Origin of the sequence: Alistipes putredinis DSM 17216 (assembly GCF_000154465.1) — a bacterium.
GTDB lineage: Bacteria > Bacteroidota > Bacteroidia > Bacteroidales > Rikenellaceae > Alistipes > Alistipes putredinis.
Genome location: NZ_DS499580.1, coordinates 115,137 through 170,853 on the forward strand (window position 1 = coordinate 115,137; position 55,717 = coordinate 170,853).

At 48.6% G+C, this 55,717-nt stretch carries 60 protein-coding genes and 2 tRNA genes (2 of these 62 only partly in view); 17 read left to right on the forward strand and 45 right to left on the reverse strand.

The features are described 5' to 3' along the window. On the reverse strand, positions 1-461 hold the 5' end (the start) of the coding sequence (locus tag ALIPUT_RS09270) for a hypothetical protein (protein WP_004329647.1). It extends 637 nt beyond the left edge of the window; only the first 461 of its 1,098 coding nucleotides appear in the window; the start codon lies at positions 459-461; its stop codon lies beyond the left edge, outside the window. 220 nt (positions 462-681) lie between these two features. Between ALIPUT_RS09270 and ALIPUT_RS09275 the strand changes: the two genes are divergently transcribed. The 6 genes from ALIPUT_RS09275 to ALIPUT_RS09300 all read left to right on the forward strand — a co-directional run bounded on the left by ALIPUT_RS09275 (position 682) and on the right by ALIPUT_RS09300 (position 4,789). After that, positions 682-768: transfer RNA gene (locus tag ALIPUT_RS09275), tRNA-Ser, on the forward strand. A gap of 273 nt (positions 769-1,041) precedes the next feature. Further along, positions 1,042-2,271: a site-specific integrase gene (locus tag ALIPUT_RS09280; RefSeq protein ID WP_004329648.1), complete on the forward strand. Its 1,230-nt coding sequence runs from the start codon at positions 1,042-1,044 to the stop codon at positions 2,269-2,271. A 54-nt stretch (positions 2,272-2,325) separates the two neighbouring features. After that, the gene (locus ALIPUT_RS09285; RefSeq protein ID WP_004329649.1) at positions 2,326-2,820 is read left to right on the forward strand and encodes a site-specific integrase; all 495 of its coding nucleotides are present in this window, start codon (positions 2,326-2,328) and stop codon (positions 2,818-2,820) included. 642 nt (positions 2,821-3,462) lie between these two features. Beyond that, positions 3,463-3,996 (forward strand): antirestriction protein ArdA, encoded by a 534-nt coding sequence (locus ALIPUT_RS09290; protein ID WP_004329650.1) that lies wholly within the window; start codon positions 3,463-3,465, stop codon positions 3,994-3,996. Positions 3,997-4,073: 77 nt separating this feature from the next. Next, positions 4,074-4,295 carry a DUF3873 domain-containing protein gene (locus ALIPUT_RS09295; protein ID WP_004329651.1) on the forward strand — a complete coding sequence of 74 codons (222 nt, stop codon included), beginning with the start codon at positions 4,074-4,076 and terminating at the stop codon, positions 4,293-4,295. A gap of 11 nt (positions 4,296-4,306) precedes the next feature. Continuing rightward, positions 4,307-4,789: a DUF7258 domain-containing protein gene (locus ALIPUT_RS09300; RefSeq protein ID WP_004329652.1), complete on the forward strand. Its 483-nt coding sequence runs from the start codon at positions 4,307-4,309 to the stop codon at positions 4,787-4,789. 203 nt (positions 4,790-4,992) lie between these two features. Here the strand turns inward: ALIPUT_RS09300 and ALIPUT_RS09305 are convergent, their stop codons facing one another. From ALIPUT_RS09305 to ALIPUT_RS09375, 15 genes are all read right to left on the reverse strand, one after another. Then, complete coding sequence (locus tag ALIPUT_RS09305; RefSeq protein ID WP_004308767.1) at positions 4,993-5,313, reverse strand: hypothetical protein; 321 nt, start codon at positions 5,311-5,313, stop codon at positions 4,993-4,995. A 12-nt stretch (positions 5,314-5,325) separates the two neighbouring features. Then, entirely contained in the window at positions 5,326-5,784 is a 459-nt protein-coding gene (locus ALIPUT_RS09310) for a DUF3872 domain-containing protein (RefSeq protein WP_004329653.1), read from the reverse strand. Between the two features lie 13 nt (positions 5,785-5,797). Then, positions 5,798-6,379 carry a conjugal transfer protein TraO gene (locus tag ALIPUT_RS09315; protein ID WP_004329654.1) on the reverse strand — a complete coding sequence of 194 codons (582 nt, stop codon included), beginning with the start codon at positions 6,377-6,379 and terminating at the stop codon, positions 5,798-5,800. A 2-nt stretch (positions 6,380-6,381) separates the two neighbouring features. Beyond that, positions 6,382-7,317 (reverse strand): conjugative transposon protein TraN, encoded by a 936-nt coding sequence (gene traN, locus ALIPUT_RS09320; RefSeq protein ID WP_004329655.1) that lies wholly within the window; start codon positions 7,315-7,317, stop codon positions 6,382-6,384. Between the two features lie 40 nt (positions 7,318-7,357). Continuing rightward, positions 7,358-8,671: a conjugative transposon protein TraM gene (gene traM, locus ALIPUT_RS09325; RefSeq protein ID WP_004329656.1), complete on the reverse strand. Its 1,314-nt coding sequence runs from the start codon at positions 8,669-8,671 to the stop codon at positions 7,358-7,360. Further along, positions 8,649-8,945: a TraL conjugative transposon family protein gene (locus tag ALIPUT_RS09330; protein ID WP_004329657.1), complete on the reverse strand. Its 297-nt coding sequence runs from the start codon at positions 8,943-8,945 to the stop codon at positions 8,649-8,651. Before ALIPUT_RS09330 ends, traM begins: the two co-directional genes overlap by 23 nt. A 4-nt stretch (positions 8,946-8,949) precedes the next feature. After that, positions 8,950-9,573, reverse strand: coding sequence for a conjugative transposon protein TraK (gene traK, locus ALIPUT_RS09335; RefSeq protein ID WP_004309966.1), 624 nt, complete (start codon positions 9,571-9,573; stop codon positions 8,950-8,952). A 20-nt stretch (positions 9,574-9,593) separates the two neighbouring features. Then, the gene (gene traJ, locus ALIPUT_RS09340; RefSeq protein ID WP_147554451.1) at positions 9,594-10,589 is read right to left on the reverse strand and encodes a conjugative transposon protein TraJ; all 996 of its coding nucleotides are present in this window, start codon (positions 10,587-10,589) and stop codon (positions 9,594-9,596) included. Between the two features lie 19 nt (positions 10,590-10,608). Beyond that, positions 10,609-11,235 (reverse strand): DUF4141 domain-containing protein, encoded by a 627-nt coding sequence (locus ALIPUT_RS09345; RefSeq protein WP_004325453.1) that lies wholly within the window; start codon positions 11,233-11,235, stop codon positions 10,609-10,611. A gap of 12 nt (positions 11,236-11,247) precedes the next feature. Then, positions 11,248-13,761 (reverse strand): TraG family conjugative transposon ATPase, encoded by a 2,514-nt coding sequence (locus ALIPUT_RS09350; RefSeq protein WP_004329659.1) that lies wholly within the window; start codon positions 13,759-13,761, stop codon positions 11,248-11,250. Further along, positions 13,758-14,093, reverse strand: a complete 336-nt coding sequence (locus ALIPUT_RS09355; RefSeq protein WP_004329660.1) for a DUF4133 domain-containing protein — start codon at positions 14,091-14,093, stop codon at positions 13,758-13,760. The genes ALIPUT_RS09350 and ALIPUT_RS09355 overlap by 4 nt, the downstream gene beginning before the upstream one ends. 10 nt (positions 14,094-14,103) lie before the next feature. Further along, on the reverse strand, positions 14,104-14,400 hold the full coding sequence (locus ALIPUT_RS09360; RefSeq protein WP_004309970.1) for a DUF4134 domain-containing protein: 297 nt from the start codon (positions 14,398-14,400) through the stop codon (positions 14,104-14,106). Between the two features lie 164 nt (positions 14,401-14,564). After that, the gene (locus tag ALIPUT_RS09365) at positions 14,565-15,227 is read right to left on the reverse strand and encodes a hypothetical protein (protein WP_004329661.1); all 663 of its coding nucleotides are present in this window, start codon (positions 15,225-15,227) and stop codon (positions 14,565-14,567) included. 2 nt (positions 15,228-15,229) lie between these two features. After that, positions 15,230-15,631, reverse strand: a complete 402-nt coding sequence (locus tag ALIPUT_RS09370) for a DUF3408 domain-containing protein (protein ID WP_004329662.1) — start codon at positions 15,629-15,631, stop codon at positions 15,230-15,232. Position 15,632: 1 nt separating this feature from the next. Beyond that, on the reverse strand, positions 15,633-16,415 hold the full coding sequence (locus ALIPUT_RS09375) for a ParA family protein (protein WP_004329663.1): 783 nt from the start codon (positions 16,413-16,415) through the stop codon (positions 15,633-15,635). Positions 16,416-16,980: 565 nt separating this feature from the next. Between ALIPUT_RS09375 and mobA the strand changes: the two genes are divergently transcribed. From mobA to mobC, 3 genes are read left to right on the forward strand one after another with little or no spacing between them, the layout of a single operon-like run. Then, complete coding sequence (gene mobA, locus ALIPUT_RS09380) at positions 16,981-17,403, forward strand: conjugal transfer protein MobA (RefSeq protein ID WP_004329664.1); 423 nt, start codon at positions 16,981-16,983, stop codon at positions 17,401-17,403. Continuing rightward, positions 17,388-18,635, forward strand: coding sequence for a conjugal transfer protein MobB (gene mobB, locus ALIPUT_RS09385; protein WP_004329665.1), 1,248 nt, complete (start codon positions 17,388-17,390; stop codon positions 18,633-18,635). The genes mobA and mobB overlap by 16 nt, the downstream gene beginning before the upstream one ends. Positions 18,636-18,653: 18 nt before the next feature. After that, positions 18,654-20,663: a conjugal transfer protein MobC gene (gene mobC / locus ALIPUT_RS09390; protein ID WP_004329666.1), complete on the forward strand. Its 2,010-nt coding sequence runs from the start codon at positions 18,654-18,656 to the stop codon at positions 20,661-20,663. Positions 20,664-20,708: 45 nt separating this feature from the next. On the opposite strand, the gene ALIPUT_RS09395 is transcribed toward mobC, so the two are convergent. The 5 genes from ALIPUT_RS09395 to ALIPUT_RS09425 all read right to left on the reverse strand — a co-directional run bounded on the left by ALIPUT_RS09395 (position 20,709) and on the right by ALIPUT_RS09425 (position 24,827). Then, positions 20,709-21,725: a nucleotidyl transferase AbiEii/AbiGii toxin family protein gene (locus ALIPUT_RS09395; RefSeq protein ID WP_004329667.1), complete on the reverse strand. Its 1,017-nt coding sequence runs from the start codon at positions 21,723-21,725 to the stop codon at positions 20,709-20,711. A gap of 9 nt (positions 21,726-21,734) precedes the next feature. Next, complete coding sequence (locus ALIPUT_RS09400; RefSeq protein ID WP_004313269.1) at positions 21,735-22,436, reverse strand: DUF6088 family protein; 702 nt, start codon at positions 22,434-22,436, stop codon at positions 21,735-21,737. Positions 22,437-23,402: 966 nt separating this feature from the next. Next, positions 23,403-23,813, reverse strand: coding sequence for a hypothetical protein (locus ALIPUT_RS09415; protein ID WP_004313267.1), 411 nt, complete (start codon positions 23,811-23,813; stop codon positions 23,403-23,405). A gap of 153 nt (positions 23,814-23,966) precedes the next feature. Next, a complete protein-coding gene (locus ALIPUT_RS09420; protein ID WP_004313266.1) occupies positions 23,967-24,593 on the reverse strand; it encodes a Crp/Fnr family transcriptional regulator in 627 nt (208 codons plus the stop codon). 33 nt (positions 24,594-24,626) lie between these two features. Then, on the reverse strand, positions 24,627-24,827 hold the full coding sequence (locus ALIPUT_RS09425; RefSeq protein WP_004329670.1) for a hypothetical protein: 201 nt from the start codon (positions 24,825-24,827) through the stop codon (positions 24,627-24,629). A 638-nt stretch (positions 24,828-25,465) separates the two neighbouring features. On the opposite strand from ALIPUT_RS09425, the gene ALIPUT_RS09430 reads away from it, so the two are divergent. Both ALIPUT_RS09430 and ALIPUT_RS09435 read left to right on the forward strand, forming a co-directional pair. Continuing rightward, the gene (locus ALIPUT_RS09430) at positions 25,466-26,770 is read left to right on the forward strand and encodes a DUF3945 domain-containing protein (protein WP_004329671.1); all 1,305 of its coding nucleotides are present in this window, start codon (positions 25,466-25,468) and stop codon (positions 26,768-26,770) included. Between the two features lie 26 nt (positions 26,771-26,796). Continuing rightward, a complete protein-coding gene (locus ALIPUT_RS09435) occupies positions 26,797-28,884 on the forward strand; it encodes a type IA DNA topoisomerase (protein ID WP_004329672.1) in 2,088 nt (695 codons plus the stop codon). A 96-nt stretch (positions 28,885-28,980) separates the two neighbouring features. Here ALIPUT_RS09435 and ALIPUT_RS09440 read toward each other — a convergent pair whose 3' ends face one another. From ALIPUT_RS09440 to ALIPUT_RS09525, 17 genes are all read right to left on the reverse strand, one after another. Further along, positions 28,981-29,499, reverse strand: a complete 519-nt coding sequence (locus ALIPUT_RS09440) for a dihydrofolate reductase family protein (RefSeq protein ID WP_040293864.1) — start codon at positions 29,497-29,499, stop codon at positions 28,981-28,983. A 417-nt stretch (positions 29,500-29,916) separates the two neighbouring features. Further along, positions 29,917-31,962, reverse strand: a complete 2,046-nt coding sequence (locus ALIPUT_RS09445; protein ID WP_004329674.1) for a bifunctional DNA primase/helicase — start codon at positions 31,960-31,962, stop codon at positions 29,917-29,919. Beyond that, positions 31,925-32,284, reverse strand: a complete 360-nt coding sequence (locus tag ALIPUT_RS09450) for a helix-turn-helix domain-containing protein (protein ID WP_004329675.1) — start codon at positions 32,282-32,284, stop codon at positions 31,925-31,927. Before ALIPUT_RS09450 ends, ALIPUT_RS09445 begins: the two co-directional genes overlap by 38 nt. Positions 32,285-32,388: 104 nt before the next feature. Next, the gene (locus ALIPUT_RS09455) at positions 32,389-33,291 is read right to left on the reverse strand and encodes an RteC domain-containing protein (protein ID WP_004329676.1); all 903 of its coding nucleotides are present in this window, start codon (positions 33,289-33,291) and stop codon (positions 32,389-32,391) included. Positions 33,292-33,322: 31 nt separating this feature from the next. Further along, a complete protein-coding gene (locus ALIPUT_RS09460) occupies positions 33,323-34,165 on the reverse strand; it encodes a helix-turn-helix domain-containing protein (protein WP_004329677.1) in 843 nt (280 codons plus the stop codon). Positions 34,166-34,193: 28 nt separating this feature from the next. Beyond that, positions 34,194-34,652 carry a hypothetical protein gene (locus ALIPUT_RS09465; protein WP_004309989.1) on the reverse strand — a complete coding sequence of 153 codons (459 nt, stop codon included), beginning with the start codon at positions 34,650-34,652 and terminating at the stop codon, positions 34,194-34,196. Between the two features lie 81 nt (positions 34,653-34,733). Beyond that, positions 34,734-35,702, reverse strand: coding sequence for a hypothetical protein (locus ALIPUT_RS09470; protein WP_004329678.1), 969 nt, complete (start codon positions 35,700-35,702; stop codon positions 34,734-34,736). Between the two features lie 82 nt (positions 35,703-35,784). After that, complete coding sequence (locus tag ALIPUT_RS09475) at positions 35,785-36,879, reverse strand: Imm5 family immunity protein (RefSeq protein WP_004329679.1); 1,095 nt, start codon at positions 36,877-36,879, stop codon at positions 35,785-35,787. A 75-nt stretch (positions 36,880-36,954) separates the two neighbouring features. After that, positions 36,955-37,386 (reverse strand): NTF2 fold immunity protein, encoded by a 432-nt coding sequence (locus tag ALIPUT_RS09480; protein WP_004329680.1) that lies wholly within the window; start codon positions 37,384-37,386, stop codon positions 36,955-36,957. A 50-nt stretch (positions 37,387-37,436) separates the two neighbouring features. Further along, positions 37,437-37,859, reverse strand: a complete 423-nt coding sequence (locus ALIPUT_RS09485) for a hypothetical protein (protein ID WP_004329681.1) — start codon at positions 37,857-37,859, stop codon at positions 37,437-37,439. A 74-nt stretch (positions 37,860-37,933) separates the two neighbouring features. Then, on the reverse strand, positions 37,934-38,332 hold the full coding sequence (locus ALIPUT_RS09490) for a hypothetical protein (protein WP_004329682.1): 399 nt from the start codon (positions 38,330-38,332) through the stop codon (positions 37,934-37,936). Positions 38,333-38,405: 73 nt separating this feature from the next. Next, complete coding sequence (locus ALIPUT_RS09495; RefSeq protein WP_004329683.1) at positions 38,406-39,044, reverse strand: ankyrin repeat domain-containing protein; 639 nt, start codon at positions 39,042-39,044, stop codon at positions 38,406-38,408. 62 nt (positions 39,045-39,106) lie between these two features. Then, the gene (locus ALIPUT_RS09500; RefSeq protein WP_004328536.1) at positions 39,107-39,469 is read right to left on the reverse strand and encodes a hypothetical protein; all 363 of its coding nucleotides are present in this window, start codon (positions 39,467-39,469) and stop codon (positions 39,107-39,109) included. A 79-nt stretch (positions 39,470-39,548) separates the two neighbouring features. Further along, on the reverse strand, positions 39,549-40,313 hold the full coding sequence (locus ALIPUT_RS09505; RefSeq protein WP_004329684.1) for a hypothetical protein: 765 nt from the start codon (positions 40,311-40,313) through the stop codon (positions 39,549-39,551). Positions 40,314-40,377: 64 nt separating this feature from the next. After that, a complete protein-coding gene (locus tag ALIPUT_RS09510; protein WP_004329685.1) occupies positions 40,378-41,484 on the reverse strand; it encodes a tyrosine-type recombinase/integrase in 1,107 nt (368 codons plus the stop codon). 97 nt (positions 41,485-41,581) lie between these two features. Further along, positions 41,582-42,196, reverse strand: coding sequence for a TetR/AcrR family transcriptional regulator (locus tag ALIPUT_RS09515; RefSeq protein ID WP_004329686.1), 615 nt, complete (start codon positions 42,194-42,196; stop codon positions 41,582-41,584). 771 nt (positions 42,197-42,967) lie between these two features. Next, positions 42,968-43,039 (reverse strand) — tRNA-Thr (locus ALIPUT_RS09525). A gap of 387 nt (positions 43,040-43,426) precedes the next feature. On the opposite strand from ALIPUT_RS09525, the gene ALIPUT_RS13235 reads away from it, so the two are divergent. The 4 genes from ALIPUT_RS13235 (at position 43,427) to ALIPUT_RS09540 (ending at position 47,495) form a co-directional block, all read left to right on the forward strand. Then, positions 43,427-43,552, forward strand: a complete 126-nt coding sequence (locus ALIPUT_RS13235) for a hypothetical protein (RefSeq protein ID WP_004329688.1) — start codon at positions 43,427-43,429, stop codon at positions 43,550-43,552. Positions 43,553-43,714: 162 nt separating this feature from the next. Beyond that, positions 43,715-45,814, forward strand: coding sequence for a fimbrillin family protein (locus ALIPUT_RS09530; RefSeq protein WP_004329690.1), 2,100 nt, complete (start codon positions 43,715-43,717; stop codon positions 45,812-45,814). Positions 45,815-46,119: 305 nt separating this feature from the next. Further along, the gene (locus ALIPUT_RS09535) at positions 46,120-47,067 is read left to right on the forward strand and encodes an L-threonine 3-dehydrogenase (RefSeq protein ID WP_004329691.1); all 948 of its coding nucleotides are present in this window, start codon (positions 46,120-46,122) and stop codon (positions 47,065-47,067) included. Then, on the forward strand, positions 47,067-47,495 hold the full coding sequence (locus tag ALIPUT_RS09540) for a cupin domain-containing protein (RefSeq protein ID WP_004329692.1): 429 nt from the start codon (positions 47,067-47,069) through the stop codon (positions 47,493-47,495). Before ALIPUT_RS09535 ends, ALIPUT_RS09540 begins: the two co-directional genes overlap by 1 nt. A gap of 105 nt (positions 47,496-47,600) precedes the next feature. Here ALIPUT_RS09540 and ALIPUT_RS12155 read toward each other — a convergent pair whose 3' ends face one another. Next, the gene (locus ALIPUT_RS12155; RefSeq protein WP_004329693.1) at positions 47,601-48,245 is read right to left on the reverse strand and encodes a porin family protein; all 645 of its coding nucleotides are present in this window, start codon (positions 48,243-48,245) and stop codon (positions 47,601-47,603) included. Positions 48,246-48,599: 354 nt separating this feature from the next. Between ALIPUT_RS12155 and eno the strand changes: the two genes are divergently transcribed. Next, on the forward strand, positions 48,600-49,901 hold the full coding sequence (eno, locus tag ALIPUT_RS09550) for a phosphopyruvate hydratase (RefSeq protein WP_022460427.1): 1,302 nt from the start codon (positions 48,600-48,602) through the stop codon (positions 49,899-49,901). A gap of 123 nt (positions 49,902-50,024) precedes the next feature. Here eno and ALIPUT_RS09555 read toward each other — a convergent pair whose 3' ends face one another. The 6 genes from ALIPUT_RS09555 to pyrH all read right to left on the reverse strand — a co-directional run bounded on the left by ALIPUT_RS09555 (position 50,025) and on the right by pyrH (position 54,102). Further along, positions 50,025-50,624: a hypothetical protein gene (locus tag ALIPUT_RS09555; RefSeq protein WP_004329696.1), complete on the reverse strand. Its 600-nt coding sequence runs from the start codon at positions 50,622-50,624 to the stop codon at positions 50,025-50,027. Positions 50,625-50,861: 237 nt separating this feature from the next. Continuing rightward, positions 50,862-51,485, reverse strand: a complete 624-nt coding sequence (locus tag ALIPUT_RS09560) for a DUF3575 domain-containing protein (protein WP_004329697.1) — start codon at positions 51,483-51,485, stop codon at positions 50,862-50,864. A gap of 123 nt (positions 51,486-51,608) precedes the next feature. Next, entirely contained in the window at positions 51,609-52,055 is a 447-nt protein-coding gene (locus ALIPUT_RS09565) for a GNAT family N-acetyltransferase (RefSeq protein WP_040293783.1), read from the reverse strand. Positions 52,056-52,176: 121 nt separating this feature from the next. Then, positions 52,177-52,734, reverse strand: coding sequence for a ribosome recycling factor (gene frr, locus ALIPUT_RS09570; protein WP_004329699.1), 558 nt, complete (start codon positions 52,732-52,734; stop codon positions 52,177-52,179). 13 nt (positions 52,735-52,747) lie between these two features. Further along, positions 52,748-53,377 (reverse strand): TlpA family protein disulfide reductase, encoded by a 630-nt coding sequence (locus tag ALIPUT_RS09575; protein WP_004329700.1) that lies wholly within the window; start codon positions 53,375-53,377, stop codon positions 52,748-52,750. Positions 53,378-53,394: 17 nt separating this feature from the next. After that, entirely contained in the window at positions 53,395-54,102 is a 708-nt protein-coding gene (pyrH, locus tag ALIPUT_RS09580) for a UMP kinase (protein WP_004329701.1), read from the reverse strand. An 80-nt stretch (positions 54,103-54,182) separates the two neighbouring features. Here pyrH and dxs point away from each other — a divergent pair, with 80 nt between their 5' ends. Further along, positions 54,183-55,717: the 5' portion of a 1-deoxy-D-xylulose-5-phosphate synthase gene (gene dxs, locus ALIPUT_RS09585; RefSeq protein WP_004329702.1), read on the forward strand. 355 nt of this gene lie beyond the right edge of the window; the window shows 1,535 of its 1,890 coding nt (coding positions 1-1,535); the start codon lies at positions 54,183-54,185; the stop codon falls past the right edge of the window.

Consider the following 55,717-nt stretch of genomic DNA (forward strand, 5'->3'; position numbering starts at 1 on the left):
GTGCCGAACATCGAAGTAATGTATTTGGGTTCGACCCACACTTCGTCGCCCATGACGATGATGTTGTAAACGGCCGGGTCGTAGGCCGAAACGAATTGGTAGGTGCCGTTGTAACGAAGGTTGAAATAGCTCGTCGGCATCTGATAGGTCGGGGAGCTGAATCCCCGCAAACGACGGGCATAGGCGCTTTCGTACGTGTCGGCCAACACGCCCTGGTAGGAGTCGTCCGATGCGTAGTATGCGGCTTCCGCCTGCCGGGCCTCTATTTCGGCGCGACGGGCTTCCGCTTCGGCCTTGCGAGCTTCGGCTATCGCCTGTTTTTCCTGGGCGATGCGGGTGACATCGTGTTCCGCGTACATGTCGTCGATGTTGTAGGCGCCGGATTGGTAGAGTGCCGGCGAACAGCTTGCCGCGAAGAGCGACACGAGCAGAGCACCTATTTTGAAATTTCGGTTTTTCATCGTGTTTCGGAGTTACTGTGTGGTTATATTTTCAACGAAAACCGTACCGGTTTTATTGCCGATGAGTCATTATCTCACAAAAGTAGCAATAAAATCGGGAAATACATTGAGCGGGTGAAAATAGAAATTCGAATCTTTTTTTGTTCCGAAAATGCTTTTTTTGCGAAAAATAGCTATATTTGCACTCCGAATTACCGGCCGAAGGGTTGGTGATGGACCGGGAGAGATGCCGGAGTGGTCGATCGGGCCGCACTCGAAATGCGGTGTACGGGCAACTGTACCGGGGGTTCGAATCCCTCCCTCTCCGCTGAACGTGCTGGACAGAAATGGTCAGCAAACGGACAAAAAGCTACAAATCAATGATTTGTGGCTTTTTTTATTGCCCGAAAGTCCTGCTTCCAAGACTTCAAAAGTACGGTAAAAGACAAAGTTTCGTTACTAAATCGTTACCTATTCCCTGCCGGACAAAAACGGTAACGATTTGTCCATAAATGACCTGATAATGACTTGATTAGTCCATAGTCTGCATAACTCAAAAACGAGAGGTAAAAAGTAATTTTGCAACTAAAAAAAGTGAGTTATGAAATCGACATTCAAGGTTCTTTTTTATTTGAAGAAAGGTTCTGAAAAGAAAAACGGCGAGGTAATGATTATGGCACGTATCACTATTGACGGCAAACAGTGCCAGTTCAGTACGAAACAGAGCATCCAGCCCGGTAACTGGAGTATTGCCGCAGGCAAAGCCAAAGGCAGGGATGCCGGAAGAATAAACGCCCTGCTGGACGACATACGTTCTTCCCTGAACACCATTTACCACGAAATGCAGCGGCGTGACAACTACGTGACCGCCGAGAAAGTGAAGAACGAGTTCTTGGGACACAGCGAGAGCCACGAAACAATCCTTTCATTGTTCCAAAAGCACAATGACGATGTGAAGCAGCTTGTGGGCATATCCAAGACGATAGCGACCTACCGCAAGTATGAAGTGACCCGCCGCCACCTTGCCGAGTTCATCCGCAGCAAGTACAACGTATCGGACATATCCATTAAGGAAATTACTCCAATGTTCATTACCGATTTTGAGTTGTATTTGCGTACCGCCTGCAAGTGCGGTTACAACACCACCGCCAAGTTCATGCAGTTCTTCAAGCGCATCATCATCATTGCCCGCAACAACGGCATACTGGTGGGCGACCCGTTCGCCAGCTACAAAATTCGGCTGGAAAAAGTGGATAGGGGCTACTTGACGGAGGACGAGATAAAAATCATCCTTAAAAAGAAAATGGTTTCCGAACGGCTGGAACACGTCAGGGACTTGTTCGTCTTTTCCTGTTTCTGCGGTTTGGCTTACAGCGATGTTGCCAACTTGCGGCAGGAGAATATCCAAAAGTCCTTTGACGGCAACCTTTGGATAATCACCAAGCGGGTAAAGACCAACACGGACGTGAATGTTCCCCTGCTGGATATTCCCAAGATGATTTTGAAGAAGTACAAGGGCAAGTTGCCGGACGGCAAGATACTTCCCGTAATCAGCAATCAGAAGCTAAACGCCTACTTGAAAGAGATTGCCGATATTTGCGGTATTAAAAAGAACCTGACATTCCACCTTGCCCGGCACACGTTCGCCACGACCACCACGCTGTCAAAGGGCGTACCCATTGAAACGGTGTCCAAGATGCTGGGACACACAAATATAGAAACTACGCAAATTTACGCCCGCATCACCAACAGCAAGATAGGCAGCGATATGCAGGGGCTTGACAAGAAGTTTGTCGGCATCGAGAAAATTTACAAGGAAGTAGCCATGTAACATGGCTGCTATTTCCCGAACAACAAGTATCACCTTTCAATAAATAAATGCGTTATGGCTAAGCAATCTAAAATAGAATACAGTAAAGAATACCTCACAAGCGAGGAACTGGCAGCGATTTCAAAAGTGAAACTGCCCCTGTCCCGGCAGCGTAAAGCCCGTGACATTTTCCTGTTCTCGTGCTACACGGGAATGGCATACAGTGACATAATCAGGCTTAGGAAAGAAAATATCTTGGCACATTCCCGTGAAAAACGTTTTCTGCGCTTTCATGTGTCTAAAAGTACCTTGCTATACTCGTTTCCACTGCTTGATGCGCCTTACGACATTTTGAAGAAATACCGGGGGCTTCAAGAAAACGGGGAGCTTCTGCCCGTTTTACCACTCCCGGCGATAAATTACGATTTACAAAACGTTTGTGCCGCCGCTGGCATAAAAAAATCCGTTACCTTATCTTGCGCCCGCAAGACATTTGCCTTTGTTGTCGCTCCTGAAAACGGCATTACCGCCAGTATGCTAACGGGGATTTACAATGAACACAATCGGTAACAAAGCAGGTAACGATTTCGGTAACTAAATACCACATAACAATCTATATCCAAGCATTTTACATTCTTCCACCTTGCGGGCAGTCCACCGACTACCCGCATTTTTTATATCCTTTTCCAACTGGCACATTCCCCGAAACGCCAGCCGTGCGTGGCATGGCTGACTGTATTTCGTGAAAAGAGCCGTTGGAAACCCGCACAAGCGTATTGCAAGCAAGCTCACAACACCCTTGCCTTTCCCGCCCGCATGGAGTGTTCCCTAAAAGATGAAAGAGAACAGGCACTTTTCCCCGGTTTCCCTATCTGTAAATCTTCCTCTTACGCAGTCCCCCAGCCGGGACAGTCGTTTTAATCATTTCAATAGGCAAAGGTAGTTACGTGTTCTTCACGATTTTGCAAGGTCGAGCCGTTCCGGTTTGGCGAAAAAATCTTCCCTGCCTTGCGAGGTATTTTTTGCCCAAAACCTTGCAAACTCTAAACACTACCCTTTTGAGCCTATGTGAAACGAAAACGACCGACCCGACCGGAAGACGCATAAAAAAAAAGTCGGATTTACGGGAAACAGGAAAAAAGTTCAGTGAAACTTCAACTCCCTCACCTCTCAAATCCGCATAAAATTAAAAACTTAAAAAATTACAGCAATATGGAAGCAAAGGTATTATCGGAAGCAAAAGTTTATGTAGGCACTTATGCCAAGTACAACAACGGTTCATTGTCCGGCGCATGGCTCGATCTTTCGGACTATTCGGACAAGGAAGAATTTTATGAAGCCTGCCGGGAACTTCACAAGGACGAGGAAGATGCGGAATACATGTTTCAGGACTGGGAGAACGTGCCGGAGGGCTTAATCGACGAAAGCTGGATTTCTGAAAACTTCTTCGCCCTGCGTGATGCGGTGGAGGATTTGAGCGACACCGAGCAGGAAGCCTTTTTCGTGTGGTGCAACTATAAAAGCCATGATTTGGGCGAGGAAGATGCGGACGACCTTGTACGGGATTTCCGGGATGAATATCAAGGGGAATATGACGATGAAGAAGATTTCGCCTATGAAATTGTAGAGGAATGTTACGACCTGCCGGAGTTCGCAAAGACCTATTTCGATTACAAACAGTTTGCCCGTGACCTGTTCATGTGCGATTACTGGTTTGATGACGGCTTTGTGTTCCGTGCGGCATAACAACCAATCCGGGCGGGGTGTCAAAGCCCTGCCCGCTTAAAACAACCAAGTTTATAACCATAAAAAAATAAGACATCATGCAGTCACTTAACAAAAACGGGGTAAGCATCACCCAAACACCGGGAGAAGAAAAGTTCGTGAAATGCTGTTTGGGGGCTTTCAGGGGACAAATTTATTATCAATATGACTACCGCCACACGGACGGCGAACTTTTCAGCACGGTAGCCAAAACGCTGGACGAGTGCCGCCGCAGGCGTGACGAATGGGTAGCGAAGAAGAACGGAGTAATAAACAAGTAAATTTCAGGGACATGAAAACAACAGAAGTAAACAAGGAGCTTATCGGCAGGCGTTGCGAGTGCATTTTTACGGGCTTAATGGTAACGGGCGTTATCGAGGACATCCAAGACGACCAGCATTCCATAGCGGTCAAAGTCCGTTTCGACCACCCGCACCAGTGGGGCGATGATTTGTATAATGATGTGTGGGCGTGGGGGCGCAAAACTGACGAGTTCGGCACGCTGCATCATTTGCAACTGTTGGAGGACAAACCAGACTTTCAGATAATGACGGTAGTTTTCGGCGAGCCAATCAGCCGGATAGACCGCAGTGTTTTTGAAGATGTGGAAACGTGGGGCGTCTGTTCCCTGCAAGGCTGGGTAAACAGCTATGAAAGTGTCCGGTTTGTAGCCATAGACGACCATACGGCAATCATCACGGGCGAATATAACATGGAGCAGGTAAAGGTGTGGTTAGAGAAATACACGTCCATAAAGAGCCTTAAAACCAGTTGATAGAGGACGGCGGCTGCTTGCCGCCGTTACTTTCTTCCGTGAGCCTGCCAGCGGGTGAAGAAAGTAACAAAGAAGCCTTTCGTTTTCCCTATCATGGAAACAGCCCGCCGATGCTTCCCGGCGGGCTGTCTGCCCGATATTTACGCTTTGCGTATCATTCCATACCCGGTTTCCCAAGAGGATGATAAAAACGGATGTCGCAACTATAAATCCTCATAGTGAATAAATTTTACACCAAGTATGCACACGGTTTCTTCTTCCTCGATGTCATATTTCCATGTCCGTTTATTGACAAGCATTTCCGTTTCGCAATCGAACCATACCATTACGGGCGCATCATCTTCTTCGTCCGCCCATTTGAAAACCTGATTGGACGGCGTTTTCCATAATTCAGCACTGTCACGTTCGGAAATACAGTCCTTGTCCACAATGATGATGTCACCTACTGCCGGAACTGTATCTGTTTCCAACGTGGTTTCTATGTACCACGAGATACCTTCTATATCCAATTCTATTTTTACCATGTCGTTTTATTATTAGGGGGTTATTGTTTCCGTTCCTTCTTCGCTGTTGTCATTATTAAATGATAGTGTAAGTTGCTGCATCTGCCCGAAGCTGTCGATGATATAAATGTCAATCGTCTGCTGGTCGGTCGATGCCGAGGTGTAGTAGAGCCTGAACGTTTCTTTCTCCAGCGGGTAAAGGTCATTGGGCAGGAACACCGTGCCGTTATCCATTTCCAGCTTCCCTTTGCCGTCCGGCTGGAAATACCTTATCTGATAGGTAGTCGGCTGGTAATAGCCGCCACGCACCAGTCGGCAGCGTATTTCGGCGGTTTCCCCGACTTTCAGCCTTTTGGGTACTGGCAGCGTTTCGATGCTGAACGGGTACGCCTGCTGAATATCCAAATTGTCATTACAGGCGGTGACAAGTACAAGGGCGGCCACGATGTAGCAGCCCATGATGATTTTATACATTACATTCTTCATATACATTATTATATAGCGGTCAGTTGATAATGAATTTCAGTCCCAAAGATACCTGCGAGTGGAACTTGCCTATGTCCGAGCTGAACAACGCCCGTTCCCTTGCGTTCAGCAGCAGAGCCACCCGGTCGGTCAGGTAGGCTTCCAGTTCCAGCGTGAGCGCACCGCCGTAAATAAAGCAGTCCTTATCCAATAAGGTAGAGCCGTCCGGCAGTAGCTTTTCGCTTTTGTTGCTCACCTCATACCCGGCGAGTGCTGACAGTCCCAGCGAGAGGAAAAAAGTCTTTCGCCTGTCCGAAAGGAATTTCAGGTAATAGCCGCCCTCTGCGGTGAACTGTTCGACTGGTATCTGCATATCCTTGTAGTCATACTTCTTGTGCAGGTATTCCCCACCAATCACCCAGCGGTTGGCGTTCTTGGTGTAAACGCTGTATGCCGCCCCGATATGGTAGGCGAAATCCGTGTTGTCATTCCAGTGTACACCGTCCGTCATGCCCGCCGTGACCTGCAAGCCTTTCATACCCGGCAGGTATCTTTGTGCGTGTGCCTGGTTGAAATGCAGGCACAGCGCAAAGAGTATTCCGATAAATAGAAACCGTTTCATCCCTATTTGATTTTGAGTTCGTTAATCACTTCTGCGTTTATGATGTCGGCGTTCTCCACCCGGATAACCTGATGCCGCCCGCCGTTTTTCTCGTAGAGTTCCACAAGTAGCAGCTTATCGTCCGGTATGGTGAACTTCGGCAGGGCGTACACCGTGCGGACGGTACTTTTCCCGGTAATCTCTATCACCTCGTTGTAGCTGCGTACCGCATCCAGCACAGTTTCCTGAATAGCCGTGCGTTTGGGTACTTTCTTATCGACTATCTTAAACTTGATGAAGTCGGTATCGAAAGGCACGTTGGAACTGTTCTTCGTCTGCGTGTGTACATAGAGCATCCCGTTATAGGTATAAATCCCCTTGATTAAGAACTGGATGCCGAAACGCTTGCTACCCAAGTGGCGCACTTTCCGGTCGTTGTTCTTGTAGATGCTCTGCATTATCAGTTTCACCAGTAGCGGGCTTTCATTACCCAGTTCCCGGAAATAGATGTTCATGCGGGTATGCGAAAAGTCGGACGTATCTTCATTTTCCAAGAAGTCTTTCATTTCGATATTGAGCATTTCCGGCTCACGGGCGTACTTGGCGTTGAACGAAAAGAAGCTGCCGTCCTCGCAAATGACGGAGAAGTTCGTTTCGCCCGGAAAGCCCTCTGTCGTGGCTTTCACCCGGATTACGTTCTCCGCACCGTCAGCCTTGCCCGCTATGATGTGGTTGCTTCCCAAATCGACATAGCGGACGGCGGCGGGGAAGATGATGTGTACCGTCTTGGCAAAGGTCACTTCCACGCCGTAGGGCGTTACCATTTGTCGGTAAGGCAGTTTCCGGGTAATGCCCCGGTACAAGTCGTTACCTGCCGCATACTTCACGGTGTCGGTTTCCTGTGCGTTTGCCGCACACACGCCCAGCAAGAGGGCGAGCAATACAAAAATCTGTTTCATTATCAATTAAAATTTTAGTGGATGAATATTTGTTGAGTAATTATTGCTGTTTGGCGTAAAGCATCACCTTGTACCCGGCTTTCAGCTTTACTTTTACTGTCCTGAACTTTTTCGCAAGATAGCCGGACGTTCCTTGCAGTAAGCCCCTTGTTACGTCCATAGCCACCTGTTGCCCGGCACTTTGGGCAAAGGAAATGCTTGTACCCAGCCCGCTGCCGATGTTCGCCATAGCTTCGTTGAACGCTTCCTGCTCCATTGAGGACGGGACGGAAAGCCCCTTTTGCCCGTCCGTGTCGAACACGGCAAGCTCCACCGGGATGATGTTGCCAGCGTACTCAATCGAGGACACCACTATGTCGAGCCGTTCGCCCTGCACCTTTGCCGTACCCGCTACAAGGGTATTCTTTGGTACAACGATGTTCCCGGCTTGCATGGGTTCAAGCAGCCGGAGTTTCACCGCCTGCCCGTCCGTCAGCGTTTGGTCTTGGTGGATGCAGGCGGCTACCGTATTCTTTCCCATAACGTAACCCGTGCCTACCGCCGTGTTGAAGCCGTAGTTGCGGGGCTGGCTGTACGCCCGGATGAAGTCGGCATCGCTCATGGGCTGCTGCAATCCCGATACGGTTGTTTCCCTAATAGCCTGTACTGTCACCGCATCCGGTTTGCGTTCAATGCCGCCAGTTACGGGTACTTGCGCCACTTGCCCGCCGTCATTCATATACCTTGCCGCCAGTTCGTAGGACTTTTCCAAGAGTGCCATTTGGTCGTCAGTGGTGGGTGTGGCGTTCTGCTGTTGTTGCAGTCGGTCGGTCAGTTCCGCCACCTGCCGCTTCAAGTCCTCTTTTTCCTCGTCCACCGCTGGGGTTTCGTAGAACGTGCTTAACTGGCGGTTGATGTCCCGGTAAGCCGCCCGTGAAGAAGCACCGCCGCCCCTTTGGGGCTTCGCATCATCTTCCGGCATCAGGTCGATTTCCGCTTGCGGTTCTTCCGTTTCATCGTCCCCCGTGAAACCGAAGTCCTGCAAGGACTGTATCTTGTCCTGCTGTTTGCGGTTCAGCATTGCTTGTTCGTAAGCCTTTTGCTTGTCGGCTATAATCCCGTCCTCTGCGGGCAGGGGTATGTCGGCGTTGAAGCCGCCCACGCTTTCCACATTCACGTCCTCTTTGCCGGAGGGGGCGAATATCAGGTACATGCACCCGGCAAAGGCAAGGAACATCAGCGGGAAGACTATCATTTTCCTGCGCTGCTGTATCTGTTGCGGGGTAAGTTCCCGTTTGGGCTTCTTTTCCTTTTCAGGCTTCCCGTCCGTCTGCGGTACGGTCGTGCCGTTCTCATTCTTCTGTACTTCTTCCATATTGCGGTCTGTTTAAGGGGGTGATACTTTTGGTTGTGTCATTGCCATGTAACGGCAGTTGCCTGATGTGTTCTATTTGCAGCCTTTGCCCGTCCCGTTTCCCGATATTGTAAATTGATGAAACGGTGATGTAGATAGACAAGCCGCCGAAAAATAGGAACATCACGAGGATAACCGCCAGCCTTTTGCCCGGCGTAATCCGTCCGCACATTCGGCGCAGGCAGTCGTCCGCCCAGTCCTGCACCTTTTCGATATAGTTTCGTTTCCTTTCCATACGGCTATCTTTTAACGGTTTGCAAATCCTTGTTCTCGGTAATGGTAAACGCTTCGATAATGAAGCCGTGCGGGTTGTTGTCGCTCCGTGTGGCGTTGAGCAGGCGGCACGAGGTCACAAGGCTTCGCACCGTCAGGCTGCTTTCCCGGACAATCAACTGGCGGGCATACGTGTTCACCTTGTAGGGGTACTGGTCGAAGTCGCACTTCACGCTGTCAATCTCCACCGTCTGCGTGACGTTTCCGGAAATCACCCGGTTGTAGTAGCCCTTTTCCGCCAAGTCCTTGTAATAGTTGAAAGCGGTCTTGTCGGCGAGGAACAGCGAGCGTTTGATGTTGCTTTCGATAGCCCCCTTGTCGGGTGATAAGGTGAAAAACAGTTCGTGGAAACGCCGCACGTGCGATTTGGCTTCCACGGGTCTGTTCTGCGCCATGTCCTGCGAGAGAGCCAGCATCAGGCTTTTACCGTTGTCGAGGACGTATATCTTCTGCCGCTGTTTTTCGGCGAAGCTGTACGAGTTCCACACAGCAAAGCCCGTCACCAGTGCGCACAGGCAGATGAATACCAGCGCAAAGAGCCGGATTTGCCGGAAACTCGTTTCGATGTTCGTTAATGATTTAAATTCCATATACTAAATTTTGATGTTGGTTATTTGAGTAGTTTTCCGGCTACTTTCCCGGTTGCCGCACCCGTCACAGCCCCGGCGATTGACCCAGCCCGTGCCACGTTGCGGTTATAGGCAGACGTGCCGCCAGCCGACACAATCCAGCTTGCCACCGTAGGAATGGTGAAGTAGCCCACGATACCTATAATCATAAAGATTACATACACGGTGCTGCTCCCGTCAGGAATGAAATTCGGGTCTGAAAGTTCCTGAATGTCCTTTTGGAGCATCAGCGTTTGTATGCGTGCCAGCACGCTGCTGAACAAGTCAGACACGGGCAACCACAGGTAAATGGAGATATAGCGTGAAATCCACTGGGTCAGCGTGCTTTGGAAACCGTCATAGACGGAAATCGCAAACGCCAGCGGACCCAGTATCGAAAGCACAATCAGGAAGAACGTGCGCAGCGTGTCGATAATCAGCCCCGCCGCCTGAAAGAGCATTTCCAACAGTTCCCTGAACCAGTCCCGGACGGACTTCTTGATGTTGTACGCCGCCCTGTCCATGTACATACCCGTCATAGTCACCATGTCGGAGGGCGACCAGCCCAGTTCTTCCAGTTGCCTGTCAAATTCCTCGTCCGATGCGAGGTAAGCCGTTTCGGGGCTTCGCATCAGGGCTTCATATTCCAGTCGGTCTTTTTGCGCCCGGTACTCGTTCATGTCGAAAGTCTGCGTTTCCATAAGCTGGTTGCATCCTTTCACCACTGGCGACAGCACCGTGTTGATAGTCCCCAGCACGAACGTGGGAAAGAACATGATGCACAGCCCCAGCGCAAAGGGACGCAGGAGCGGGTACACGTCTATGGGTTCGGCACGTGCGAGCGACTGCCACACTTTTGCCGCCACGTAGAACAAAGCCCCCAATCCGGCAATACCTTTCGCTACCCCCGTCATGTTGCTGCACAAGGGCATCATTTCATCGTACAGCACCCGCAACACTTGGTGCAAGTTGTCAAAATCCACTGCTGCTAATAACATAGGCATACCGATTTATATGTTACCAGTAGCGTTCATCCGCCGAGCCGTAGAGAGCCAGCACCCGGTCGGTGTCGTTCTTCTTCTTTGCCCGCAGGTAGGACACGGAAATGTTCTTTCGGGTGTAGTAGTTCACGAGGTTGCGGTAATTCAATAGGCTTCGGTAGGCATTATCAATAATGGCCAGCCGTTCAGCATCCGTCAGCGACATACCCGTAATGTTCACTACATTTTTCAAGTCCTGCAACACGTCCGAGCTTTCCGACATCAGTTTGGCATAGCCGAACGAGATTGCCGACAGTTCGTCAGGCGTGAAATTCGGGTCTGCCAGCATACTTTGGAAGTTACGCACGTAGATTTCGGATATTTCCGCCACCAGTTCAATGGACTTCTTCACCTTGACACCGCCCTTAACCACGTCATGCACCGCTTTGAGCGCATCGTAATATTTTTTACCCTGCTGGAAAATCTTCTGCGCTTCCATGAAGCCGTCCAGCGTGTTCTTAGCTGTGGTGGAAGTCTGCACTATCTGCTTGGTGGTGTTGATGATACCCTGTGCCAAGTTGCCGGGGTCTGACACCACCCACTGTGCGGATGCCTTGCCGATGAAGCAAAGGCATACCGCCATAAGGAGAATTGTTTTCTTCATGTTCCTGATTTTTTAAATTGTTGATGATTGGGGATTGCGTTTGCTTTCCGCAAGCCGCTTGATAGCCAGTTCAAGGTTGCCGCCCAGCTTCTCGGCGAGGGCGAACAGTTCCATTTTCTCGCTTTCCTCTGTCGTGAACGTGTAATATTCTTCCAGCGAAACTTCTGTTGCATATACCGCCGACTGCGTGCCGCCCAGCGAGAAGAAAACTTCCTTGTACTTCCGTCCGGGGTGGTTCGCCATGTTGATAGACAATATCTGCGAACGCTCCTTGTCGGTCAGTCCGAGCAGGTTTTGTATGTTGTCGAACTTGTTCAGGTATTTTCGCTGGTCTAACAGGATTTTGCAGTCCGAGTTATTGATGATACTCTCTTTCACTATGGGCGAAGCAATAATATCTTCCACTTCCTGCGTTACCACAATCGCTTCCCCGAAATACTTCCTGACGGTTTTGTACAAATATTTTATGTAATCTGCCATGTTCGCCGATGCAATCGCTTTCCACGCTTCCTCGATTAGTATTAACTTCCTTATCCCCTTTAACTTGCGCATTTTGTTTATAAAGGCTTCCATAATAATGATAGTCGTTATCGGGAATAAAATCTTGTGGTCTTTGATGTTGTCCAATTCAAAGACTATGAAGCGTTTATGCAGCAAATCCAGCTCCTTGTTGGAGTTCAGCAGGTAGTCGTACTCACCACCACGATAGTACGGTTCAAGCACGTTCAGGAAATTGTCTATGTCAAAATCCTTTTCCCTGACGTTCTTCTGTTCAAGCTGTCGGCGGTAATCATCCCGGACAAACTCGTAGAACGTGTTGAAGCAGGGCGTTACCGACCTGTCGCCCGTGATACGTTCGATATAGGCACTCACGGCATTAGACAACGCCACTTCTTCCGACCGCTTGGGGGCTTCATCGTCCCGCTTCCACAGGGTGAGTATAAGGGTCTTGATACTCTCTTTCTTTTCGATGTCAAATACCCCGTCTTCGACATAGAACGGGTTGAACGCTATCGGGTTCTCGTTGGTGTAGGTGAAATAAATCCCGTCCTCGCCGTGCGTGCGGTTGTGGATAAGCTGGGACAGCCCCAAGTAGCTGTTACCCGTATCGACCAGCAGCACGTGCGCACCCTGCTCGTAATACTGGCGCACCATGTGGTTGGTGAAGAAAGACTTTCCCGACCCGCTCGGCCCAAGTATGAACTTGTTGCGATTGGTGGTGATGCCTTTCTTCATGGGCAAATCCGATATGTCGATGTGCAGCGGGCGACCGCTCACCCTGTCCACCATTTTGATACCGAACGGGGAAAGCGAACTCTTGTAGTTCGTTTCTTCCACGAACAGGCAGAGAGCCTGCCCCAAGAACGTGTAGAAACTTTCCTCTGCCGGGAAGTCGGCTTCGTTGCCGGGTATGCCCGCCCAAAAGAGCGTGGGCGTGTCGGTGGTGTTGTGGCGTGGCTTGCACTCCATTAGCGCAAGCTGGCTTCCCACATCGTTGCGTATGCGTTTGAGTTCGTCCCTGTCGTCACTCCATGCCATGACGTTGCAGTGGCAACGCACCGAGATAAGCCCCTTGCTGTGCGCTTCGTTCAAGTACTCGTCTATCCATTCTTTGTTCACTTGGTTGGCACGGGAATAGCGGGAGAGCGATTGCATATTCCGGGCGGTCTGCTCGAAGTTCTTCAGGTTTTCGGCGTGGTCGTCTATGAAGATGAACTGGTTATAGACGTGGTTACACGATAACAGCACGCCCACCGGGGCGGCGAATGACAGTCGGCAGTCGCTCCGGTCAGTGGACAGCTTCTCAAATCGGCAGTCCGTCCCGACCTTTCCGGGCAAATCTTCCACGTCCGAAAGCGTGTGCAGGCACAGTATATCGTCCCCGACACGCATTTCTTCCGGGTACAGCCCGATGTCTTTCAGGCAAGTAGTGTCGGTTTGCGAGAGCGAGAAGTATTTCTCGATGATGCCCGCCTTTCCGTCCTGCCCGGTGATTTCCGATGCCGCCAGCCGGGTAAGGGTGACAAATCCGCTGTCGTTCATAATCCTTTCAAACTGCCCGACCGCTTCGATGAACTTTGCCGCCGCTTCCTTGTCGGCTATCTCCTGCGGGACAATCCTGCCCCGGCAGAGGGTGGAGAAGTCGCTCTGTCGGCGGCTTCTCTCCCTTGTCGTCTTTGTCAGGAACAGGTAGCAGTAATGGTTCAGGAACGGGCGTTCATTGAAATGTCGTTCAAAGGAGCGGCTTAAAAAACTAAGTTCGTCCCTTTCGGTGTCGGGCTGGTAGTTCTCCTTGATGAAGAAGTCCTGCTTGTGTACTATGGAGTAGTCGGGCAGTACCTTGATTGCCTTGTACCACGCCGAATGTATGGCTTCATACTCGGCACTGGTGACGGTGAACAGTTCGGGCAGTTCCACCCTGAAAGCCACCGTTATGTCCGCATCCTTTGAAATGATGCAGCCGTTCTCCACCGCCAAAAGTGGAAATTTCCTTTCCAGCGTGGTAGCCTTTAATATATTCCTCATGTTCTTTCTTCCTTTCTTCTTTTGTAATTGAACAGCCGGGGTATCGCCTTTCGGCTGATAATGAAGCGTGGGTGTCTTTTGCGTGCGGCTGCTTTCATCAGCCCGTGCGTGCCGTACCGTGCGTTGAGCCGGAACGTCTGCCACACGAGCAGCAGCGAAGCCGACACGATGAAACCGATACATAGCCACTGGTTCGCGCCTGCCATGAACAGGACGATGAACACCACGAACACGGCGAGCAAGCCGCCGCAAAAGATAAAGAGGTACTGGCTTTTTAACCCCTTGAATTCCACTGGCTTCCCGATACCCCTGTTTACCGGATATTCAGACATAGCCGCTGGTTTAGAGGAAGAACGACCGCAGGATAGTGGCGGCAACAATTAAAAAGATGCACGCCCCGAACCAACTGGCGGCGGTCTTTGAGGTGTCGGGGTCGCCGCTCGAAAATTTGTTATATACTTTTACCCCGCCAATCAAGCCGCAGACCGCCCCGATTGCGTACACCAGTTTTGTTCCGGGGTCGAAATACCCGGTGATTAGGTTCGTGGCTTCGGTGATGCCCGCCTGCCCGTTGCCCTGTGCGTAGGCACTTACCGCAGCGGCAAGGATAGCCGCCGACAAAAAGATTTTCTTTCTCATTGTGATTTGTTTTTAATGCCGGGCGGCGGGTGGGAAGTCCGCCTTTCCCGGCTGGTGAATAATTTGAAATTTTAGTGGTCGGGGATAGTCCCGTTTGTCTGTTTGGTTTTCAGGTTGCCAATCAACCGTAGTCACGTTGCTTCATATTGTTACACGTTATTATATTATAGGAAATCGTTCATGTCGAACGCTTCGTGTTCCTTGCTTGTATTGCCAGCTTCGGCAGGGACAGCAGCCGTAGCCAGTTCCCCTTCGTTGCGTCCCAGCAGTTCCGCCACCTTTGCCAGCCCGCCGTTGATGTTCTCCACCACCGCATCGTAGAGGTTCGTCCCCTCAATGCTTGCCAGTGTCCCGGCTGCTTGCCGTTTCTCCGTTTCGGTGGGGTTGTCGGCGTTCGCCGTGCGTACCGCTTCGCCCAGTTCGTCAAAGCTCACGCCCGTAGCCCGCCCGGTATCATCGTCACCGTCCATGTACCCGGCTATTTCCTCGTCCTCGTAGTCGGGTTCGTCATTCTCGTAACCGGGCGTTTCTTCCGCTTCGGCTACTGCTTCCGGAATGTTTTCTTCCGGCTGTCCGTCAGCCTGCGGCGCAAAAATAGTATCATTTTCAGCCGCTTGCTGGAGGTGTCCCGATTTGTCCTGCGCTGTCCCGATTAGTCCGCCCTTGTATCGGCTTTCACCTATCAGCGTGTAGCCCGAAACCTCGTTTCGTGGGAGTGGCGCATCATCCGTTCTGCCCGGTGATGTCCGGCTGTCCGTGTAGCGATACCACAGCCATAGGGCGATATAGTACACCAAAAACCCGGTAAGTATGCAATAGATAACCATAGTCAGACAGGCTTTTGGAAGTGGCTTTCGTACAGGGTGTTTATCTCGTCTTGGTACTGCTCGAAGTGCCGCAGCAGAATGTTTTCCACGTAGCTGCTTACCGTCACCTTGCGCCCGCCTATCACCGTCACGATACGCATCAGCTTCTCGTGCGTGGTACGGCTCACGTACAAGGGCTGTCGGTCTGCCAGTTCCACTTTCTGAAAGTAGGTTTCCCGGTAGTTGCCTGAACCGCCCTTGCGCTTGCGGGGTGTCGGTTTCTCTACTTGCACCGTTTCTGTTTGTGTTTCTTGCGGTACATCATTCGTCTTATTATTATCTTGTTTACTGGGAACACCCTGCGATATAAGCTCTTTCATGAAATCCTCGTCTATCTTCGGCATCCCGCCGCTTTGTTTTGCCATATCATTTTAATTTGATGTAGTACACTATTTCGGTTATCAGTTCTTCCAAGTTGCTTCCCCTTACCAGCGGGCGGCTGGCGGGAAAGAGCGTGGAGCGGAACACCGCCTTTTTATCCGCCACCAGTTCCTTTTTGTAGCGTTTGGTATCGGGGATAAAGGTTTTCATCAGCGGCAGTTCCAGTTCCTTAATGGTCTTGTCATAGGCGGTGTAAAGGTCTGTTTTCTCCCGTCCGTCCACCATGTTCCAAAAGAGGTACAGCCCGGCAAGTCGGCAGGCTTCATTCCTCACCAATAGCTTTTGGATAGCCATTGCGAACGACAGGCTGCTTTCCAGCACCACCTTGTCGGCTGAAATGGGGGTGAAAATGTAGTCCATGCCCGCAAGGGAGTTTATCACGCCCTTGCTATTCACCGTGCCGGGCAGGTCGAAAAACACTATATCCGGCACGTGTCCGGCGGCTATATGTTCGTCAGCCGTTGCAATCGCCTTTTCGGGTGAACTGCACAATACCGGATAGGCTTTCTTCCCCAGCCGGGTAAACTGTTCATACGCCATGCGCTTGTAATCTTCATCCGCCCCGACCTGCTCGGCATCCCGCTTGCGCATCCCGGCAATGGAGTGTTGGGGATAGTCGCAATCGACCACCGCCACATCGTAGCCTTTGAGGTAGTAGAGGTAACTCGCCGCCAGCACGGTAAAGGTGGTTTTGCCGACCCCGCCCTTTTGTGTGGAAAAGGCGACATAAAGGGGTGTTTTCTCGTTTTCCATATTGCTTCCGTTCATTATTGGTTGATAGATTTATTTATTGCTTTCAATCATTCATTCTTTCCATGTTGCAATCTTGAAATATTGAAAGATTGTTTTATTTCAATCTTGCTTTCCTGCTTTCATTCTTTCTTGAAATATTGAAGTCCTGCAATCCTGCTTTCTTGAAATCCTGCTTTCAATCATTCTTTCCTGATTGGAATATTTCTTTCAATCTTGCTTTCAATCTTGAAATCCGATGCAAAAAAAGGGAGAAAAAACGTCCCCTGAAAACCTTGTCCCGATTTGTCCTGCGCTGTCCCATTTTGTCCACCAACCGCCTATTTTACAGCATTATAAATCACCGTTACTTTGCAGCGGAGTAACGAACCGCAGGGGGCGCAGGTGTAAAACCGGGCTGGTGAGCGGCAGGGCTTACCGTTCCACGCTAACCCCAATCCGTCCGTGACGGATTTCGATTTTCGTCAGAAAATAGCAAGGTGTGTTTTGTAGCATACAAAACCGTTTTCCGTGCCTGAAAACGCCTTGCCCCTTGCGGGGGTAAAAATCACTCCGAAGTCGTAATTTTTTAATTCAAAGAAGTATGGAAACAAGAAGAACCAACAAGGGCGGTCGCCCCGCCCTCGCAGACCCGGCGAAGCACCGCCATGTCCTTTACCTGAATGACCGGGAGAACGCCCGCTTCCTCTCGCAGTGGGAGCAGTCTGGCGTTACGAGCAAGTCCCGTTTCATCGCTGCCCGGCTGTTCGGCGAACCGTTCCGGGTGGTGAAAGTGGACAAGTCGGCGGTAGAATACTGCGCCCGGCTGACTGAATTTTACGCCCAGTTCCGGGCGGTTGCGGTCAATTACAACCAAGTTGTAAAGGCGTTGCACAGTAACTTTTCGGAGAAAAAGGCACTGGCTTTTCTCTATAAACTGGAGAAAGTGACCACCGAACTGGCTATGTTGAACCGTCAGGTTATCGACCTGACAAACGAGTGCAAGGAACTATGGTTGCCAAAATAAGCACGGGCGGCAATATGTTCGGCGCACTGGCATACAACCAAAACAAAGTGGACAGCGAGGAAGCAAAGGTGCTTTTCTCCAACCGGATGCTGTTAAGCGAGGACGGGAATTTCTCTATCGGCGAGTGTATGCGCAGCTTCGAAATGCAGATGCCCGTCCAGCTATCCACCAAGAAGCCGATACTGCATATTTCCATAAACCCGCACCCGGAAGACGTGCTGACCGACCAGCAGCTTTCCGACATCGCACGGGAGTATATGCAGAAGTTGGGCTACGGCGACCAGCCTTATTTGGTGTACAAGCACACAGACATCGACCGCCACCATATCCATATCGTAGGGTTGCGGGTGGACGAGAACGGCAGACCGCTGAATGACAGGTTTGAGCATCGGCGCAGCAAGCAAATCACCCGTGAACTGGAAAAGAAATACAACCTGCACCCGGCAGAGAGGAAAGCGAGGACGGAACGCCCGGAACTTAAAAAGGTGGACTACACCGCCGGGGACGTGAAGCACCAAATCGGCAACACCGTGAAAGCGGCTTGCTATGGCTACCGCTTCCATTCATTCGGGGAGTACAAGGCGTTGCTTGCCACCTATAATATATGCGCCGAGGAAGTCAAAGGCGAGGTAAACGGCAAACCCTATCAAGGCATTGTCTATTCCACTGCCAATGACAAGGGCGAAAAGGTGGGTAACCCGGTAAAGGCTTCCCGCATCGGCAAGTCGGTGGGCTATGAAGCGGTACAGCGCAGAATGGAGAAATCGGGCGAGGCAATCAAGAACGGGAAACTGAAAGAACGCACCCGGAAGATTGTCGCCACTGCCATGCAGACTGCCCGTAGCCGCAAGGAATTGGAACAGCAGCTAAAGAAACAGGGCATTGACGTGGTATTCCGTCAGAACGACAGCGGGCGCATCTATGGCGTTACGTTCATCGACCACGACAGCCGGGTGGTGCTGAACGGTTCTCGCTTGGGCAAGGAGTATTCGGCGAACGTGTTCAACGACCTGTATTCCGATGAAAGAAAAACGGATATACAGCGGGAACAATCCACGCATCAAGAACAGCCGGGCTTCACGCCGAAAGCCGACATCGTTTCGGGCGTGGCTTCCGTGCTGGGTGCTTTCGGCGGTTTGCTGGGCGGCGGTGCATCAGGCGGTGACGAGCCGCAGGACACCGCCCGCCAAAAGAGAAAGAAGAAAAAGAAGCGCACAAGGCGCATTGACTAACTAAAAAAATATACAATTATGCAGCAAGAAGATGATTTGAGAGGGCTTGCAAGGGTCATGGACTTTATGCGGGCTGTCAGTATTTTATTCGTGGGAATAAACGTGTACTGGTTCTGTTACTCCACCCTGAAAGAGTGGGGAGTGACCTTTGAAGTGATAGACAAGATACTGTGGAACTTCCAGCGCACTACCGGGCTGTTCTCGTCTATCTTATGGACAAAACTATTTTCGGTGGTGTTCCTCGCCCTGTCGTGCATTGGCACTAAGGGCGTGAAAGAGGAAAAAATAACGTGGACGAAGATACATTGTAGCCTTGCGGCGGGTGTGGTGCTGTTTTTCCTGAACTGGTGGATGCTGGAACTTCCCCTGCCACACACGGCAGGTACGGTATTTTATATCGCCACGCTGTCGGCGGGTTACATCTGTATGCTCATGGCGGGTACGTGGATGTCCCGCCTGTTGAAGAACAACCTTATGGATGATGTCTTTAATACCGAGAACGAAAGTTTCATACAGGAAACAAGACTTATCGAAAACGAATATTCCGTAAATTTGCCGACCCGGTTTTATTATAACAAGAAATGGAATAGCGGCTGGATAAATGTTGTAAATCCGTTCCGTGCCAGCCTTGTATTGGGAACACCGGGCAGTGGTAAGTCTTATGCGGTGGTAAATAGCTACATTAAACAGCAGATAGAGAAAGGTTTTGCCTTATATTGTTATGATTATAAGTTCCCTGACCTTTCAGAAATCGCTTATAATCATTTGCTTAACCATTTGGACGGTTACAAGGTGAAGCCGAAGTTTTACGTTATTAATTTTGATGACCCACGCAAGAGCCACCGATGCAACCCGATAAACGCCAGCTTCATGTCGGACATTGCGGATGCCTACGAAGCCAGTTATACGATTATGCTTAACCTTAATCGCAGTTGGATAAGCAAACAGGGTGATTTTTTCGTGGAAAGTCCGATTATCCTTTTGGCGGCTATAATTTGGTATTTGCGCATCTATCAGGGCGGTAAGTATTGCACGTTTCCCCATGCCATAGAACTGCTGAACAAGAAATACGCCGATGTTTTCACGATTTTGCGCAGCTATCCCGAACTGGAAAACTACCTTTCTCCATTCGTGGATGCTTGGGAGAGTTCGGCGGTCGAACAGTTACAGGGGCAAATAGCCAGTGCGAAAATCCCGCTTTCAAGGATGATAAGCCCGGCACTTTACTGGGTAATGACGGGCGATGATTTTTCACTGGACATCAACAACCCGGCAGAGCCTAAAATCTTGGTTGTCGGCAACAACCCCGACCGTCAGAACATCTATTCGGCGGCACTGGGGCTGTATAATTCCCGTATCGTGAAGCTGATAAACAAGAAAGGTCAGCTTAAAAGTTCGGTGATAATAGATGAACTACCGACCATATATTTTCGTGGGCTTGACAATCTGATTGCAACCGCCCGAAGCAACAAAGTGGCGGTTCTGCTGGGCTTTCAGGATTACAGCCAGCTTACCCGTGACTACGGGGACAAGGAAAGCAAAGTAATCCAAAATACTGTGGGTAACGTGTTCAGCGGTCAGGTAGTCGGTGAAACGGCAAAAATACTGTCGGAGCGTTTCGGAAAGGTGTTGCAGAAACGGCAGAGCATGACGATAAACCAGCGGGAGAAGTCCACCTCGATAAGCACCCAAATGGACAGCCTGATACCCGCCAGTAAAATATCCAACCTCACGCAAGGCATGTTCGTGGGGGCGGTAGCGGACAACTTCGATGAACGGATAGAGCAGAAGATTTTCCACTGTGAAATCGTGGTGGACAATGAAAAGGTGAAGCGGGAAACCGCCCGCTACGTGAAACTTCCGCAAATAATCGACTTCATCGACAAGGACGGCAACGACCGGATGCAGGAAGAGATACAAGCCAACTACGACCGCATCCGGCAGGAAGTCCGGCAGATTGTCGAGGACGAGATAACCCGGATTAAGAACGACCCGGAGCTATGCCATTTGATAAAAGAGGAAGAATAGCTGTATATAATATAATGTATGGAGTGAAGAACAGCCGATGTAGCTTTACGGTTGTTCTTCATTTTGCTTTTGGGTGCGGTAGGCTTCAAAACGCACCAGTATTTCGTGTAGGTTCTTCAATGCTTCCACCGCCTTGCCTATCGGCGGCATCCTGCTTTTGTCAAAAGTCAGCTTCTTCAAATCGGTAGTGTACGCCGTAGCCACTTCGGGCAACGCCATGACCGCTTCGGCATCCTTGAATATCGGTGCATCAGCCAGTGACAAGTGCGAACGGGAGTTTTTGTTTAGTCCGTCCTCTATTGTTACCCGGTACATGGCATCCAAGAAATCTTCCGAATATAAGTAGTCATTGTATTCCTGATTGTGGTAGAGTGCCGACAAGTCGTAAACGTCACGGATATGCTTTGCCAATAGTGCGGCGGCATCCTCGTTGTAGGATAACTTTACCAGCCTTGAAATCTTGTCGCAGATAGTCTTTCGGGGGTTGATGCACTGCACTTCAAAACTTTCCAGCCCGTAGGTACTTATCAGTTCCTCTTGCCCGATGCTTTCAAGAAAAGCAGTCACAATCGGTTTGATTGTCTGTTTGTCCGCAGGGTAGAACATTTGTTGTTTGTCCGGCAGGTCGCAGGACTTTATTTCCACTTCCAAATGTTCTTTCAATCCCACGCCTTGAAATACATTTTCATACGAGAAATACAGCTTGCGGTAGTTGCCGCCCGTTTCCGACAAATCATCCTTGTATATGTCGCTGTTAAGTTCGGCGATGTGTTTGGAAAGTTTCTTGTTCAATGTTTTTTCCGCCTGCTTGGACGCACTTTTATCACCCGTGAACACGAACAAGTCCAAATCTTCCGAGAAACGTTCTATCAGCCCGTAGGCTTTGGAAAGCGAAGTGCCACCCTTGAAGTAGGTCTTATTGGCATATTCGGACAGAGAAATATCCCGCAGTATCTTCGATACCCAGTAATCCTTTTCCACGTGCGACTGCTCGTAGCTGAACTGTTCAGCCGCCAGTGCGATGATTTCCTTGAACGCTTCCTTATCCGAATGTAAATCCATATCTCTATCTTATGCCGTTTTATAATCCAAATTGAACCGTGTCGTGGGAAGAATGGTCTTTGCCATTTCCGTTTGCAACACGGTTTGTCTGATGTCGCCCAGTATATCTGCAACAGTCTTTCTGACACGTGGCGGGTAACTTTTCGCCAAAGATACGATTTTCTCCAGTTCCGGCAGACTATATCCGTTGAAATATTGGTTCTTGACCCGGTTGTAGATGTCCTGCCCGGTTGTTCCGGGTATGCGCTTCATGTCCTTTATCGCATCGAGCAGTCGCAAGTACGGTACAAGGCTTTCATCCGAGTAGTCCGTGCAATAGGCTTTCACACACTCTATATCCAAGTTCTTGAAACGGAAACGGCGCACCGGATAGGGAGTGGCTATCGTTATGGTTGTGGCGACCTGTTCGGTCAGCCCCATTTTGTTATAGACGTAAGCCCCCGTAATATAGCCGTTCAGTTTTTCGGTAAGATAACGAAACTGTTCATCCTGATAGACGGGCAGCTTCCCCAATCCTAAGACCGATTTCTTGGGGCGGTAGTACGCACCCTTTTCAACCCGTACCAGTACCCCTTTGCGGCTCTGTTCGGAGAGCAGCACCGCAACATTAGCGGTCTTTTCCGTTTCAAACGACAAATCCCGGAACGTGAATATACGCCCGGTATCTATCCGTTCAATCTGCCCAAGTATCTCTTTCCTGAATGAAGCCATATTTATGTACTTTGTTTCTATCTGCAAAGATAGTATAATATGTAATTACATGCAAAAACATAACAAATATTTTGTCGAAGATGTTTTCTTTCTGTCGTGTCACTTGATAATAGGAGAATAAGGAACATAATTAAAGGCTTGTCAAACGCTTCACAAACGCTCCAAAATAAGCTATATTTCAGCCTTGATTATGTATATATCGTTCATTCTTATCTTATTGACAAAATAGGAAACGCTTCACAAATGGCTCACAAATAGCTCATCTAAAGCGAGCGATTAACTTCGTTCTGTACCCGTTTTAAATCTCCGACCAACAGTTGGAGATTTACCGCACCCGTATAATTTCAAGCACCGCAGGACAAATTCGGGCATCCCTTGCCCCCGTCTTTAGTTGCTATCTTTGGACTGGACTTATTATTATACCATTAGCAACAATCAAATTATTATCGTTATTATGGACATTTAAAGTAAAAAAGATATTCCTATAATGATTAAAGCAATAGATGCAAATATGTATCTATACCTTTTTGTAGAAAACATTGCTCCTATACAGGAGATAGATACAGCAAATTGCATACATTTTAAACTTAACTCTGTAGTCTTAAATATACACATAGACAAAAAAGATAATGCCAAAACAAATAGTATAGTATTCAATATATATTTCAGTTTCATATTACTTTGATTTATATTGACCTTATTAGCAGCATATAAATTGCTCATCCTATCCCAATAAACAATCCTATACAAGAGAACAAGGTGAATCTCTTTTCCTTGTATTTCATCCTATAGACCAGCCCGATAATAGCACATAAAGGAATTTTAGATGAATCTGTATTTTTTCCTTTGTTTACAAGGTATTTATGATGTTCTTTCATCCTTTCTTTGCTCAATTTGCGAATCTCACGGTTCTCTTTGTTCTGTTGTAACATACATTTATGCAACCTAATGTTCCCATGATTCAGTTTAATCTATTTTTTCTAATTCAATTGTAGCTACTTTCTCTTTATCTGGACTAATTTCATTCTGTATAATGGTTATATGTTTTTGGGTATAGCTTTTGATAACCCAAGGGGCTCCACCCAAATATAAAGCATTACTATTAAATGTGATATATTTCCCTTCTATTGTATAAGTAATATCAATTTCATCGTAACCTTCCCAATTTACTTTCCCTTTCCGAGTATCTACAAATTGCATACCGACCCCCATATTTTGTACTGCCCAAGCTTCACAATGCCCTGTTCCACGCCATGAAGTCTGATAAAGTGCTTCGGGGGTTAATTCATTTGTCTGTTCATTATCATCGTCGCAGCTTATAAAGCTGAATGTACAGAGGAATAGCATAAGTATTCCAAGAATTTCTTTTGTTTTCATATTCTCTTTTAATCTCTTGTTTAACTCATTCAATCTTTATTTTGTCTCTTCGTTGAACCAACCAAAGATAAGACAAAGATAAAAAGAAGAATCCTTTGGCAGATTAAGATACTCTTGGAATATTGTTATGAATGTAAATTTCTAAACCTATGTTTATTTTTTGTTGTCAAAGCTTTGCTTGCGTCTGATTCGGCTCATGTGTACGGGTGTAATTTTGAGGTAGGATGCTATTTCTTTTAGTGATACCATTTGGAGGATTGCAGGGCATTTTTTTAAAAGTTGGAGGTAACGCTCTTCCGGTGTGAATCTGAATAAATCCAAATAACGTGAATATGATTGGAAAAACATCTGTTCGGCTGCGATACGGGCTATCCGTTGGTTTTCGTTATTTTCCTTGAATTTTTGCTGTAAGAATGCAGAAGAACAGATGTAAATCTCGCACGGGATTATCGCCTGTATATTCAATTCTGATTTCATGCCATATAAGCAAGTGGGATAATCGGCTATAAATTCATTTGGAAAGGAAAAACCGACATTATACAGCTTGTTTTCTGTCCGGTTGGTGCAACTGTATTTGACTACGCCTGACAAGATAAACCCGAAGAAAGAACAAGCATCACCTTCATGGAGAATAAACTCATTCTTTTTATAATGTCGTAACTCTCCATGTTTCAGACACAACTCCTTGAAGAAGTCTATGTCTATGTTACTCATATATGAATTGAATTCGGCTATCATTTGTATATAAGAGAAATGTATAAAAAATATCTGAATTTCCATGTTTGGAGTTTAGTCTGTTTTTTGTCTATATATTCAAACCGTACTAAACTTTTTTCTGTTGACTGCAAGATATAGGTACTGGCGAAAAGAATAAAGGGTATTTCTTTTTGCCAGTATTACTTTTAATAATTTGAGGAAGAAATAATACTCTAAGTAAAAGCCTATTCTACCGTCCGAGAGCTTATTTTGCTTCAGATTGGGGTTTTCTTTCGTTTTATTTTCTAACTTTGCCATTGTTTAGAGGTTTTATCCCGATTTTGATACTGTAACCGAGTAATTACACTAAATAGTTGATTTTCTTTTGTTTTCTGCGGATGCAAAGGTACAAAAGAAAATGATATTTCAAAGTGTACTAAAAGTATGCTGAATAACAGAAAATGGGTAAAATATGGCAAAAATAGAGAAAAATAAGAAATATTCAAGTGATTGATAATAAGGACGATGAATTATTTTATTTCCCTATGATTTCCATGGCTTGTACCGGCATTGGCATTGGGTGGTAAAGAAGCAATAGATAACATCCATATTCTAAAAACTATTCCTTACATAGAAATGTCCCCCAATCTATCGGGGATTTGAAACAAGTGCAATAACAGATTACTAACGAAGCGCGATAATGCTCAAACAGCGTTCCCCGCTAATCTATTAAAGGGTTCACAAAGGGTTCATTGAAAGAGAGTGGTTAACTTCGCTCTCTTTTTTATGCCCGTTTCCAATTCTGCAACCATTAACCGCAGAATTTCATCCACCCGGACAAATCGGGACAGCGCAGGACAAATGCGGACACTCTTTTCTGCCTATCCAAATATAGCATATTTAGTGGCTATCTTTGGGCGGGACTATTCCCGTAACCACTAAAATTCCAATTATTTATGGCAAACAGAATGACCCCGCCCGCAGAGGGGCAGGAAAAAGACGTGCTGCTGGTCTTGGATAAACAGCAGGGCAAGGTGAGTGCCGTCAAGGGTATTGACAAGGAGGGCAATTTGCAGACCGTGCCGCCGACACACGGCGGCGAGTTCATGCAGGTGGACAAGAACAGCGATGTGTTCAGCAACTTCCTTTCCAATTTCTTCCGCAAGTTTCAGGACACTTCCGGGCTGGAACTTTTCAGCGTAAAGGCATCCGAAGCAGAACAGCAGGCAAAGGCAATCGAGGACAACCACCGCAACCCTACACCGGAGGGCGACAAGCGGGCTGAAATGCTTCGAGTGCCGAAGCCCGACTTCCACGAGTTCAAGCAGGGCTACCGCTTCGACCCGGCAAAAATCGACTGGGAGAACCTGAAAAAAGTCGGCATTACCGCCGACACCCTGAAAAACACGAAAGACTTCGACCGGGTGATGCGTGGCTACAAGTCCCGCAACACCTACACCGTTTCGGGGACGGTAGGCGGCTTTTACCTCAAACCTACCGATGTCAAGCTCTCTTTCTATCAGGCAAAGGACGGTACGGTAGTACCCAAGCTGCACGGCGTACAGCAGGATGAAAAGCTGTTGCAACGCCCGTTCCATGAACACGACTTCACCAAGCAGGAACAGGGCAACTTGCAGGGTACTGGCAACTTGGGCGGCATCGCACAAATCAAAGACCCGAAAAGCGGCGAACAAATCCCCGTGTTCGTCAGCCGGGACAGGTACACGCACGAACTGGAATACATGCGGGCAGACAAATGGAAATGCCCCGATACAATCTGTAACGTGAAAGTCAGCCCGGAACAGAAAACTGCCTTTGAAGCCGGGCAAGCGGTCAAAATGGAAAACCTGCAATTCAGGGACGGCACGAAGCGCAGTGCCTATCTACAGGTCAGCGCAGTGGAGCGTGGCTTGGAGTTCCTGCCCCGTGCCGCCGTCCAGTTCTTACAGCAGGGACAGCAGCAGGTAGCCGGGCTAAAGGACGGGCAGGGCGTTGAGTTCAACGGTCATGTGCAGTCCGGCGCACAGGGCAAATCCCCCGACAAGGTGCAGCCGAAAGACGTTACCCCCACCGCCGAGAGCCGGACACAGGTAGCGGTCAATACAGAGGGCAAGACCAACGAAGCCACCAAGCAGGGCAAAGAGCCGTTGAAACAGGGGCAGCAAAAGCCTACCGCCAAGCAGAAAGAGAAGCAGGACAAGGCGCAAGACAAGAGCCAGAAAGCGGACAAGCCCAAAAAGTCCAAAGGAATGAAAATGTAGTACCCACCCTTAAAAAGTAAAGAATTATGATTGCATTGATAGCAGAGAAGCCCAGCGTGGCAAAAGACATCGCCCGCATCATCGGGGCGACACAGAAGAATGACGGTTATCTTTCCGGCAACGGGTATATGGTGACATGGGCGTTCGGCCACTTAATCCAGCTTGCCATGCCGGAAGCCTACGGCGTGGCGAACTTCCGCAGGGAGAGCCTGCCCATACTGCCGCCCGATTTCCAGCTAATCCCCCGTCAGGTGAAAGCCGAGAAAGGCTACAAGGCAGACCCCGGCGTGTTGAAACAGTTGAAAGTGATTAAAGAGGTATTCGACCAGTGCGACAAGATTATTGTAGCCACCGATGCCGGGCGTGAGGGCGAATTGATACACCGCTATATCTATAACTATTTAGGTTGTACCAAGCCCTTTGTACGCCTGTGGATAAGCAGCCTTACCGACAGGGCAATCCGTGAGGGGCTGGATAACTTGCAGCCGGGAGAGCGTTACGATAACCTCTACCTTTCTGCCAAGTCCCGCAGCGAAGCCGACTGGCTGATAGGTATAAATGCCACCCAAGCGTTGAGCGTGGCAGCCGGGCAGGGCGTGTTCTCGCTGGGCAGGGTGCAGACACCCACGCTCGTGATGATATGCAGCCGCTATTTGGAAAACAAGAACTTTGTCCCGACCAAGTTTTGGCAACTCAAAGCCGATACCGCCAGCGGTAGAATCAGTTTCACCGCCCAATCTACCGCCAAGTGGGAGCAGCAGCCCGAAGCCATAGCCGCCCTGCAACGGGTAAAGGATGCCGGGCAGCTTGCGGTGAAGTCCGTTGAAAGGAAAGAAACCAGCCAAGAACCGCCCCTTTTGTACGACCTTACCACGCTGCAAAAGGAAGCGAACACGAAACTGAACTTTTCGGCGGACAAGACCCTTTCCATAGCGCAAAGCCTGTACGAAAAGAAAGTGATGTCATACCCCCGAACCGGGAGCCGCTATATCCCGGAGGACGTTTTCGATGAAATGCCGGAACGTGTCGCCATGCTGGGGCAGTACCCCCGCTTTGCCGGATATGCCGCCGGATTGAACGGCGTAACGCTGAACCGCCGTAGCGTGAATGACGGCAAAGTGACCGACCACCACGCCTTAATCGTGACTGAAAACCTGCCCGGTGAACTCTCCAAAGACGAACGGGCGGTTTACGAACTGGTAGCCGGGCGTATGCTGGAAGCCTTTTCGGGCAGGTGCGTGAAAGACGTAACCACCGCTGTGCTGTTTGCCGGAGATACCGACTTCACGGTGAAAGGGTCGGTGATGAAAGAAGCCGGGTGGCGTGCCGTATTCAGCGAGCAGGGAACGGGAGAGGATGAAGAAACCGCCAGCCTGCCGCCACTCCAAAAGGGCGAAAACCTGCCTATTTCCAACGTGGAACTGTTGGAGAAACAGACCAAGCCGAAACCGCTGCACACGGAAAGCAGCCTGCTTGCCGCAATGGAAAACGCAGGCAAGGAACTGGAGGATGCCGAACTGAAAGCCAGCTTGAAAGATGCCGGGATAGGTACACCCGCCACCCGTGCGGCGATTATCGAAACGCTGTTCACCCGCCAGTACATCGTGCGTGAGAAGAAGAACCTTGTACCCACCGACAAGGGGCTTGCCGTTTACAGGATTGTCAAGGACAAGAAGATTGCCGATGTCGAAATGACGGGTATGTGGGAAACCGCCCTTTCCAAGATAGAAGCGGGAAACATGGATGCCGACACGTTCCGAAAGGGTATCGAGGTGTACGCCGCCCAAATCACGGCGGAACTGCTTTCGGTACAATTATCTGTTGCGGGCAGTGAAACCTGTCCCTGCCCCAAATGCAATAACGGGCGCATCCTGTTCTACCCGAAAGTGGCGAAGTGTTCCAACGTGGACTGTACGCTTACCATATTCCGCAACAAGTGCGACAAGCAGCTTTCCGACAAGCAGATTGTCGAGTTGGTGACGAAACGCAAGACCGGGCTAATCAAGGGCTTCAAGGGCAAGAACGGCAAGGTTTTCGATGCTTCGCTGGTGCTGGACGAACAGTTCAATGTCGGTTTTTCATTCCCCGAAAAGAAAGCGAAACCGAAGAAATAGCCTATCTTTGCCACTGAAATTTCATTGTGATAGGTTTTGCAACTTATAATAATTGAAATTTTAGTGGTTGCGCCCGGCGGGAACCGGGCGCATTTTTTATACGTTCCCGCCAAACAGGTAGGTCGAACAGACCACCCCGTTATCCAGCACCCTGCTTTCCGAAAGTTTCCACCGTGAGCCGAATGTTTCCCCGATAAAGCCGATGCCTTTGCCCGCCATGACTGGGACGGTGTAGATTGTCAGTATGTCCAGCAACCCGGCTTTAATCAATGAAGTAAGCAGCTTACCACCGCCCACCACCAGTATGTCGGTTTCCTGTTTAAGTTCATAGACCCTTTGCAGCGGTTCTTCGGTCAGGAACTCCACGCCGCAGTCCGGCGTCACGTTGGTGTCGTAGTGTGACACCACAAAAGACCGCTTGCTTTTGTGCGGCCACCCGCCCCAGTGTTCAAAGATGTAGTTGTAGGTGTTCGCCCCCATAAGCAGGCAGCTTGCGGCGGCGTGTTCCCTTGCCGCCAGTTCCTTGACCTCACGGGGCATCCAGTCCAGTTCATAGTCCGGTGTGGCGGTATGCCCGTCCAGCGATACGGCGATGTGCGCTTTGATTTGTTCCATATTGTCAGGTATTAAAGTGATATAATTCCTACTGTCCGGCACGTCAGCCACCCGTCCAAAAAGAAAGCGTGGCATGACGCTGTTTCGATGCGAGGTACTGGCAATACCCAAATGTGGAAACAGTGCAGCCACGCTATGACAAGGCATAGCATATCCTGCGCTGAATATCCCCACATTTTGAAAAGTGCCAGTTTTCGCATCGGGACGTTCGGCGAACGTATATGTTATATAAAGGCGAAATCGCAACCGGTGTTGTTCAGTCGCCGTTATTCTCTTATGTTACTTTTGCAAAAGTAGTTAAAATCACCCGAATAACCTTGCAAACAGAAAAAATCCTGCCGTGTTTCACAACAGGGCAGGACACAAGCACCTAAAAACACACAAGTTCCGCCCATGCGCCTAAGGGCGGATTGTGTTTCATTGAAGATTATATGAACCGATGACAAAACAGCTCTGGTTTGCCGTGTCTTTAGTGATGATGTCCCGTTCCCGCATGAAGCGGATATAGCTCTTTGCCGTCCGCTCTTTGATGTCCAAGACCTGCTGCAACTGTTCGCAAAGGTCAATGTAGGTGATGCGTGTCTGCCGCCCGAAGATGTCCCGTGCGACATTCACCAGTTCCCTTTCCTTGCGCTTCTCCTTTTCCTCACGGGGTTTCTCGCCCTTGTAAACGTGCATCCCGGCTTCCTTGTCCCATGCAAAAAGCATCAGCGGCACGTCCAGCGGGCTTCCGTCCCTTACTTTCAGGGCTTTTACCACCGACTGGGCGGGTTCATCGTCTTTCTCTATCGAAAGGATTGTAGCCGCCTTGCGCTGCAATTCGCTACCCAAATGCCCACGCAGCTTTAGTCCGTTCGGGACGAAGTGCAGCACACAAAGAATACAGGTGTTGTAGATGCCAGCCAGTCGGTAGAGTTCATCTATCACCGCCACGCTTTCCGCTTCATCGTTGGCACTCTTTACGAGGTCAGCGATGCCGTCAATGACGACCAACTGGATGCCGCCGTACTGGTAGTAGAACTTGTCCATGCTCTGCACAATGGCGTTCAGGCGTTCCTTGCGTGACATGCCGGTAAGACAAAACGCTTTCAGTTCATCGGGTTTGTCCGGCTGTCTGGCACGTGCCAGCAGGTTGCTTACGTTCTTGAACAGTTGCACTTCCGACTGTTCGGTGTCATAAAGCAAGACCGCCTTGTGCCTGCCGTTGGCGGTTATCTGTATGCCCAGCGTATCTACTTCCGCACCAGCCGGGCAGATGCAGCCCGCCACGATTGCGGCTACATAATTGCTCTTTCCCGTTCCCTCGCCCCCGGTGATGCCGAACAGGTTGCCTTGTGTTCCTAACGGAACATCACCCGCCGAAATAATCTCTTGCGCTTTGGCGGGCGGGTTGTTGAAATCTATCTCGCACGATTTTAGCATAATCAATGTGTCGCTATACAGGTTGTCTAAAAATTCGATAAACAGTTTCAGGAAATCTTCACGGGTGTTCCCGGCTTTGAAATAGTCGGAAATGTCCTTTTCCTCTTTCGTCCCCGGAAGCGGCAGTAGCAGGCGTTTCACGCCAAATTCTTCCAATAGCTTTTCCTGCTTACGTGAACTTTCCCTGCCCGTCTTGTCCATGTCAAAGAGCAGGACGATGTGTTTGAAGCGGAACGTCAGCCGATAAACCAGCGTGGGCGGTATCGTCACCGTTTCGCTGTTGAAGCAGATAGCGTGAAAACCGTGTGCCGCCAGTGAAAGCACGTCTTTCTCGCCGCCCGTGATGAATAGCGTGTCACCTTTGGCGGGCAGTTGCTCCAGCCCGAAACAGTAGTTTTCGCCGAAGCTGCCGCCATAGAAGAAGCGGGGTGTGGAGAACGGACGGTACAGCTTGATATATTGTTTGCCCTTGTAGCCGTACATGGGTTCTGCCACCGATGAAGTGTAGGTGTACGGTTTGCCCTCTGCCGTTTCGCTGTTGTATTCCCGGAGCGAGCAGACCTTGTAATGTTCCAGCAGTTCGGGCGTGATGCCGTACTGTTGCCAGTACACCAGTTCGGCAAGCGGGAACTTCTGTTCCCGGAACTGGTAGGGCTTTTCGGGCGTTTCTTCGGGTTTGTCCGGCACTGCTCGGCGGACGGTTGCCGGGGGAACGGAAACCGGAGTGCCGGAAGCCAGCCCCAAGCCCAAATCCCGGTCGATGATTTCCAGTATCTCCACGAAGTCAGCCGCCCGGTTGCAGTCCAGCCCCTTTAACTGCCCCACGAGGAAGAAGCAGTCGCCGCTGTAACTGTCGTTGCCGAAGTCTTTCATCTTGTAGATACCGCCCCGGCGGTCGAAGTAGATGTTGCAGGAAGCCTTGCTGTCCTCGTACAGCGGGTTAAGGAAGTTGCGACCTATGCGCCAGTTGCCGGGCAGGTAGTGTTTGAATACCGCCAGCCCGTTACTTGTCCTTTCTAAGATTTCCTCTTTCCTTAGCATACAGTTGGTGGTTGGTTATCAGGTTGTCGATGTTCTCCTTGTTGCTCCTAATCAGGCGTTCTTCCAGCATCCGGCGTATCTCGCTGACCTTGTAGAAGTAGCGTCCCCTGATGTTGGAATAGGCGATAGTCCCCGACACCCGCAGGCGTTGCAGGGTCTTTTCGCTTATTTTCAGGAACGTGCAGACCTCGTAGCTGTCCACCCACATGTCTTCCTCGCTTTGCCTTGCCGTTTCCACGTGGTTGAAGATGTAGTCGGCAATGGCGGTAATCTTGTTGTCCAGCTCCTTGTAGGCTTTGGACTCGAATGTTATTATTTCCATAATGGTAACTAATTGATTTGCCGCAAAGTTCGGGTGTCCTGAAAAATAAAACGCCACAGGCGAACCCACCTGTGGCGAAATAAATTTTGTTAAAGAACGGTTGCCTAATCCTGCTCCCTCATGCGCAGCAGCAACCTGTCTTTCAGGGTGGAGAGGAAGCCCGTGCGGTCTTTGGTCTTGGCTTTGAGTTCCATGTAGGTATGGTAGAAGTCGCCGAGGTCGATGTCGAAAACGTATTCAAAATAGGCTACAATCTCCTTAATATCAACCGTTCCCTTGTTCAGACAGCCGCAGGCGTGCAGTGCGTAGACAAGCTCCACCAACGCCCTTTTCGTTCCCGTCCAGCGCAGCACCTTTCCCGTGAAGCCGTTCTTCACCCGCTTGCGCTGTTCCCGGCGTTCCAGCTCATGCAGGCGGTTGGTGAGGTATATTTCCAGCAGTTCGTTGGCTAAAATCTTGGCTACCTTGAAATCGTGACTGGTGCTGAACTGTGGGTCTGTTTCGTAATAGAAACTGTCCACAATGATTTGTATGTCAGGCTTCCCACGCATGAAATACTGCCTGTCCAAGTAGGTGGCTTTCGTGCGGTGGTACTGGTAGAACGCCAAGTTCCGCTGGAACGACTTTGAAATCCGGTCGGTTTCCGACAGCAGGTAGTCCCGCTGCACGTCCTCGCTGCCGCTGGGGAAGCGCACCTCTATCTTGTAAACGGTATTGTAATAGATGATTTTGCTCGCTAAAAGCGGTTTCAGTTCCTTGAAGAAGTGTATTTCTTCTTCCGTGCTGGCGAACGGGTAGGAGATTATAAAGGTTTTGAGTTCGCCCAGTATCTCTTGCAGGTAGTCCACGCACAGGCGGCAGAGCGTCAGCGTGTCCGTTGCGGTGTCCTCGTATTCCTGTATCTGCCATTCCACTTTTTGAAGCAGTCCGGCGAAGTATGTTTCCAACAGTATCTTATGTTCCATAACCTTGTGCTTATCTTTTATGAAGCACAAAGTTACGGGCATAAAAATTCTGTTTTATTCTTGATTTTTCACATTACGTTCTTGTAACTGTGCATTTTCTTGTTTCCTGCGCTTTTCTGCGTATTTCTCCGGGGGTATCTAAAAGATACGCCTTGCAGAAGTCGTTCAGGTTCGATGTCGATGCGAACCCGGTGGTGAACGCCACTTCGGTAAGCGTGAGGTTTGTGTTCGTCAGGTAGTGTTCCACGTCCTTTACCCGTTCCTTTATCACCCATTCCTTAGCCGTGTACCCGGTCATTTTCTTTACCTTTCGGCGGAACGAGCCGTATTCCATGCCGCATTTGTCCGCCAGTTGCTCGGCATCATAGACCATGTAGCCTTTCAGACGTACCATTTCGGTGAATGTCTGCCTGCCCAGTTCCGGCAGCATCCGTTCGGCGTGGCGCAGTTCCTTTTCCGTCACCAACAGGCGGTTGTCCCTTACCGGGTTTCTCCGCAGCAGGTGGAAAGCGTGGCATACCGTGTTGTACACGTTGCAGAGGTACTGCCGTCCCGGTCGCATCCAGTGGAGCGCATCGCAGTAGGCGGTCAGTTCGGGTATCTCGTCCCGCTTGCGGTGCTGTTCCGCCAGTTCGTCAAGTATGGCGTAATGTGTAGTGGACATACCCAGCAGGATAATGATTGCCTTGTAGTCCTTGTACGCCGCCAGTGTCGGCGTTTCCGGCAGGCTTTTGAGCGTGTCGCACACGTGGGCGCACAGCCGCCCGTCCTTGCTGAACGGTTCAAGTTCCAAGTAGTTGTCCATTTTCCGGCTGTTGTGCAGCAGCCATGTTACCTTTTCGTCCAGTTCCTTGCAGGACGCTTCCAGCTCCGCTTCGGGAGCGGGAAGCAATAATGATGTAATCCGTTGTTCCATATCTGATGTTTTATATATGAATGACATATCATTTGTTCCACCTCACGCAATCCGTCCAACCCCATTCATCGAACAGCCATGTTTCTAAGAAGAAAAGTACAAAGGGCAGCAGGAACAGAAAATATGCCTGTAATGCGCTGATATGCTTAGAGCGGCGGTAGCGGTTCAACAATGCCTGTACACGGGCTTTCCTGTATCGTGCAAGAATAAATACACAAATAAACAAAAACATTGCACCTAAATAGCCAAGATGTAAGGACGACCATTGCGGTACATTGTTAATCAGGAGAAAGTTACCGGGCAGAACTACTATCCACCACCAATACCAAAACAGCAGTATAAAACCTGACATCCGACCTATCTTCTTGCCCCAAACCTCTCCCTTGAAATATAGGTAGTCAAAAAAATAGTATCTGTAATTCGTCCGGTTTGCACGTTGCTTCACTCGTTCAAAATAGTTATCTGTCTTTTTTATTCCTTTATTCATAATGGCTTGACAAGGAGCTGCGTTTAGCAGCTATCTTGGCTCGTTAATATTTAGTTATATTTTGCGAAAATCGTTTTTATATTATTCCAAGAAACAGTCTTCAACATTTCCTTTAGTATTGAGGTAGCAACATACAGAGTAATCCGGATATAACTTCTCGGATTTGAATGCAATTTTAATCAAAGGCTTACATTCAAAATTAATAAAATCAATGCGCAAGTCCTCATATAAAGATTGGATGTGTGTTCTTATTGCCTCTTTTGTAATGTTGTCTGCTTGTGAGAATGTAGCTTTGATTATTTTCTCTGATATAGTCTTTTTTATCTCAGAAACTTTTTCATCTGTCAATTTTGCAATCCATTCATTTATGTAAGAATAGATTTTATCATCTTCTTTTATCTCAATATTTATCAACCGACTATGTAATGCCACTTTTCCCGTTACCATGTTCCCTATAAGTTGTCCACCTATTATGACATCTGATTTATACGGAACACCTTGCGTTTTCGTATTTATGATATTTAGTTTCTTGAAAATATCATCCAATACGATTTGGCTTTTAGCAATGAAGAAAAGTGATACATCATCTTTCATAAAAGTGATTGCATCATAGTGCTTGCTTAACCGTAACGTATAGAGAGGAAACTCCTTTATTCTTATTAATTCAGGAAACATTTCTCTAACAGTATAATAATTCAGTCCAAACAATTTAGTTTTATAAACATATTTACACTGAACAGACATCCATTTTACCATTTCAATTAATAAAAGGAAAGATGAATTTGTATAACAAATGTCGTTTGCTATATATACAGGCGGTTCTTCTTTTTGCTCATCTTTCTTTTTTATCAGATAGATAACCTCATTATCCAATGAAAAAGAAAATTCAAATCCGATTTCTGTTTGTTTCATATTCATAAAATCTTTAAGATGAAGATTATTTATCATCCAAAGATTTTTAGGATTTTGCAGATGTGTATCTGATACTGCTTTTATCCCAATTATGTGAATCAAACGATTTATAATGTTCGCAAAATTGTTCATTTCCATGCTTAAATATTAATGGTTAGCAGGGAACGGCTTGTCCGTTATCCTGCGTTGTTAGCGAAATTATTTTATCCACTCACAGAAACTAAGTCAGATACAGCTTTCTTCTTTCAATTATTTTTCTTAGCCATTGAGGGGTGTATTCTTTACTTCGTGGATAATCCTCAAATGCTCCAATAAGCCAATCGGGATTATTGAATATGTCGGAAATGGATGTTATATCATCGTAATTAAAGGATATATCATAAGAATTGCCTTTTTCTATTGTTATACAGCATTGCATCCATGCTCCTTCTTTGGGGGCTTGTAGATACATATCTTTGTGGATATGAAACAGACTGTTATGAATAAGATTTTCTATACTTTGGTAGAGTGTTATTTTCTGAACTTCTTCTTCCCGACAACAAGTAATGTTCATATAAGAAGCAGAAATGAATGTATAGCTTAATACAATTTTATTCCAGTCTTTCGTTTGCTTGTCCGTTGCTTCTATCAGCGCATGTACCAGTTGTTGTATTTGATTTGACACATTTTCAATCTGCCAACTTTGTGTGCGTTTGGGAATAGAAATCTGATTTTGCGACTTTTTAGGTGTTGGTTTTATCATTGTATATGGTGTATTCGATTTTTCACACATACTAAGAACCATATCAAGATACCACAACCAATATTCCTTGCGTTTCTCCGCATTACCTATTTCCATGAAAGGATTGCTGCTCGAATAGGCTATTGAGCATATAAAATCCGCATTCCAGCTTTCAAAGTCGAAAGCATTATCATCTTCACCGTTATAATCCTCTATCTCCAATATGGAAGCTGCATTATTCCGAATAGCATATCCTAAAGCGATGATTGCCCACCCTGCCATATCTTCGCAACTCTCAATGGATTGTTCCGCATAATTGCATAACCGTTCCACCGAAACCGATATGCTTTCGGCAGTGCCCTTATTCTTGTAGAGATAACTATCTATTTCGGACAAGACACTGTATAATGGGTTTTCAGTGTCATATTCCTTTGGAAAGCAAGAACAGACTTTCTTGCAACACTCGCATAATACTTTTTGTACTATACATATATCGCTTATTTGTTTCATCAAATCAACACGATAGGGCAAAGGCAAATGCCCCATACTGTTTTGATTGATTATTTCTTTCAGTTTTTCTACTTGCTGTATCATACTGGTTTCTGTTTTCGCTAATGGCTTGACAAGGAGCTGCGTTTAGCAGCTAACTTGGCTTGTTACCAATATAATTTACAGGGAAACAGATAGCCATTTTTGCTTCCATGAAGAATATCTTTTCTTAGAATCCAAAAGCCATTTGCCTTTTTTTAACAAGAATATGTATTGCTTCTTTTCCTGCATAGGCACTTCTCTGTATGTGTGAACTACAATTTTGTTTTTTCCTTCTTCTACGATATCGGTTATTTTCTCTTCATTAATATCATATTCATAAGAACCTTCATTGCCATAAGATATAGTAGTAGGTCTGCTATTCTTGCGTTCACGAGAAGTGCAGTAGGTCAAAAAGATTTTTGATACCAATTCTTTTTGCTTGTTAAACTGTTCTTCAAATGAAAGTTCACTCTGCTTTGCAATATCATTACACATTACTTCCCACTCGTGCATATTCTGCATGAATTGAAGCAATAAATTCTGTATAGTTTCTTTTAGTTCTGTTTCCATATCTGTTCTATATTATTGGTAATGGTTTGGAAAGGAACACCATTCAGGGGTTATCTTTCCTTGTTACCAATGAATTTACTTTTATATATAGCGTACTCTACTGTGTAAGTAGCCAGCTTCACGCCCAAGAACATACCTACAAGCAATATATATGCTACTAAGCAATATTGATTATACAAGAGGTCTTTTAAGAATACAGGTATCAATAAGGCTATGATTGTAGCGTTCTGAAACCACTTCTGTACTTTCAATAAGAGGTTAATGTATAAATGATTTCCTATGTAATTGAACCCCCATTTATAATTATGCTGTTTCAGATAAGATAGTGAAAACCACAATCCTACAAGTGAAGCAATAAGGGCTACTCGCCACCATGCTCCCATGTATGGGAACATACCTTTTAAGAATGTCAGCAAAACAATACCTATTATGCTACATTCATATACTATTCTTACTTTTGTTACATCATTCATATATGTACGCTATTTGTTGGTAATGGGATGCAGATAGCAACCCATTGAGGTTGCTTATCTGCGTGTTAGTTGCCTTATTCCATTAAATTCCCATCAGGTAAAATAATATCTCCGTCATCACTACTCACATCGAAGAAGCCAACACCATATTTCTGCGCCAAGGCTTTCATCTTTTCGTATGCTTCTTCCGCTACCGACCACGCAAATGCTGCATAAATGACATTATGCCCTATGCTGTAATCGGTCAAGTGTGCTTCGGCATCATCGTCTTCCACCTCTACGTCAGAAGCATTCATGTTTGGAAATGTCTTAATCATTTCTTCATACCATTCCCGCAGGGCAAACGATGTGACGGCAGGGTCGTTGTAACCGTGTTCTTCACTCCATTCTGTTTCTTTGCCATACCATACAAGAAACTCTTTGCGCTTTTGCGGAGCTTTTGTCCGCTCGAAAACCATTAAATCGTAACTCATAATTTATTCTTCTTATGTTTCTATTATTTTGTTATATTGGCAACTAATGGTTCAGCAGGGAACGGCTTGTCCGTTATCCTGCGTTGTTAGCATTATTTTTTTGTTGTTCCTTCCATTGCAAAAGCAAATCTTCTACTTCTTTTGCACCTATTTCCTTTGCTAAAGCAAGAGGGGTGTTGCCGTTACTATCTTTTATATTAAGATCTGCATGATATTCTAAAAGCAATTTAACCAGTTCAATGTTATTATTGGCAATGGCTTCCATAATCGGATATACTTTATATGTATCGTATGGACTTTGGTAACCGTTTACGTCAATGCCATGCTCCAGCAATATACGGGCTAACTTCACATTAGACAATTTACAGGCGTATGTCAGGAGCGTCAGCCCGTATTCGTCACTATATAATCTGTTATTAATGTCCTTATACCTGGTAAGGGCATATTTCAGTACATCCTCTTTATCAAAGTAAATCGCCGTATAGAATATGTCAAACTCATAAAAATCGTTACCCATTGCCATAGGTTCATCTTTTCCAGCCAGCAACCGTTTTATGGTTGCCATATCATTGTCACGGCAGGCAACCCCCAACGGATAAAGTTGATAGGTTACATCCCGTATCGTATCTTGCCGCAATGGATTTGCTTTCACGCTATCAAAGCAACAAAAAAACGCTGCAATAAAAAGTAATGTCCAATTTATTATCTTCATATTTACTTTTTTAAGTCGAACATTAATGCTAATGGCTAAGCGGGGAACGCTGTTAGGCGTTATCACGCTTTGTTAGCAATATTTTTACTTCTAAATTCTTTTAATTTCTTTTCAATAAAAGCAAAGTCATTGATTGCTTTAATCCCGTCTTTTGCTCTATCGTATTTTTGTCGCCATTTTCTAATGCCATACAGATAAAACTTTAATCCCTCTTCCGTTAAATCTCCAATTTTTATTTCAGTATTATCTGTAGGCTTTTCTCCTTTTTTTAGTATTTCTTTAGTTGTCAATCCATTATCTTGTAAGAAATGGATGATATTTTCAAAAAAGATAATTTGCTCTGTTTTGAATTTATCAGTTAAGGGTGGTATAGACTTCATTTGAGTAAACCATCCTAATTTTGATATTATCTCGTCTTTATCCATATTTCAAATTTTATTGCTAATGGTTTGGTGAGGAACAGCGTTAAGCTGTTATCTCGACCTTGTTAGTTGCTGACTATATTTACTTAATGATTTCAATGTCTTGAATAGGTATATAACCTATAGGAGCATTAAAAATGGAATTTATTTTGCACCAGTCATTTGTTAATTTACTTATGACAACAGGCATTCCAAAATTGACTGCTATACCATCTTCGCCTCTGGTAGTTTTTTCTCCATTAGGCAAAGAATAAATGTAAGAACTGCATAGTATGGCACTATTTCCAACTTGTGGAGTAAAAATCGTCCTTTTAGCATTTGGAGGGCTCTGTAATATTATATTATACTGAGCTTCCATGCATTTCGTAGATAAGAATAGGTATGCTTCAAAACAGTCATTACATTCATTCTCTTCAGGAAAATGCTCTATATGAAAACCCGGAGCGTCAGCATACAACTTTCCGTGAGTTTCATCTCCTCTATTATATACCCCATATATCAATCGCCCATTAGAATCATAATATGCGATACTATGCAATGCACCCCCGTCAGCCCATCGCTTAAATACTTTCCTAATATTGTTATCGCTATCGAAATACATAGTGAACAATATATTGGCATTCTTAATTTGACCATCATCTAAGATTTTGTATGAATGGATTTGATCAAATTCCATATATTCATCCTCTATTACTTTTCCTAAACTATCTAAAGGAACAAGGTATGCAATTCTCAAAGGCATTTTGTTTATCGCATCAATCTCTGTTTGAATAGTTTCCTTATAGTTTTGTGCAAAAGTATAAGGTGAAAGCAAGAATAAAACATAAAGTATAATTACTCTTTTCATATTGCAACTAATTTATTTATAACCGCACCTTATGGTGTCGTTCTTACACTTCTATAACTGCACCTCACGAATTATCCAGTGTATCAAGAGGATTCGGGATTTTTGCTTTATGGGCACTTGAAACATGAAGATAAATGGTTGTGGTCTTGATGTCGTTGTGTCCCAGCAATTCCTGTATCGTGTGCAGGTCTGTTCCCTGTTCCAGCAAGTGTGTGGCAAAGGAGTGGCGCAGCATGTGTACGTGTACACGGTGTTTGATGCCTGCACGATGTGCGGCTTCTTTCAGCACTTTCACCAATGCACTTGCCGAATATTGCTCTCCGGGTGTTTCGCCCTCAAACAGCCATTTTTGTGGGCGATATTCCCGAAAGTAGTGCCGTAGTTCTTCCAGCAACTTGGGCGAAAGGAGCGAATAACGGCATTTCTTCCCCTTGCCCATGATGCGAACCGACATTGTTTCACTGTTGATGTCCTGCGGGGTCAGGTTAAGCAATTCGCTTCTTCTAAGTCCGGCAGAGTAAACCAACGAAATCATGCAGTGATGCTTGATGTTGGAAATTTGTGCAAGGATGCGCTTAATTTCATTCTTGCTCAACACTTCGGGCAGGCTCTTGTACTCTTTGGCACGGGTGATACCGCCGTAGTATTGCCGTTTGCCGCCTTTCACCTGCTCGTAATAGAACTTGATAGCATTGATGCGCATATTCTGTTGCGACACCGAGATTTTCTTCTCGTTCACAAGATAGAGTATGTACTTGTTGATGTCCGGCACTTTCAGGCGGTCGATGTTCCGTCCCTTGTGATATTCCATGAAGTCGCTGAAATAGGCACGGTATGTTTTGACGGTCGAGGGGCTGTAACGCTTCTGTTCCAGCAGTTCGAGGTAGCCTTTCGGCAGTGTGTATTCCCTTTTAGGTTTGGGATGCCGCACGTAAACTCGGCTGTAATCAATATAGGCGTGGGGTGAATAGCGGTCGTAGAAATCCGGCAGGCTGAAAGCGGCTGACGCTATGTATGCAGAGCCGTTGCCAGTCATTTCCATGCCTGTGTCTTGGGCGAGCAGTTGGGCGACAGCCTGACTGCTCGCATATTCTATCCGTATGTAGTCTGCACCGTCCCTTGTTTCTTTGTGCAGCACGATGCTTCCTCTTTGTTTCTGAACCTTATCCATGTCGCTGAATTTTGCTTCATGCTCCAAAGATAAAACAAAAACGCCACATTTTGAACATACGTTCAAAAATAATAGATGTTAAAAAAACAAAACAGTATCAGGCTTTAAGCAGCGAATAGATATAGCGAAAGTTTTCTGCCAGTTCGTCCACGTTCAGACCGTTCAGAAATGCTTGTTCGTATGACAGTCCTAAAAACATTTGCCGGAACATGGTAGCCGTTTTCTTCACGTCCGTGTCGTTTCTGATTTCCCCGCTGTTTTTTGCTTTTTGTATGACTTTCTCCCATAGGTCATAGTCTTGTCGGTAGATTTTCTCAATTTTCTGCCTGATGCCCGGATAGTACATACGCACTTGTGACAGGAAATGAAAGTAGTAGAAGTTAGGGCTACAATCATGCGGGCTGTTATTATCGTCAATCAGTTCAACAATCCTTTTCATGGAAGCGGCTACCCCCGCCACGTATTGCCTGATGAACTTCTCCAACGTATCGGCAGGAGTGGCGAACTTGTTTCCCGGTTCGTGCATTTTTAACACGTATTTGTCTGCCACAGCCATGAATAAATCCAGCTTGTGCGGAAAATAATAAACGATACCCGTTTTTGTCACTCCGCAGGCTTTGGCAAGCGTGATGATGCTTGCTTTCTCATAGTTCATCCTGACAAATACCCCGAACGCTTTATCTATTACTTCTTCACGGTTAGTTATTATCATACACGTTTGTTTTTAATCGGTTACGAAGATACGGATTTTGTTTTAACCATTTGTACCCCAGTGTTTTTTTTAGTGCAAGGTGCAAGTATATATTTATATATATAGCTTGCACCTTGCACTAACCCAAAAATATTTATTATCAGATATTTGCGAGTTTCAAAAGAATGCCGTATCTTTGAACCCGAAAGTTAGGCAGACAAACAGCGGTCAAAGTCAGACAGGCTTAACGGTTGGAAATCGTTACTGTTTCGTTACCTATTTGAAATTTTGAAAGCAAAGTAGCTGACATATAAGCGGTTAGAGTTACAGGTTCAAAACCCTCCCTCTCCGCAAATGACCGGAAGGTCGGTTGGGTTGCAAACGAATGTTTGCAACCTTTTTTATTTTCGGGGTGGACAAATTTGTCCGGAGCGGTTTGAAGATAAAAGTTGGTCGTATGGCTGGCAGGCGAAAATCAGGAGTTCACAAGGTCGCCTCCAGCCCGACGGAGGGAAGGACGGGCGGCAAGTGGTAACGCGAAGTCGAGCGCGCTCTGCCGAAGAGTGGAAACGGGGCGAAATGTTGTACGGAAGCACAGCTTTTTTGTCTCTGCAACGCGGCAAAGTCGTTCGAATTAGCTATGGCGTCTGCATTGAGCGTGAGGCTGTAAAGGGGCTGGCAAGTTTTTTATCTTCCGAGAATCGCATATTCGGAAATGATTTCTAGATAAGAGTACGAATAAAAATAAATAAAGAGGGTGTCTGCGGTTTGTCAGACACCCTCTTTTCTTCGAGCTGTTTCCGGGACTTGAACCCGGGACCTCTTCCTTACCAAGGAAGTGCTCTACCGCTGAGCTAAAACAGCAACTTTCTCGATTTCGAGTGGTGCAAAAGTATATAACAAAAATGAAATAACAAAAAAATCGGCGGATTTTTATCGCAGAATGCGTTCCCGTTTTTTCTTCGTATTTGTGTAAGTGACACAAAATTAATTCATTAGTTTTTTATACAGGTTGTGTCTTTTCCTGCCAGGCTGGAAAATGTATTGGTTTTTCTGATTTAACAATTTATTTCTATAAACAAAAAAAAGCACAATTGATTAGTGTTTAAGATGCTGATATTCAAGATGTAATATTTTGAATGTCAAAGAAATCTTGCTTTCTTTTACTTTGAAATTGTTTTGATAGTAAAAAAATAATAATTTTATTGCTGAAAATTCATCAATTATTAACCTTAATTATTTTAATCGTTTATGGAAAAATTAAATGTTGCGGAACGGAGGACATACGTCGCTCCGGAGTTAAGTATTGCAGAATTTGCAATCGAGAACGGTTTCGGCAATTCTGTCGCTTCGTTCGAAGAGGAAACCTATGAATAACCCCTCAACCTTCCGAATTATTATGAAAAGATTTTTAGCTTGTTTTGGTTGTGCAGCCGTTTTGGCTGCTTCGGTTTCCTGTACGAAGGATACGACGGTTGCGCCGGAAGTTAAGCAAGGAGCTATGAAATCACCGCTTCGGTAGAAGGTACCCGTACTTCGTTGGAAGGTGCTGATGTACGGTGGTCGGCGAACGATGCGCTCGGTATTTTCTCCGGGACGAAGTTCGTGAACGCGAAATTTACCACCAAGGATGACAACGCTGCATCCGCGACTTTCACGGGCGATGCGACCGATGCTGAGGGTACGGAGGCTGCGAAGGCTTTCGCCTATTATCCTTATGCTGCAGGTGCTACGCTGGAAGGAACGACCGTTTCCGGTCTGGAGATTCCTGCCGTGCAGACGTTCGCCGAGGGAACTTTCGCTACGACGCTCAACCCGATGGCGGCCGTAGGCGAAGATCATACATCGTTGGCGTTCCGTTCGGTGGGTGCCGTGCTGCGTTTCAAACTGACGGGTACCGATACGTTCAACAAACTGATCCTTACGGGTAACAACGACGAGTCTATCGCCGGTGCTTATGCGCTGGATTTCAGTGGTGAAGTGCCTGCCATGACTTTCTCGGGCGAGGGTAAATCCATTACGGTGACTTGTGCATCGGACGTAACGCTCAAGACGGATGTTGCTACCGAGGTGCATTTTGTCGTACCTGCCGGGATCGAGTTTACGAAGGGTGTTTCGCTGAAGATCGTTCACAGTTATTACAGTTGGGATGCCGGTGATGTGAATAAAGAGATTTTGACCCGTAAGTTCACGACTCCGCTGACCACGGCGGCCAATAAACTCTATAATGTGACGGAGTTCAAGGCGGAAGACCTCTCTTCGGGCATGGACACCAACCTGCGTGCTTATCTGTTGAGTGAATACGATGCGAATGGAGACGGTCTGCTCTCGCAGGCTGAGGCCGAAAGCGTAACGGAAATTTATTCGACTGGTTTCGGGGGCAAGGTAAAGAGTTTGATGTATATTGAGCGTTTCCCCAACTTGGAGGTGCTTGTTGTCAATTCGAATTGCGACGAACTGAATGGTATTACGCTGTCGAACAATAAGAAGCTGACAAGGGTGTCGCTCTCTCCGGCCAATGGTTTGTGGTCGAGTCTCAATGTGAGTGGGCTTGAAAACTTGACGACGTTTGAGCTCAAGTTCTCCAACGACCAGGCCAACTTGTCCAAGATCAATCTTTCCAATTGTCCGGCATTGAAGAAAGTGGTTGTCGAGGGAGCCAAATCGCTCGAAACTTTGGATTTGACCGGTTCCGCATCGACTGTCGAAATGTTCTGGTTGCAGTCTTGCCCCAAAATGACGACCGTGGACATCCACGAGATGCCCATTACCACTTTCGCATCGGCTGACTATGCATCCAGCGGTACGAATATGTTCGCCGACGGTACCATGATCATCGCTACGCTGGCTCAAAAGTCTGCGATGGCCAGCCAGTATTCCGACTATGGCGTATCCGTTACCTGGTGGTGCGTCGATGAGGAGCGTACGGAGGCTGCTGCGTCGATGAATGCCGTGCTGCGCAAGGCTATTCTGGACGACGAAACCGTCAATCCCGTCGGAGATATCAATACGGTGATTACGGAGGAGATGCTGGCTAAGGTGACGGAGATCAATATAACGACTTCTATGGATGCTACCGGACTTACCCTCGACGGATTGGATTTGTGTACCAATCTGACAAAGTTGTCGATCAATGCATGGCAAGTTTCGTTGGGCGACATTGACCTGTCGGCTTTTACGAAACTGACCGATGTGACTATGTCGCCGACCGCAGGCTATACTTCGATCCAACTGCCTGACGGAATTAAAAGCTTTAAGTCGATTATCAAATATGCTAATCATGAACCGGTTGGTCCGACGACATTGGATCTGACTCAATATACCGACTTGGAATATGTGAGCGTAATGGATAGCTACGGAGAACCCGCAGCGCTGAAGTCGCTGAATGTATCCGGATTGAGCAAGCTCGCGCTACTCTACGTCGGCGGCACGGCTGAAGTGAATATCGCTAACTGTCCGTTGCTGACTACTTGCATTCAAAATTATGGCACGTACGAGTCCGGTTTCTACTGGTCCGGCTACGATTCGCAGACGATTATCGTCGAGTCCGAGGCTAAGAGAGATCAACTGAAGACCAGTTGGAAAGAGGTGATGGGCTACGGCGAAGAGAATCCTGCCAATGCATGGACGATTCAGTAATGGTCCTTCTGCGTCACAACGGTAGCGGGCGCGAGGATGCCTGTCGCCGGTAGCGATGCTTTCCGGCCGGTTGTACCGGCTGATACGAACAACGATATCCCGCCCGAGGTTTCCCCGGGCGGGATTTTTTGCCGCTTGCCCCGCCGGGGGCATGTCTTTCTGCGGTGAGAACGTTTTGCATAGTACGGATGGAGTATGAATAAGATGGGAAGCGGCCCGGATTCTATGATTTGAAAAGTGCGAAGAAAAAGTTCGGAATTGATAATCATTTTATATCTTTGCTTCCGGTTTATAACTAAAAATATATGAAACGTATCTTAATCGTAGGTGCCGGTGGCCAGATCGGTTCCGAATTAACAACTTATCTCCGTAAAATTTACGGAAACGACAATGTGGTCGCAACGGACGTGCGCGAGTGCAAGCAGCTTGCCGAGTCGGGACCTTTCGAGGTGATGAACGCCCTGGATGCCAATGCAATGGCGGAAATGGTGTCGCGTCAGAAGATCGATTCGATTTTTAACCTGGTAGCCCTGTTGTCGGCTGTTGGCGAAGCGAAGCCCCAGACGGCATGGCAGGTCAATATCGGTGCGCTGATGAATTCGCTGGAGGTGGCCCGTCAGTATAACTGTGCGCTGTTCACCCCCAGTTCGATCGGCGCGTTCGGTCCCTCTTCGCCCAAGGACAAGACTCCGCAGGATACCGTGATGCGTCCGACGACGATGTACGGCGTATGCAAGGTGACGGGCGAGATGCTCGGCGACTATTACCACAGCCGTTTCGGTGTGGATACCCGTTCGGTGCGTTTCCCCGGATTGATTTCCAACGTGACCCTTCCGGGTGGCGGTACGACCGACTACGCGGTGGAGATCTACTACGAAGCGATCCGTTCGGGCCGCTTCACCTGCCCCGTGCCGGGCGATGTCTATATGGACATGATGTACATGCCCGATGCGCTGCGTGCCTGCGTGGAGCTGATGGAGGCCGATCCGACGAAGCTCGTACACCGCAACAGTTTCAACATCGCGTCGATGAGCTTCACGCCGGAGATCATCTATGCCGAGATCAAGAAGCGTCTGCCCGACTTCACGATGGATTACGACGTCGATCCGGTGAAGAAAGCCATTGCCGAAAGCTGGCCCAATTCGCTCGACGATACCTGCGCCCGTGAGGAGTGGGGTTGGAAGCCCGAGTGGGATCTGTCGAGCATGACGGACGATATGCTGGAGGTGATCCGCAAGAAGAATCTGAAATAGTGTCCCGTAATCCGTTGCGGGAGCTGCGCGGCGATCCGGGCGGAGAATCGGGCGGAGTTGTGTCGGCGGACTCCCGCGAGGCACGGACCGGTTCCACGACGATCGTCGATACTTCCGAGAGTTGGGACGGCACGGCGCTGCCGTCTTATCCTGCGGGAACGCCCCGTATTACGATTCTTCGGATTACGATCGCTCCCGGTGAACGGCTGGCGATGCACCGTCATCCCGTAATCAATGCCGGTGTCGTGCTGCAAGGCGAACTTACCGTTGTTGCGGAAAACGGTCTGTCGAAGACTTTTTCGGCGGGCAGCGGTATCGTCGAGCTGGTGAATACGTTCCACTATGGTGAAAACCAGGGGACGGTGCCGGTTGATCTGGTGATGTTCTATGCCGGAGGCGCGGACCTGCCGCTTTCCGTGAAACGATAAGAAACGGCCCTGAAGTTTTCTTCAGGGCCGTTTTATGTCTGTTTCGGAACACCGGGGCGAGGTCCCGATACGGACTTTCGGTAATGAAATAAAAAGACAGACGGGTTAAAAATCGTAGCCGACGGAGAGGGACCAACTGCGGTTGCGGAATTTGGAGGTGTCGTCTTCCTGGGCGATGTTGAGGAAACCGCCGCCGTAAGAGGCGCCGATATAGACGGAGTGGATGCTTAATCCGATGCCTATCCGCCCGCCGAAGTCTCCGCGTTGAAACATTTTATTTTTGCCGAACAAATTCTGTTGGATTTCAAGTCCCAAGTCGTCAAAGGACTGTTTGCCGTCCACACCCAGCGATCCGTAGAATCCGGCGAAAGGAATGACAGCGACTTTCGGGGCGAGCCGGATGTGGTAGTTGAGCATGACGGGAAGTTCCAGGTACATTGCGTTCAGGGAGAGCTCAATGTCCGAGCCGCCGTCGGTAGCTTGGACTTTTCCTCCCTTGTTGTGCAGCATCAGGCCGAACTGGAAATAGAAAGGCTTGTCGTTCAAAAGCCGGACCTGGTCCGTCAGGCCGATGTTGAATGAAGTGCGTAATTCCGACAGGTATTTCTCTCCGGAACCGGTATCCAGGATGCTGATTTTGCTCATATCCATACCGACCCGAAGGCCGAAAATATTCTTTTTGGGCGTTTGTGCCCATGCGGTGGAGATGGCTGCCGTTATCGCCAGCAAACAGAGTAGAAGTTTTTTCATACGATCGAAGTTAGGGTTAGTTTTCTATACCGAAGATAAGAAAATATCGGTAATAAAAAAGGTTTTTCGTTGATAAAATAAGTTTTTGGCGTCGGATTTGCCGTTTCTTATAACCGACTTCGAAGGGAGAAATAATGTTATTCGAATAACAGTTTGTCTGTAAAAATCGTTATCTTTGCACGGTTCGACAGATTGCGCTGCGGCAGTTCGGAATTCGGATCCGCCTCGTTGCGACTTTTCGTGCGTCCGGTGGGTGCGATCCGGCAGACAACCGAGGTTGCAGGCAGATGCCGCACCTGTGAAACGACCGTTGAAAACGAAATTGTTTTTTATAAAATTCAAAAAATTACAGCTATGCAGATTGTAGAGATCCATGCAAGAGAAATCCTCGATTCGAGAGGTAACCCGACCATCGAGGTCGAAGTAAGAACCGTATCGGGTGCATTCGGCCGTGCAGCCGTGCCGAGCGGTGCTTCGACGGGAGAGCACGAAGCCCTTGAACTGCGTGACGGCGACAAGAGCCGTTATTCGGGCAAAGGCGTCGAGAAGGCGGTGGAGAACGTGAATAACATCATCGCTCCGGCGATCGTCGGTATGAGCGTAACGGATCAGGTGGGCATCGACAAGACGATGATCGCGCTGGACGGTACGCCGACCAAATCGAAGCTGGGCGCCAACGCCATCCTGGGTGTTTCGCTGGCCGTAGCCCGCGCTGCCGCCGACTATTTCGGTCTGCCGCTCTACCGCTACATCGGCGGTGTGAATGCCAAGACGCTGCCCGTGCCGATGATGAACATCATCAACGGCGGTTCGCATTCGGACGCTCCGATCGCTTTCCAGGAGTTCATGATCCGTCCGGTGGGCGCTCCCTCGTTCCGCGAAGGTCTTCGCATGGGTGCCGAGGTGTTCCACAGCCTGAAGAAGGTGTTGCACAACCGGGGCCTCTCGACGGCCGTAGGCGACGAAGGAGGTTTCGCACCCGCGCTGAAGGGTACGGAGGATGCGATCGAGTCGATCCTCGAAGCGATCAAGGCTGCCGGTTACAAGCCGGGCCGCAAGAGCGAGGGCGGCGACGTGTCGATCGCTATGGACTGCGCCTCTTCGGAGTTTTATGCGGACGGTGTTTACGACTATACGAAGTTCGAGGGTGCGAACGGTGCAAAGCGCTCTTCGAAAGAGCAGGTCGAGTACCTCAAGAGCTTGGTCGCCAAATATCCGATCGATTCGATCGAGGACGGTATGTCCGAGAACGACTGGACGGGTTGGCAGATGCTGACGGCCGAGCTGGGCGACAAGTGTCAGTTGGTCGGCGACGACCTGTTCGTAACCAACGTGGATTTCCTGCGCAAGGGTATCGAGATGGGATGCGCGAACTCGATCCTGATTAAGGTGAATCAGATCGGTACGCTGACCGAAACGCTCGACGCTATCGAGATGGCGCATCGTGCCGGATATACGTCGGTTACTTCGCACCGTTCGGGCGAAACCGAGGATTCGACGATCGCCGACATCGCCGTAGCGACCAATGCGGGTCAGATCAAGACCGGCTCGATGTCGCGTTCCGACCGTATGGCCAAGTATAACCAGTTGCTCCGGATCGAGGAAGAGCTCGGTGACGAGGCGATTTACGGCTATACCAAGGTTTACCGCAAGTAATCCCCGTTTAATGGAAGAATCCCCGCCGCAAGACCAATGCTTGCGGCGGGGGTTCTTTTGTTGTAGGCTGTCGTGGAGTGCGATATCGTAATGTCGTTTCCAGGGCCGTATTTGCCGGATGTTTTACTCTGTGTCCTCTGCCGTTTCGGAACCGGATGCAGCAGGCATTTTTTCCGGATCGATTCCGAAAGCCGATACGATGATCATTTTTTCATCGACATTGTTGGGGTTGGTGACGATGATGCCGTATTCACCGGCAGGGGCATCTCCGAAAGTCAGGTAATAGGAGTTTTCTCCGTATTTTTCTGCGGTAAAGGGCAGGTACTCCATATCGTTGGATGTGACGTTGAACGAACCTACGGCCGAGATGACTGCCGAGCGTTGTTTTCGGTTGTTCTTCATGGCGAATACCCGTACGATCGACATCGGGTCGGTTTTGTTGTCTACGGCGCGGACAATCAGATTGACCGGTTCGTCGGCTGCGAAGCGTACGTTGGCTTGACTACCTGCGACGAGAATTTTAGTTTTCGACTTATTGACGGCCAGACCTGCTATATACACTCCGGCTCCGGTGCGCATTTTGACATTGTGTTTTTCCAATTTTTCAGCCGTGCCGTCCGAATGAATCGCCAATACTTCGCCAATGAAATCGGGTTCGGGAATTTGGGCGGCGATACCGGATGCCAATACCAGGGCGAACAGCGTGAAAAGAATTTTTTTCATTGTTTAGGGATATTTGCTTGGGGTTTATATTTTGTTCGGAAACGTTCTTGGGGAAAAGTGGATGTATTCCCGGGCGAATGAGTTTCCGCTGCAAATATAAGTAATTCCCCCCCCCGCCAAAATTTACCGGGAAAAATTACGGATACGGTTGAAAAATGACGATACGGAAGCGATGTTCGTGCGGCGGGTGATTCGAATCGGTTGGGGAGCGCGGAGGCAGGACGAGTTGTTGCCGAACTATTTTTTCTTGTGTGGATTGAAAATACGGTATCCGATCGACAATCCGATCTTGTTGGGATACCACTCCGACGAACCGTTGAACGGATCGGGGTATTGGGGTTCGACCTGATGGCCGGGATCCATGTCTATCTTCCCGTCCATGGAATAGCCGTTGTAAAAGCTGCTCATCCACGACCAGCCGAGGTAGGCGTCGAGCACCCAGCGTTCGCGGAAGATATGTTCGTAGCCGACGCAGAGGCCGATCATGAATCCGTAGCCTTTGCTGTATCGGTTTTCGAATTTGAGCTTCCAGTTTTCGATGTAGGGTTTCGAGAGGTCGAAAGCCTGCATGCCGATATTGGCTCCGAGGTACCAGCCTCGGTTGTGCTCCTTGAAATAACGGCGGTATTCGCCCATGAAGATACAAAAGAGGGCGTGATGGTTGTTTATCGACTTCCACGGAGAAACGACTATTTCGGTCTGGAAGGTCGATTTGGGGGAGAGCGTGAATTCGACGGCGGGATTGACTACGCCCACGAGCGCATAGAGTCCGTTGAGTTTGACGTAGGTTTGGGCGGAAATTTTCGATGCGCAGCCTGTTGCGAGCAGGCATGCGAGCGATATTTTAAGAATGAGTTTCATAGTTGTCTTGCCGCGAAGGTATTAAAAAAAGGCGGAATTTCAGACGATTCCGGTAAAAAATAGCCGATCGGGCGGGATTGTCCGTTGCGGACGATTTTTGTGCTGGCGGAGCTGTGTGCCGGGTTACAAGGACTTCTTCAGATAGACCATATCTACCAGTTGTCTGCCGTCCTCGATGATGGGGTGGTCGTAATGATCGGTGAAGAAGCCGGGGATCAAGTGCGAGCGAACGTATCCGCATCGTTCGTAAAAACGGAGTGTGCGGGGAACATCCCCGGTGCCGACGAGAAGCGTCCGGTAACGCCCCCGGTAGTACGCCTCCAGAAATTCGAGCGTTTGTCGTCCGTATCCTTTCCGTTGATACTGGAGGGGTACAGCCAGATTCTTGATCTCTCCGATTCTGTCGGCTTCGTCCGTGACGACGCATTCGGCGACGACCTGTCCGTCGTCACGGGCTACGAACATTTCGCCCCGTTCCAGGTAGCGGTCGATCATGGATTCCTGTTCGTCGGCCAGCAGGAGCAGGTCGAGGAAGCGTTTTTTGTGCGTGGTGATTTTTTCGAATCGCAGAGGTATGACGGGCGAGTTTTCTTGAGTGGGTGGGGTACCTGATATAAAAATCCCCCCTCTGATGAAAGATACACCCCGGCGTTTATGCGTCGGGGTGTTCGGTTTCTCGGAGAAAGCGTATCTATACGGTCATGATCTCTTTTTCCTTGTTGTCGAGTATCGCGTCCAGCGATTTGGTGAACTTGTCGAGCAGCTTCTGCGCCTGGGTTTCACCGTCTTTCGCCTCGTCTTCGGACATGCCTTCCTTCTGGGCCTTCTTGAAGGCTTCGACAGCGTCCCGGCGTGCGTTGCGCAAGCTGATGCGGGCGGTTTCCGCCTCCTGGCGTACCTGCTTGACCAGCTCTTTGCGCCGCTCTTCCGTCAGGGGCGGGATCGACAGTCGGATCTGCTCCCCGTTGTTCGAGGGGGTCAGCCCGATGTTGGAGTCGATGATCGCCTTTTCGATCGCGCGGATCAGGTTTTTGTCCCAGGGCTGGATCAGAATGGTCTTGGCATCGGGTACCGTGACGCTTGCCACGCCTGAAATCGGGGTTTGAGATCCGTAATAATCTACGAAAACTCCGTTCAGCACGGTCGGGCTCGCCTTGCCTGCCCGGATGTTGAGCAGCTCTTCTTCGAGGTGCTCGATCGTTTTCTGCATGCGGTCGGAAGCTTCGGAAAGAATGGTTTTGGTATCCATATGTCGTATTTGTTTAGTTGGCGGAGTTGAGTTGTCGCTCGATCAGCAGAATGAGTTCGTCGAATTCGGGGGCCTCGTAACCGATGGTCGCGGAAATAACTTTGCCGTCTTTGCCGATCAGGAAATTACGCGGAATGTAGTTGGAGGCGTAAAGTCTGTAAATTTTCTGTTCGGGGTCGAGTCCCATCGGGAACGTATAACCCATCTTTTCCCGGAAAGCGGCGACCGTTTCGCGGGTTTCGCCGCGCGATACGGGCAGGAAAACGAAGTCTTCGTTCCCCTTGAAGCGGTCGATGATGTCCTTCTGTACGCGGCTCAATTCCTCGCGGCAGGGACCGCACCAGGTCGCCCAGAAATTCAGAAGCACCACTTTGCCGCGCAGACTGCCCAGGGTGAAGGTCGTGCCGTCGAACATTTCCACCCGGAAATCGGGTGCCTGTGTCCCGGCTTTAACAAGGGTCGTAGCCTCGATGTCGTCGGGCGCATCGTTCGTATTCTTGGTCTGTTCGGTCTTCGGAGCGTTCGTTGCGGGGGCTGCGGGCTGCGATCCGTCGGGCAGCAGCCACATCAGGGCGATGACGACCGCGAGCAGGACGATCATCAGGATAAGACGTTTGTTATTGGGTTTTTTACGTTCGGTCATAGCGATATAATAGGTTTTCAGAGTTTGACCAGTGTGCCGATCTTCTCTCCGGTGAGCACCTTTTCCAGGTTGCCCGGAGTGTCCATGTCGAAGACGATGACCCGGAGGCCGTTTTCGCGGCAAAGCGTGAAGGCGGTCATATCCATAACCTTCAGGTTGCGACGATAAACTTCATCGAAGGTGATTTCGTCGAACTTCTCCGCAGCAGGGTCTTTCTCCGGATCGGCCGTATAGACGCCGTCTACGCGCGTACCCTTGAGCATGACGTCGGCTTCGAGCTCGATGCCGCGCAGCGCCGATGCCGAGTCGGTCGAGAAATAGGGGTTCGACGTGCCGCCGCCGATGATGACTACGTATCCGGCTTCGAGGTATTCGAGCGCCTTGGCTTTCGAGTAATACTCTCCGATGGGTTCCATCCGGATCGAGGTGAGGACTTTCGCTTTCACGCCGTTGTCCTCGAGGGCCGACTGCAGGGCCAGCGAGTTGATAATCGTGGCCAGCATCCCCATCTGGTCGCCTTTCACGCGGTCGAACCCCTTGCGGGCGCCCTGAAGTCCCCGGAAGATGTTGCCGCCGCCGATGACGATGCCTACCTGAACTCCCGTTCCGACGACGGCTTTGATTTGCTCCGCATAGCTGTGGAGCACGTCGGTCGAAAGACCGTATTTTTGAGTCCCTTGCAGGGATTCACCGCTGAGTTTCAGGAGTATTCTGTTGTATTTCATAAGCGGAGCGGAATTTGATAATGCGAAGATAGGAAAAATTTCGAAAAAATGTCGTTTTTTAATGCTATCTTTGCCTATCCATGATGCATTCGGAATATAAATGGCTCGATCGGATTGATTCGCCCGATGACTTGAAGAAGTTGTCGGGCTCTGACTTGCGTCAGTATTGCGACGAACTGCGTCAGTACATCATCGAACAATGTTCGTCCAATCCGGGACACCTGGCTTCGAGCCTGGGAGCGGTGGAGCTTGCCGTCGCTCTGCACTACGTATTCAATACTCCTGACGATAAAATCGTGTGGGACGTGGGGCATCAGACCTATGCCCATAAAATCATTACCGGGCGCCGCGAGGCGTTTCGGACCAATCGCAAGCTGGGCGGTATCAGCGGCTTCCCGCGTATGTCCGAGAGTCCTTACGATGCTTTCGGCGGCGGACATGCCTCCGTGTCGATTTCGGCGGCGTTCGGTATGGCCAAAGCTGCGGAACTCAAGGGCGAGCAGCGGCAGGTGGTGGCCGTGATCGGCGACGGTTCGATGACGGGCGGTCTGGCGTTCGAGGGGCTGAACAACGCCGGTGCGAGCAAGCAGACCAACCTGCTGGTCATTCTCAACGATAACAACATGGCCATCGACCAGGCTACCGGGGCCTTGAAGAACTACCTGGTCAAGATTTCGACATCGAGGCGCTATAACGCTATCAAACGCCGCCTGTGGCGGATTTTGTCCCATACGCCGGCTGTTTTGCGGTTTTGTCAGAAAGCGGGCAATGCCGTCAAGCAGGGACTGTTGAAGAACAGCAACCTGTTCGAAAGTTTGAATTTCCGCTATTTCGGCCCGATCGACGGACACAATTTGCCGGAACTGGTGCGGGTGCTGACTGCCTTGCAACGTATCGAGGGACCCAAGTTGCTGCATGTGATGACCGTAAAGGGAAAGGGTTATAAGCCCGCCGAGTGCAATAAGCCGGTATGGCACGCTCCGGGCAAATTCAACCCGGAAACGGGCGAGCGGATCGTCAGCAAGACCGAAGTGGCCCGATACCAGGATGTTTTCGGCCAGACGCTGCTCGAACTGGCCCGTGCCGACGAGCGGATCGTGGGGATAACGCCCGCCATGCCGTCGGGCAGCTCGATGAATATTCTGATGAAAGAGATGCCGGAGCGTTGTTTCGACGTCGGTATCGCCGAAGGACATGCCGTGACTTTCTCCGCCGGACTGGCGGCTGCGGGCATGGTGCCTTTCTGCAACATCTATTCGAGTTTCATGCAGCGGGCTTATGACAATGTGATTCATGACGTGGCGATCCAGCGCCTTCCGGTGGTCATGTGTCTTGACCGGGGCGGTCTGGTGGGTGAGGACGGAGCGACGCATCACGGCGCTTTCGATCTGGCCTATTTCGGTACGGTTCCCAATCTGACGGTGGCTGCGCCGATGAACGAGCTGGAACTTCGGAACATGATGTTTACGGCGCTCGAGGCCGGTCGGCCCTTCGCCATCCGCTATCCGCGCGGTAACGGAGCGGGCGTCGCCTGGCGCGATGAGCCGTTCGCTGCGATGGAAATCGGGCGGGGGCGTTGCCTGAAGGAAGGGGAGCGGATTGCGGTCCTTACGAT

Excerpts from the sequence above, each read along its gene's own strand:
- ALIPUT_RS09280 (WP_004329648.1), top strand. The coding sequence starts at position 1,042 with ATGAAATCGACATTCAAGGTTCTTTTTTATTTGAAGAAAGGTTCTGAA.
- ALIPUT_RS09285 (WP_004329649.1), top strand. The coding sequence starts at position 2,326 with ATGGCTAAGCAATCTAAAATAGAATACAGTAAAGAATACCTCACAAGC.
- ALIPUT_RS09290 (WP_004329650.1), top strand. The coding sequence starts at position 3,463 with ATGGAAGCAAAGGTATTATCGGAAGCAAAAGTTTATGTAGGCACTTAT.
- ALIPUT_RS09295 (WP_004329651.1), top strand. The coding sequence starts at position 4,074 with ATGCAGTCACTTAACAAAAACGGGGTAAGCATCACCCAAACACCGGGA.
- ALIPUT_RS09300 (WP_004329652.1), top strand. The coding sequence starts at position 4,307 with ATGAAAACAACAGAAGTAAACAAGGAGCTTATCGGCAGGCGTTGCGAG.
- ALIPUT_RS09305 (WP_004308767.1), bottom strand. The coding sequence starts at position 5,313 with ATGGTAAAAATAGAATTGGATATAGAAGGTATCTCGTGGTACATAGAA.
- ALIPUT_RS09310 (WP_004329653.1), bottom strand. The coding sequence starts at position 5,784 with ATGTATATGAAGAATGTAATGTATAAAATCATCATGGGCTGCTACATC.
- ALIPUT_RS09315 (WP_004329654.1), bottom strand. The coding sequence starts at position 6,379 with ATGAAACGGTTTCTATTTATCGGAATACTCTTTGCGCTGTGCCTGCAT.
- traN (WP_004329655.1), bottom strand. The coding sequence starts at position 7,317 with ATGAAACAGATTTTTGTATTGCTCGCCCTCTTGCTGGGCGTGTGTGCG.
- traM (WP_004329656.1), bottom strand. The coding sequence starts at position 8,671 with ATGGAAGAAGTACAGAAGAATGAGAACGGCACGACCGTACCGCAGACG.
- ALIPUT_RS09330 (WP_004329657.1), bottom strand. The coding sequence starts at position 8,945 with ATGGAAAGGAAACGAAACTATATCGAAAAGGTGCAGGACTGGGCGGAC.
- traK (WP_004309966.1), bottom strand. The coding sequence starts at position 9,573 with ATGGAATTTAAATCATTAACGAACATCGAAACGAGTTTCCGGCAAATC.
- traJ (WP_147554451.1), bottom strand. The coding sequence starts at position 10,589 with ATGTTATTAGCAGCAGTGGATTTTGACAACTTGCACCAAGTGTTGCGG.
- ALIPUT_RS09345 (WP_004325453.1), bottom strand. The coding sequence starts at position 11,235 with ATGAAGAAAACAATTCTCCTTATGGCGGTATGCCTTTGCTTCATCGGC.
- ALIPUT_RS09350 (WP_004329659.1), bottom strand. The coding sequence starts at position 13,761 with ATGAGGAATATATTAAAGGCTACCACGCTGGAAAGGAAATTTCCACTT.
- ALIPUT_RS09355 (WP_004329660.1), bottom strand. The coding sequence starts at position 14,093 with ATGTCTGAATATCCGGTAAACAGGGGTATCGGGAAGCCAGTGGAATTC.
- ALIPUT_RS09360 (WP_004309970.1), bottom strand. The coding sequence starts at position 14,400 with ATGAGAAAGAAAATCTTTTTGTCGGCGGCTATCCTTGCCGCTGCGGTA.
- ALIPUT_RS09365 (WP_004329661.1), bottom strand. The coding sequence starts at position 15,227 with ATGGTTATCTATTGCATACTTACCGGGTTTTTGGTGTACTATATCGCC.
- ALIPUT_RS09370 (WP_004329662.1), bottom strand. The coding sequence starts at position 15,631 with ATGGCAAAACAAAGCGGCGGGATGCCGAAGATAGACGAGGATTTCATG.
- ALIPUT_RS09375 (WP_004329663.1), bottom strand. The coding sequence starts at position 16,415 with ATGAACGGAAGCAATATGGAAAACGAGAAAACACCCCTTTATGTCGCC.
- mobA (WP_004329664.1), top strand. The coding sequence starts at position 16,981 with ATGGAAACAAGAAGAACCAACAAGGGCGGTCGCCCCGCCCTCGCAGAC.
- mobB (WP_004329665.1), top strand. The coding sequence starts at position 17,388 with ATGGTTGCCAAAATAAGCACGGGCGGCAATATGTTCGGCGCACTGGCA.
- mobC (WP_004329666.1), top strand. The coding sequence starts at position 18,654 with ATGCAGCAAGAAGATGATTTGAGAGGGCTTGCAAGGGTCATGGACTTT.
- ALIPUT_RS09395 (WP_004329667.1), bottom strand. The coding sequence starts at position 21,725 with ATGGATTTACATTCGGATAAGGAAGCGTTCAAGGAAATCATCGCACTG.
- ALIPUT_RS09400 (WP_004313269.1), bottom strand. The coding sequence starts at position 22,436 with ATGGCTTCATTCAGGAAAGAGATACTTGGGCAGATTGAACGGATAGAT.
- ALIPUT_RS09415 (WP_004313267.1), bottom strand. The coding sequence starts at position 23,813 with ATGAAAACAAAAGAAATTCTTGGAATACTTATGCTATTCCTCTGTACA.
- ALIPUT_RS09420 (WP_004313266.1), bottom strand. The coding sequence starts at position 24,593 with ATGGAAATTCAGATATTTTTTATACATTTCTCTTATATACAAATGATA.
- ALIPUT_RS09425 (WP_004329670.1), bottom strand. The coding sequence starts at position 24,827 with ATGGCAAAGTTAGAAAATAAAACGAAAGAAAACCCCAATCTGAAGCAA.
- ALIPUT_RS09430 (WP_004329671.1), top strand. The coding sequence starts at position 25,466 with ATGGCAAACAGAATGACCCCGCCCGCAGAGGGGCAGGAAAAAGACGTG.
- ALIPUT_RS09435 (WP_004329672.1), top strand. The coding sequence starts at position 26,797 with ATGATTGCATTGATAGCAGAGAAGCCCAGCGTGGCAAAAGACATCGCC.
- ALIPUT_RS09440 (WP_040293864.1), bottom strand. The coding sequence starts at position 29,499 with ATGGAACAAATCAAAGCGCACATCGCCGTATCGCTGGACGGGCATACC.
- ALIPUT_RS09445 (WP_004329674.1), bottom strand. The coding sequence starts at position 31,962 with ATGCTAAGGAAAGAGGAAATCTTAGAAAGGACAAGTAACGGGCTGGCG.
- ALIPUT_RS09450 (WP_004329675.1), bottom strand. The coding sequence starts at position 32,284 with ATGGAAATAATAACATTCGAGTCCAAAGCCTACAAGGAGCTGGACAAC.
- ALIPUT_RS09455 (WP_004329676.1), bottom strand. The coding sequence starts at position 33,291 with ATGCCCGTAACTTTGTGCTTCATAAAAGATAAGCACAAGGTTATGGAA.
- ALIPUT_RS09460 (WP_004329677.1), bottom strand. The coding sequence starts at position 34,165 with ATGGAACAACGGATTACATCATTATTGCTTCCCGCTCCCGAAGCGGAG.
- ALIPUT_RS09465 (WP_004309989.1), bottom strand. The coding sequence starts at position 34,652 with ATGAATAAAGGAATAAAAAAGACAGATAACTATTTTGAACGAGTGAAG.
- ALIPUT_RS09470 (WP_004329678.1), bottom strand. The coding sequence starts at position 35,702 with ATGGAAATGAACAATTTTGCGAACATTATAAATCGTTTGATTCACATA.
- ALIPUT_RS09475 (WP_004329679.1), bottom strand. The coding sequence starts at position 36,879 with ATGATACAGCAAGTAGAAAAACTGAAAGAAATAATCAATCAAAACAGT.
- ALIPUT_RS09480 (WP_004329680.1), bottom strand. The coding sequence starts at position 37,386 with ATGGAAACAGAACTAAAAGAAACTATACAGAATTTATTGCTTCAATTC.
- ALIPUT_RS09485 (WP_004329681.1), bottom strand. The coding sequence starts at position 37,859 with ATGAATGATGTAACAAAAGTAAGAATAGTATATGAATGTAGCATAATA.
- ALIPUT_RS09490 (WP_004329682.1), bottom strand. The coding sequence starts at position 38,332 with ATGAGTTACGATTTAATGGTTTTCGAGCGGACAAAAGCTCCGCAAAAG.
- ALIPUT_RS09495 (WP_004329683.1), bottom strand. The coding sequence starts at position 39,044 with ATGAAGATAATAAATTGGACATTACTTTTTATTGCAGCGTTTTTTTGT.
- ALIPUT_RS09500 (WP_004328536.1), bottom strand. The coding sequence starts at position 39,469 with ATGGATAAAGACGAGATAATATCAAAATTAGGATGGTTTACTCAAATG.
- ALIPUT_RS09505 (WP_004329684.1), bottom strand. The coding sequence starts at position 40,313 with ATGAAAAGAGTAATTATACTTTATGTTTTATTCTTGCTTTCACCTTAT.
- ALIPUT_RS09510 (WP_004329685.1), bottom strand. The coding sequence starts at position 41,484 with ATGGATAAGGTTCAGAAACAAAGAGGAAGCATCGTGCTGCACAAAGAA.
- ALIPUT_RS09515 (WP_004329686.1), bottom strand. The coding sequence starts at position 42,196 with ATGATAATAACTAACCGTGAAGAAGTAATAGATAAAGCGTTCGGGGTA.
- ALIPUT_RS13235 (WP_004329688.1), top strand. The coding sequence starts at position 43,427 with ATGGAAAAATTAAATGTTGCGGAACGGAGGACATACGTCGCTCCGGAG.
- ALIPUT_RS09535 (WP_004329691.1), top strand. The coding sequence starts at position 46,120 with ATGAAACGTATCTTAATCGTAGGTGCCGGTGGCCAGATCGGTTCCGAA.
- ALIPUT_RS12155 (WP_004329693.1), bottom strand. The coding sequence starts at position 48,245 with ATGAAAAAACTTCTACTCTGTTTGCTGGCGATAACGGCAGCCATCTCC.
- eno (WP_022460427.1), top strand. The coding sequence starts at position 48,600 with ATGCAGATTGTAGAGATCCATGCAAGAGAAATCCTCGATTCGAGAGGT.
- ALIPUT_RS09555 (WP_004329696.1), bottom strand. The coding sequence starts at position 50,624 with ATGAAAAAAATTCTTTTCACGCTGTTCGCCCTGGTATTGGCATCCGGT.
- ALIPUT_RS09560 (WP_004329697.1), bottom strand. The coding sequence starts at position 51,485 with ATGAAACTCATTCTTAAAATATCGCTCGCATGCCTGCTCGCAACAGGC.
- frr (WP_004329699.1), bottom strand. The coding sequence starts at position 52,734 with ATGGATACCAAAACCATTCTTTCCGAAGCTTCCGACCGCATGCAGAAA.
- ALIPUT_RS09575 (WP_004329700.1), bottom strand. The coding sequence starts at position 53,377 with ATGACCGAACGTAAAAAACCCAATAACAAACGTCTTATCCTGATGATC.
- pyrH (WP_004329701.1), bottom strand. The coding sequence starts at position 54,102 with ATGAAATACAACAGAATACTCCTGAAACTCAGCGGTGAATCCCTGCAA.